This window comes from Micromonospora sp. NRRL B-16802, from assembly GCF_001279555.1.
Taxonomy (GTDB): Bacteria; Actinomycetota; Actinomycetes; order Mycobacteriales; family Micromonosporaceae; genus Micromonospora; species Micromonospora profundi.
Map to the genome: position 1 here is coordinate 113,618 of NZ_LGEB01000051.1, position 48,451 is coordinate 162,068.

Sequence of the window (48,451 nt, forward strand, 5' to 3'; positions counted from 1 at the left end):
CAGGGCGCGATCACCACTACCGGCGGAACGGCAGGACCGGCGAGCGTGCGCCGAGTGGCGCGCCAACCGGAGCGCCACCCGGGCAAGGTTGCGCCGACCACGACGGGTGATGCCACCACCGGCGGCCTGAGCACCCCGATGGGCGGTAACACAAGCGACCAGTCCACATCAGCGACCGGCCCAGCCAAGCCCACAAACGACTAGCCACCCACCCACCCCTTAGGCGTTGATCATGAGGTTGGCGTGGCTGTGGAAGATCACAGTCCACGTCAACCTCATGATCGACCGGGGAGGGTGGGGCGGGAGGGTTACGGAGTGGTGCGGAGGATGCCCAGGCGTTGGGTGGCTCGGGTTAGCGCCACGTAAAGGTCGCTGCGGCCGCGTGGTGACTCGGCGACCATCAGGTCCGGGTCGACCACAAGCACCGAGTCGAATTCGAGGCCCTTGGCCTGCGCGACGGTCAGCACGACCACGCGGCTCTCCAGCTCGGGGTGCTCGCCGACTGCGGCCTCGGGCAGCGCTGCGGTCAGCGCGGCGCCGAGCGTGGCGACCCGGCTGGCCGGCACGATCACGCCGAGTCGGCCCTCGGCCAGGTCGAGGGCCTCGCGGGTGGCTACCCGCACCAGCTCCGCCGGCAACTGCTCGTCGGGCACCGCCCGGTCCCACGGCGGTACGCCGCTCTCCCGCACCGAGCGCGGCGGCCGCAGCTCCGGGTCGATCTCGGCGAGGACCTCCGCGGCGACCGCCATGATCTCGGCGGGCGTCCGGTAGCTCACTGTCAGCTCGGTGAGCCGCCACCGCTGCGCCACGTACGGGGCGAGGGCCTCGGCCCACGACGGTGTGCCGCTCAGTGCCCCCGTCTGCGCCACGTCCCCGACGATCGTCATCGACCGGCTCGGGCAGCGGCGCATCAGCAGACGCCACGCCATGGGGGACAGCTCCTGCGCCTCGTCCACTATCACGTGCCCGAAGGCCCACTTCCGGTCGGCCGCGGCGCGCTGCGCTGTGGTGAGGCGGTCGGCCTCCTCCTGCCGTTCCAACAGCCGGTCGGCGTCGATCAGGTCGGTCACACCGAGGATCTCGCCGCCCTCGGCCTCGTCCTCGACGTCGATCGAGCGGGAGCCCCGGGCGATCTCCAGCACACCCTCGGCGTACTCCCGTTCCATCCGGCGGATGCGATCCCGGCGGGCGGCGGCGGCCCGCTCGTCCTCGCCGAGCAGTTCGGCGGCCTCGTCCAGCAGCGGCACGTCCGCCGGCGTCCAGCCACCCGGCTCGCGGTGCAGCAGCGCCCGCTCGTCGTCGGTGAGCATCGGCGCTGCGGCGGCGATCCGGGAGGGGTCGGCGTAGAGGTCGGCGAGCAGGCGCTGTGGGGTGAGCACCGGCCAGAGCTGGTCCAGGGTGGCGCGGATCTCGGGCTCGTCGCGCAACTCCCTGCGGATCTCGGCACGGTCGGCCTCGTCGAGCAGGTTGTCCCCGCCCAGCGGGTCGGCGCCGATCCGTTCGGCCACCTGGTCGGCGAGGGCGTGCACGATCTCCACGTCGAAGAGCGCCCGCGCCAGGTTGTGCGGGCGGTCGGCGCGGCGGACCCGGTCCCGGGCGGCCCGGACGGTCTCCGGGTCGAGGGTCAGCGCCTCCCGCTCCACCTCGATCTCCAGCGGCTCGTCCGGCACCCACTGCCGGTCCCGTACCGCGAGCGCCAGCACCTCGGCCAGCACGGCCCGGCCCTTGAGCGCCGCCGTCTCGGCCGGCTCCGTCCGTTGCGCGCTCACCCCGGGGAAAAGATCACCCTGGGTACGCAGCAGCACGCCCGTCTCGGCAAGCGTCGGCAGCACCTGGGAGATGTAGCGCAGGAAGGTCGCGTTCGGGCCGACCAGGAGTACGCCCCGGCTGGACAGCTCCCGGCGGTGTGTGTAGAGCAGGTACGCCGCCCGGTGCAGCGCGACAGCCGTCTTGCCGGTGCCCGGGCCGCCCTGGACCACCATCACCCCAGGCAGGTCGGCGCGGATGATGGTGTCCTGCTCGGCCTGGATGGTCTCCACGATGTCGCGCATCCGGCCGGTACGGCCGGCGTTCAACGCGGCGAGCAGCGACGCCTCGCCGGTCAACTCCTCGTGCGCGCCGGGGGAGGCGCTGTCGATGTCGAGCACCTCGTCGTTGAGCCCGGTCACCTTGCGCTGCCGGGTGCGTAGGTGCCGACGCCTGCGGACGCCCTGCGGGTTGGCGGCGGTGGCGAGGTAGAACGCGCGGGCGGCGGGGGCACGCCAGTCCATCAGCAGCGGGTCGTAGTCACCGCTGGTGTCGAAGATCCCAATCCGGCCGATGTAGCGGCGGGAATCGTCGTCGCCGTCGAGCCGGCCGAAACAGAGACCATTCTCCACTGCCGAGAACTGCTCGACCTGGTCGGCGTACATAGCTACCGAGCTGTCGCGCTGGGAACGGTCCTGGAGGGTGCCGCCGGTGCTGCGCAGCGCGTCGGTGAGCCGGTGGGCGGCCTGCTCACGCAGCCCGTCCAGCCGGTCGTAGAGCATCGAGACGTACTCCTGCTCGCGGCCGATCTCGTCGTCGAGCGACAATTCACCGGTACCACCGGAGTGCCTTGACAAGCCGTCTCCCCAAAGATTAGAATGTCGTGCAAGAACGGCTTTCTGAGCCGTTCTTTTTTAGTGCCTTCCGAATTGTTGAAGATAGCGCGTTCGGTAGGCACCCACCAAGCCCGACGGGCCGGTATCACCCGCACAACGAGGCGCCGGGCCGACCGTGAGGTCGACCCGGCGCGAGCACACCGCTGACGTCAGCCGCGAGCGACCTGGTACAGCCGCTCCGGCGTGACCGCTCCGGCGAGCACCCGCCCGTCGTCGGTGAGCAGCACACTGAACAACTTGCTCGTCAACAGCCGACCGCTGCCCCAGTCGCCGCTGACCGCAGTCAGGCCGCCGAGCAACTTCGACATGTCCGGCGCGTCGGCGGCCGGCGGTACGGCGGGCTTCGACGCCGGCGATCCGGGCTTGGCGCCAGCCGCCCCGTCCAGCCGGGCGACAAGCACTGTGGCCCAGCCGGAGCCCTCGGCGCGTACCTGCGGGTCACCGGCCGGCTGTGCGTGTTCGGGCCGACCGGCAGCAGGCAGCTTGCCGTTCTCCTCCGTGACTGTCACCCCGGGCGGCGGGTTGAAGGTGAACTGGTCGGCGTCGGGTTGCCGGTAGTCGACCTGTGTGAAGGCCACCTCGAACGCCGGCTGGTCGCTGCCCTTGGCGAGCACCTCGAAGCGCAGGGGCACGTGCTGCTTGGCGTCGATGGCGATCCGCAACTGGTGCACGAGCGAGTCGCGGTCGCGCGGCTGGAGCACCAACTCGTAGGCGTCCCGCCCGGCGACGGTGGCCGAGCGGCCCACGCTCACCTCGGTGCTCGGGTCGATCGCGCCAAGCGCCAGGTCCGCGGCCTGCTGCGGCGTGGCCGGCATGCTCGGCCGGGCGTCGAGCGCCGGCTTTCCGGCGGTCGCGGCCTCGCCGAGAGTACGGTGGCGCGCGGTGTTGCCGCGGCTCTCCCAGGTCCACAGGTCCCGCCCGTTGCGGATGACGTCCCGTTCGCCGAGGGTGTCCAGCAGGGCGATCCGCTGCCGCTCCGGCCCGGAATACCAGACCCGCAGGGTGTGCGTGCCGGTCAGCAGGGTGGTCAGGTCGTTGCCGGGGATCAGCCCGGCCAGCGGCGGCAGACCGAGGTCGGCGCGCTGCACGACAGTGCCGGACAACCCTTCGAGGCGGGACTCCTGCAGGTCGACAAGGAGTTGAGCGGCGGTACGCGGTGGCAGGCTCGGCTCGGCCTCGGCGGCAAACGTGCCGATGGCCGCGCCACCGCCGATGACGGCGACAGCGGCGGTCGCCGGGACCAGCCAACGCAGGACGGGACGGCTTCTCAGGACGGACATGGTGGGCACCTCCTGCGTACCATCCTGCCCGCTGGCCCCTGTGAACGCGCTGAGGACGCCCGCATTGACCCAGGTGGCACCCTTGAGCGGTGCGACTGTTGGTGGTGGAGGACGAGGCCCGGCTGGCGAGTGCCCTGCAACGGGGTCTCCAGGCGGAGGGGTTCGCGGTCGACGTGGCCGCTACCGGCCCGGCCGGCCTGGACGCCGCCCGGCACGGCGGGTACGACGCGATGATCCTCGACGTGATGCTGCCCGGGCTCTCCGGCTACGAACTGGTCCGTCGGCTGCGCGCCGAGCAGCACTGGCTGCCGGTGCTCATGCTCTCCGCCAAGGACGGCGAGTACGACCAGGCCGACGGGCTGGACTGCGGCGCCGACGACTACCTCACCAAGCCCTTCTCGTACGTGGTGCTGCTGGCTCGCCTGCGGGCGCTGCTGCGCCGGGGCGCGCCGGAGCGCCCGACGGTGCTGACGGTCGGCGACCTGCGACTGGACCCGGCCCGACGCCGGGTCACGCGTGCCGACGCCGAGGTGACGTTGACGGCGCGGGAGTTCGCGCTGCTGGACTACCTGATGCGCCGACCCGGTCAGGTCGTGTCCAAGATCGAGCTGCTGGATCACGTCTGGGACGCCAGCCTGGAGACAGCGCCGAACGTCGTCGAGGTGTACGTCGGCTACCTGCGCCGCAAGCTCGGCCGCGACCGGCTGGAGACGGTCCGGGGCGCCGGCTACCGGCTGGCGACGTGACCCGCGCCGACCCGCCGGGCGCCGGTCGGCTCCGGGGCGGACGGCTGCCGGCGTTGGGCCTGCGGGGACGGCTTCTGGCGCTCGGGGTGTTCGGCCTCACCGTCGCGCTGGCCCTCGGCGGGGTCGTGCTGCTCGGCACGCTCGGGTACGTGCTCCAGCGGACCGTGGACACCGAGGCGTTCCGGACCGCCGACGCGGTCGCCCTGCTCGCCGCCGAGGACGCGCTGCCCGACCCGCTGCCGGTGGCCGGTGGTCAGGTCCGCGTCCAGGTGATCGACGCTCAGGGACGCATCCGGGCCGCCTCGATCGACGCGGACCGGCTCGTTCCGATGGTCCGCCCGGAACGACTGGACACCGGCCGCAGACAGCGGCTGGAGGCGCCCGCCGAGCGGGTCGGTCTCGTCGGCCCGGTGCGGGTGGTGGCCGTACCCGCAGGAACCGCGGCCGACCCGCTCACCGTGCTGGTGGCCCGGTCGATGGCCGACGTGCGGCACAGCACGCACGTGGTGCGGACCATCCTGCTGGTGGCGTTTCCGCTGCTGGTGGCCGCGCTGGCCGCCGTGGCGTGGCGGGTGGTCGGCGCGACCCTGCGGCCCGTGGAGGCGCTCCGTCGAGGCGCCGAGGAGATCACCGGGCGGGCCGGTGCCGGACGTCTGCCGGTGCCCGCGTCAGCCGACGAGATCCACCGACTGGCGGTCACCCTCAACGGCATGCTGGACCGCCTGGAGACTGCCCGGGACCGGCAGCGGGCGTTCGTCTCCGACGCGGCGCACGAGCTGCGCAGCCCGCTCACCAACATCCGTACGGAGCTGGAGGTGGCGCAGCGACTCGCCGACCGTACGGACTGGACGGCGGTGACGGCCAACCTGCTCGCCGACACCGAGCGGCTGAGCCGGCTGGTCGACGACCTGCTGCTGCTGGCCCGCCTGGACGAGACGCCGGTGGCCCGGCTGACCGGCCCTGTGGAACTGGGCGCGCTGCTGAGCGAGGTGGCCGCCCGCTATCCGTCGCCGCCGGTGCGGGTCGTGCCTTATCCCGGCCCGCTGTGGACGGTCGGGAACGCCGACGAGCTGCGCCGCGTCCTGGCCAACCTTGTCGACAACGCGGTCCGGCACGCGCACGAAAGCGTCGTGCTCGCTGCCGAGCCGAGCCACGATGGGGCGTACCACCTGGTGACGGTGACCGACGACGGCCCGGGGATCCCGGCGGCGGACCGGGATCGGGTCTTCGACCGGTTCACCAGGCTGGACGACGGGAGGGGCCGCGACGACGGCGGCGCCGGCCTGGGCCTGGCCATCGTGCGGGAACTGGTCCGCCGCGCCGGCGGCACCATCACCCTGACCACAGCCACAGCCACAGCAACCGACAACGCCGCCACCACCGACAGCACCGCCGCCGACAGCATCGTCGGCGCGAACGTCGCTGCCGATCGGCGTGCCAGCGCCCACGGCAAGGCTCTCGCTGGTGCTGGTGCTGGTGTCCGACCGGGGCTGCAGGTGCGTCTGCTACTACCGGTGCCGCCGACAGACGGCACCGAGGACGACCCGGGACGAACTATCACGGAACGTAACGAACGGCGATAGGCGCCACAAAGGTGTTCGCGCTCTTTGCTCTGCTTCAACCGACGCAACAGCCACGGATTGTCACCGCCGTGGGTGGTGACTCGTCGGTGGCGAGGGCTAGTCAGCGGCGGTTGGTGCAGACCTGGTCGGCGGGCGCGACGGAGTCGGTGGACCAGACGACCGCCACGGTGAAGCAGTAGTCGTTGGCGCGATTCAACGCGTAGACGATGTAGGTGTCGGCACCGGCCGGCAGCGTGGCGATGGCCGTCTTGTCCTGCCCCGCCCGCCCGGCAGAGATGATCACTGGCCCTTCGCCGCCGGCCGGGTACGTCCAGCGCAAGGTGATGTTGTCTCGGTTGTCGCGCAGAGTCACCGAGCCCGGTGGGGTCCCGGGCGCGGCCGCTGGCGGTGGGGTGCTGGCGGGCGCGCCGCCGCCCGGCGCCGCGCCGCTGGTGTCCGGTGCCCCAGGGCTCGTCGGGCCCGCGCTGGGCGCGCCGGTGGCCGGTGCTGGCGGCTTGTCGTCCCCGTCGCCGACCCGGGCCACGCCGGCGATCACCGCCGCCGTGCCCAGCAGCACCACGACCACGCCCGCCACCAGCACCGGAACGAGCCGGTTGCGCGGCGGCGGCGGCGGTGCCCGATGCACGGGCACCGGCAATAGACGTGACGGCGTGTAGGGCTCCGGCGGCGTGTACGGGTCGCCCGGTGTGTACGGCTCCGATGGCTGGAACGGCTGGTACGACTCGGACGGCGGTTCACCCGCCCTGGACGGCGCGGACGGTGGGTTCGCGTCGGCCGGCCGGCCCGGCTGGTGCAGCCGGTAGACGCCGGAGGCCTCCTCGGTGCTGCTGCCGGTGAAGCCGACCACGGAGGGCGGGACCGGCGTGTCCGTCGAGTGGGGCGTGGGCTCGTCTGCCTGCTCTGGTGGCCAGCGGAGGCCAGCCGATCCGCCGCGTTCGTCGGCGGGGACCCGGGGGTTCGGCACCGCACTGGCGCCGGCTGCAACCCCGTGAGCAGGGGCGAAACTGCCGCCTTCCGTGAACCCTTGGCCTCGCGTGAACCCGTGGCCGTCCGTGAAGCCCTCGTCGTCCGTGGAGCCCTCGTCGCTCCTGAAGCCTTGACTGTCGGCGAACGTCACGTCGGCCGGGTCGTTATCGGCTTCGGCAGGGCCGTCCGGCGCCGGCTTGGCGGATTGCGGCGGGGACGTCGACGGGTGGTAGCCGGACTCGACCGGGTGGTCGTGCGGTGGGTTACGGGCGGCCGGCACCAGCGGGGCATCCCGGCCGGCAGGTGCGTCGTCGGCGCAGACGTGGTCGGGGTTGGCCGCCGCCCGGGCCAGGGCCGCGACCTGCTGGGCAAGCGGATCGTCGGCGGGCAGGTGCTGCCGGGACAACTCCCTGGCCAACGCCAGGTTGTCGTGCGCCTCGGTGAACTGGCCGCAGTCGCGCTGCATGGCGCCGAGCCGGGCCAGCATCTTGATGCCGCTGGGGTGCCCGTCGCCGTACACCTCGCGGTGCAGCTCCCAGGCGTCCTGGAGTCGGTCGCGGGCCACCGTGCACTGGCCCCGGGCGTACTCGACGGTGGCCAGGTCGGCGTGCGCGGCGAGCACCCGCAGGGACTCCGGCCCGTCCTGGGCGGTCAGCTCGATGATGACTTCCTGGTAGAGCCGAGCGGCGCGGGAGTGGCTGCCGACCCGGTGCAGCACCGCCGCCAGGGTGGCCGCGGCGGCCACCGTACGCGGGTCGGAGCGGCCGTGCAGCCGGGTGCTGGCGGCGTACGTGAAGGCGGCCCACCCCCGCGCGGAGTGCGGCTCGCCGAGGGCGACGAGCACCCGCGCCTGGAGGCTTGCCGCCTCGGCCAACTCGGGGGTGGCGTTGGCGGGGCGGGGGTCGGCGTCGGTGAGCGCGTCGGCGAGCAGCCGCTGCGCACCGGCGAGGTCGCCAGCGGACACGAGGTGCTGCGCCTGATCAGTCAGTTCGCCGAAGCCGGAGGGCACGCCCCATCGTGCTCATTCGACGACGTTAAGTACAAGTCCCGCGCCGGTGTCGATCGGTCAGGATCTTGTCAGGTGCTCGGCCAGTGTCTCGCTGATCCGGCGAAGCTGGTCGACCTGGGCCGGGCTCAGCGCGTCGAACAGGTGGCGGCGTACCCCCTCGACGTGGCCGGGTGCGGCGGCGCTGAGGGTGGCGAAACCGGCGTCGGTGAGCAGGGCGATCTGCCCGCGCCGGTCGGTGGGGCACTCCTCGCGGCGCACCCAGCCGGCCGCCTCCAGCCGGGCCACCGCGTGCGAGAGCCGGCTGCGCGACGACCCGGTCAGCTCGGCCAGCTCGCTCATCCGCAACTGGTGCCCGGACGCCTCGGAGAGCCGGACCAGGATCTCGTAGTACGCGTGCGGCATCCCCGCGTCGTGTTGCAGCTCGCGGTCGAGCGTGTCCATCAGCGCCCGGGAGGCGGTGAGGAACGCCCGCCATGTGCGCTGCTCGTCAGGGTCCAACCAGCGGGTCATGACCACCATCATACCCGGAATAGTTGAGCCCTCAACTAAATGGCGCTAACCTCGGGTCATGGGAATCCACAGGCTCAACCACGCGGTCCTCTACGTCAGTGACCTCGCCCGCAGCGTCGCCTTCTACCGGGACGTGCTGGGCTTCCGCCCGGTGGCGATGACCCCGGACGGCTTCCGGGGCGCCACCTTCCTCCAGGCCCCCGACTCCACGAACGACCACGACCTCGGCCTGTTCGAGATCGGCGCCGCCGCCGGGCGGTCGACGGCCGGCCGGGCCACCGTCGGGCTCTACCACCTGGCGTGGGAGGTCGACACCCTCGACGAGTTGGCAGTGACCGCCGAGCGGCTCGCCGCCGCCGGGGCGCTTGTCGGCACGTCCGACCACGGCACCACGAAGAGCCTGTACGGGCAGGACCCGGACGGCCTGGAGTTCGAGGTGGTCTGGCTGGTCCCCGCCGACCGGCTCGACGACGCCACGCTTGCCGCCCGCAAGCGCATCGGCCGGCTCGACCTGGCCGCCGAACAGCAGCGCTACGGCGGGCAGACCCGGGGTGGCGTGGGGATCTCCGTCCCGGCCTGACCGCCCGTAGGGTAGAACGGACCGATGCCGACCGACCCGACCACCGACTTCCTCCGCGAGCTGCTGGTCCGCCAGTTGACGACCTGGCTGCCCGCGGCCCTGCAACGCTCCCGGCGAGCCACCGTGGCACTGGTGTGGGCCGGGGCCGATGGCGGTGGCGCCCAGGCCGCGCTGCGGGTGGTCGCCGCCCACGCCGATCAGGTACGCGGCCGGCGGGTCACGGTGCTGGTGCTGGCCGACGGCACGCCTGAACTGCCGACCCGGCTCGGCCCGGTCGAGGCGGAGCTGCCCGCCGAGGTCACAGTGCACCTGCTGCCCGGCGCCCCGCAGCAGTTGCCGGTCGCGCTGAAAGCGGCCGGGGCGGCGGGGTCACCGCTGTTCAGCTTCCTGGACCTGCCCGACGCCGTGACCCCGCAGCTGCTCACCGCCGCCGCCAACGGCCGCACCGGAGAGGTGCTGCTGCACGCCGGCTCCCGTGCCCGCGATGCTCTTGTCGCCGCCGGGTTCCCGCTTGTCGCCGAGGTGGCGCCCGTGCTGCCGGACGGCGAGGCTGCCGGTGTGGTCGCGTTCGGCAGTCGCTCGGACCGGAGCCTGGAAGCGGTCCGCGACGCGCTCTGGGCAGCCGGCGCGGACCTCGGCATGCGCCTGCGTGACCCGTCCGACCCGGCGGGCGCGACCGTCGACGTGGCAGGGGAGCCCAGCCTCGCGCCGCTGACCGGCGAGCTGTTGGCCGAGCTGGGCCGGGGTGGGCCGCGGGAGGTCACCGAGCTGCGCCGGCACACGCTGACCGCCACCGTCTACCGCGCCAGCGACGCCAACCGGGCGCTGGAAGACCTGCTCAGGAGCGGCGACCTGCAACGCTCCCGCGAGTCGGGCCGCCTGGCCGGCGACGAAAAGCTAACCCCAACCCGCTAGCCCGATCCCCCCGGATCTGCCGCGCGACCTTGCACTTCCTGCCGCGACACAAGGGGCATCCCACGCAAGACCGCGACCGAAAGTGCAAGATCGCGGGGCGGGGCGCGGGGCGGGGGTTGGGTGGACGTCGAGCGGGGTGCCGGTGGGATCACCGGCACCCCGCTCGACTCCCGGGATGTTACGACCGGGACTTGTCCTGCTTCCAGGACAGCGGACCCGGCAGGTCGACGCGGTGCGCCTTCGCCTTCGAGTTCCAGGACCAGCGGCCGATCTTGATGCTCCACGAGGAGAAGCCGTTCTCGGTGAAGTTCAGGATGATCGGACCGTACTTCTTGCGCTTGCGAAACATGAGGCCCATCGGAGCTCTCCCCTCGTCACCGTTCCCTGCCGTGTCGAGATCGAACATTCCCGAAACGTCGAATTCCGAAACCCCATCGGCTCCAGCCTGGACGGTGACCTGCCGCAGCCGGGAAATCCTATTCATCAGATGGGTGTTGCGCGTCGGTAAACGCTGCTCATAGCGTTCCGTAACACGCGCAGCGATACAAGTCTCACCTTGTGGAAGGGCATTGACCGGTCGGTCGCGCCGACGGCAGCATGAGGTCATGTCGCAGCGGGATGAGCTCCACCTCATCGCTTGCGTGCACGTCGACCTGGTCCGGCACGCGAGCGCGCTCTGTTGAGCTGACCGGTTCCATCCGGCCCGGCTCCAGTCGCACTGCACCGCCTACTCACTGCACCACTCAGCACGCACCGCTCGTCGCGGAGCGGCGTGCCCTCGCGCCCCGAACCGGGCGCCCCGCACCTCCCTCGTGGACAGATCAGGAGACTCCTCATGTCCCCACCCCGTCGTGCCCTGCTGCGTACCGTCGCCACCGTCGCCGCGTTGACACTGCTCACCGGTGCCGCAGGCTGCGGCAGCGACGCCCAGGCCGGTGCCGGCCAGGCCAGCGAGCTGCGCTACCAGGGCTCGGTCGGCCAGGTCACCCTCCCCGAACTCGCCGCCGACCTCGGCTACCTCGGCGACGTCCGACTCAAGTGGATCGGCAACGTCACCGGCGGCCCGCAGGACATCCAGGCCACCGCTACCGGGCAGAGCGACTTCGGCGGCGCGTTCAACGGCGCCATCGTCAAGCTCGCCGCGGCCAACGCCCCGATCACCGCCGTCGTCAGCTACTACGGCTCGGACGCGCAGAGCTTCCAGGGCTACTACGTGCTCGACGACAGCCCGATCCGCGGCCCTCGCGACCTGATCGGCCGCAAGGTCGGCATGAACACTCTCGGCGCGCACGCCGAGGCGGTGCTCAAGACCTGGCTGGCCCGGGGCGGGCTCACCGCCGACGAGATCAAGAAGGTCGAGCTCGTCGCACTGCCCCCGGTCAACACCGAGCAGTCGCTGCGGCAGAAGCAGATCGACGTGGCGGTGCTCGGCGGCGTGATCCGCGACAAGGCTGTCGACAGCGGTGGCATCCGCACCATCTTCACCGACTACGAGCTGCTCGGCGCGTTCAGCGCCGGCACGTACGTCTTCCGCGACGACTTCATCAAACGCAACCCGGAAACCGTCAAGGCGTTCGTCACAGGGGTCGGCAAGGCCATCGAGTGGGCGCGTACACAGCCCCGGGAGACGGTGGTGGCCCGGATGCGGGACATCATCGCCAAGCGCGGCCGCAACGAGGACCCGTCGCTCGTCGCGTACTGGAAGAGCAGCGGCGTCGCCGGCCACGGCGGCGTGATCGACGAGCGCGAGTTCGGCACCTGGATCGACTGGCTCGCCGCCGAGGGCGAGCTGAAGGGCGACCGGCCCAAGCCGGCCGACATCTACACCAACCGCTTCAACGCCTTCGTGGACGGGGGCGGCGCGTGAGCACCGACAAGATCCTCTTCGACCAGGTGAGCAAGACCTTCGGTGTCCGCGCCACCCGGCGTGGCGGCGCCCGCGCGGTCACCGCGCTGGACCAGGTGACCCTCGGTGTACGCGCCGGAGAGTTCCTCGTCGTCGTCGGTCCCAGCGGCTGCGGCAAGTCCACACTGCTCGACCTGCTCGGCGGGCTCACCGAACCCAGCGGCGGGCAGGTGCTCGTCGACGGTCGGCCCGTCACCGGCCCCGGCCTGGACCGGGGCATCGTCTTCCAGCAGTACGCGTTGCTGCCCTGGCGCACCGCCGCAGGCAACGTGGCGTTCGGGCTGGAGGCCAAGGGGGTGCCCCGCGCCGAGCGTGGCGACCTGGTCGCGCACCACCTGGACCTGGTGGGCCTTACCGGGTTCGCCGACCGCTACCCGCACGAGCTGTCCGGAGGGATGAAGCAGCGGGTCGCCATCGCCCGCAGCCTCGCGTACGACCCGGACGTGCTGCTCATGGACGAACCGTTCGCGGCGCTCGACGCGCAGACCCGCGACTCGTTGCAGGACGAGCTCGTGCGGATCTGGGCCCGTACCGGCAAGACCATCGTGTTCATCACCCACGGCATCGACGAGGCCGTGTACCTCGGTCAGCGGGTGGCGGTGCTGACCTCCCGACCCGGGCGGGTCAAGCAGGTCATCGACATCGACCTCGGCGATCGGGACGCCGTCGAGGACGTTCGCTCCACCGACGCGTTCCGCCACCACCGGCACCAGATCTGGACGCTGCTGCGCGACGAGGTGCGCGCCGCCCAAGCAGCCGAAGGCGCCACCGGCAGTCGCACCGCCCACACCGGAGCAGCCGGTGGTCGTACTCCCGTTGTCGCCGGAGCCGACGCGCGGCGCGCGGCGCCGACGGCGGCCCACACCGAGGAGGCCCGCGTTGGTTGACATCGCCGAACGTCCCGCCCGGCTGGCGGCCCCGACGGCCCCGCCCGACGCGGTGGCCGCCGCCGGACCCGGTGCCGGCGGCCTTGCCGGACGGCTGCTCGGCCTCGGCGGCAGGGCGCTGCACCGCGGCGTCGCGATCGTCGCGCTGGCCGTGGTCTGGGAGGGTGCGCCCCGGCTGGGGCTTGTCGACAGGGTGTTCCTGCCTCCGCTGTCGGAGGTGCTGGTGGCCTGGTGGGAGCTGCTGCGCAGTGGGCAGCTCGCCGAGCATGTCGGCGCGAGCCTGACCCGGTCGCTGGCCGGGCTCGGGCTGGCCGTGCTCACCGCCATCCCGCTGGGGCTGCTGATCGGCTGGTACCGGCCTCTCGCCGAGCTGCTCAGCCCGCTGCTGGAGGTGTTCCGCAACACCGCCGCGCTGGCCCTGCTGCCGGTGTTCGTGCTCATCCTCGGCCTGGGGGAGACCTCCAAGATCGCCCTGGTGCTGTACGCGTGCTCGTGGCCGATCCTGCTGAACACCATCGCCGGCGTGAAGGGCGTCGACCCGCTGCTGATCCGCTCGGCCCGCTCGATGGGGCTCAACCACCTGCGGCTGTTCCAGAAGGTGATCCTGCCGGCGGCGGTGCCGACCATCTTCACCGGGATCCGGCTGGCCGGGGCGTACTCGATCCTGGTGCTCGTCGCGGCCGAGATGGTCGGCGCGAAGGCCGGCCTCGGCTACCTCATCAACTACGCGCAGTACAACTTCGCGATCCCCGACATGTACTCGGGGATCATCACGATCTCCGCCATCGGTCTGGTCGTCAACCAGCTCCTCGTCGCCCTCGAACGCCGCTTCTCCACGTGGCGCGTCGACGTCTCCGCCGGATAGGACACTGTCATGCCTCGAACCCTGCACCTCAACGCGTTCCTGATGGGCGTCGGCCACCACGAGGCCGCCTGGCGGCATCCCCGCACCGACCCGCGCCGGGTCACCGACGTGCGGCACTTCCAGGAGCTGGCCCGGATCGCCGAGCGCGGCACCCTCGACTCGGTGTTCCTGGCCGACGGGCTGTCGGTCGGGCCGAACCCCCGGCACAACATCCAGGCCGTCTTCGAGCCGCTGACCCTGCTCGCCTCGCTGGCCGCGGTGACCGAGCACATCGGTCTCATCGCGACGGTCTCCACCACCTACAACGAGCCGTTCCACACCGCCCGCAAGTTCGCCTCCCTGGACCACCTGAGCGGCGGCCGGGCCGGCTGGAACATCGTCACCTCCGCGCAGGAGCGGGAGGCGGTCAACTTCAACAGGGACAGCCACCCCGCGCACGCCGACCGCTACCGGCGGGCCGCCGAGTTCGTCGACGTGGCGATCAAGCTCTGGGACAGCTGGGAGGACGACGCGCTGGTCTTCGACACCGCCGCCGGGGTGTTCGCCGACACCGACAGGGTGCACGAGGTCGCGCACCGGGGGCCGGAGTTCCAGGTTCGTGGCCCGCTCAACATTCCCCGCCCGCCACAGGGCCGGCCGCTGCTCGTGCAGGCCGGGTCGTCACCGGACGGCATCGCCTTCGCCGCCCGGTACGCCGAAGCCGTGTTCACCGCCCAGCAGACCCTCGCCGACGGGCAGGGCTTCTACGCCGAGCTGCGCCGCCAGGTCACCGCCGCAGGCCGGAACCCCGACCTCGTGAAGGTCCTGCCCGGCATCGCACCCGTGATCGGCGGCACCGAGGCCGAGGCGCGCACGCTCGCCGCCGAGCTGGAGGAGCTGATCGTCCCCGACTACGCCCTCGCGCAGCTCTCCGGGATGCTCGGCATCGACCTCACCGGCCTGCCGCTGGACGGGCCGCTGCCCGAGCTGCCGGACTCCGGCACCGTGCAGGCCCACCAGAGCCGCTACCGGCTCGTCACCGACCTGGCCCGCCGGGAGAAGCTCACCGTCCGGCAGCTCATCGGCCGGCTCGGCGGCGGCAGGGGCCACCGCGTGGTCGCCGGAACGCCGGAACAGATCGCCGACCAGATCGAGCTGTGGTTCAGCCAGGGCGCCGCCGACGGGTTCAACATCATGCCGCCGCACCTGCCCGGCGGTCTGGCCGACTTCGTCGACCACGTCGTGCCGGTGCTGCGCGCCCGAGGGCTCTTCCGCACCGAGTACACAGGTCGTACGCTGCGCGAGCACTACGGCCTGCCCCGACCGGCCAGCGCGTACGCCGCGCCGACCCTGGTGCCGGCGTGACGACCGTCGAGCGTCCGAGCACGGACGCCACCGAGCTGCACCCCGTCGACCGGGACCTGTTCCGCGCGCTGCTGCGCCGGCAGGCCACGAGCGTCACGGTGGTCACCGCTGTCGCCAGGGCCACCGACCCGGCCTGCCTGGGCGGGATCGGCGCACCGATCCGGGCCGGGTTCACCGCCACCTCGTTCACGTCCGTCTCACTGGACCCGCCGCTCGTGTCGTTCTGCCTGGGCGTCACCTCGTCGAGCTGGCCGGTGCTGGCCCGCGCCGAACACGTCGCCGTGCACCTGCTGGCCGCCGGGCAGCGGGAGGCCGCAGCCGTCTTCGCCACAAGCGGCATCGACAGGTTCGCCGCGTACCCGGACTGGACGCCGGGGCCGTTCGGCGTGCCGCTGCTGACGGGAGTGCTGGCCCGGCTGCTCTGCCGGGTGGTGCACCGCGTCCCCGCCGGCGACCACACGTTGGTGATCGCCGAGCCGCTCGCGTTGGGCGACGGCGGCGACGGCGAGCCGCTGGTGCACCACCAGGGCGGCTACACCACCGCCGTGAAGCCGGTGCCGGCGTGAGCGCACCAGCCGTGCCCGACCTGCTCGCGCTGGACCGGGCCGCCCAGGACCTGCTGTTCCGGGCGGCCCGCACGGCAAACACGTTCACCGACGAGCCGGTCACCGACGCCCAGGTCGCGGCCATCCACGACCTGATCCGGTACGGGCCGACGGCCTACAACGGCCAGCCGCTGCGGATCCTGCTGCTGCGATCGCCGGAGTCCCGGGCGCGACTGCTGCCATACGTGTCGGGTGCCAACAGGGCGAAAACGGCGAGCGCACCTCTGCTGGCGGTGCTCGCCGCCGACGTGGATTTCCACGAGCGGCTGCCGGAGCTGTTCCCGCACCGCCCGCAGGCCCGCGACTGGCTCGCCGACCGGGCGGCGCGCGTCGAGCAGGCCCGTTTCAACGCGACCCTCCAGATCGGCTACCTGCTCGTGGGCGTACGCGCCGCGGGGCTGGCCGCCGGCCCGATGGCGGGCTTCGACGCGGCGGGGGTGACCCGGGAGTTCTATCCCAGCGGGCGGCACGAGGTTCTGCTGCTGCTCAGCGTGGGCCACCCCGGCCCGGACGCCTGGTACGACCGGCTGCCCCGGCTGGACGCCGCGGAGGTGATCAGCGTCCGGTGACTCAGCGGGTTGGCGTCAGCGCGGCTCCCAGGCGTCGGGTAGGGCGGTGAGCTTGCGGACGTGCGCGGGCAGCCGGCCGCTGACGATCTCGGCGAGGCTCACCTCGTCGACCACCCGCCGGACGGCGGCGCGTACCGCCACCCACAGGCCGGGCAGGTTCTCCGCCGCGCCCTCGTACCGGGTCTCCTCCGGCCGCAGGCCGCGCACCCCGGCGAGGGGACCCTCCACGGCACGCAGCACCGCGCCGACGGTCACCTCACGTGGCGGCCGGGCCAGGGTGTAGCCGCCCTCGGCGCCCCGCTGGGCGCGGACGATGCCGGCCCGGCGCAGGTCGGCCAGGACCGCCTCCAGGAACTTGCGGGGCATGTCCTGGTCTGCGGCGATGGCCTGGGTGGACAACAGCGAGGGGTACGCGGTCGCGAGGCTCAGCGCCGCCCGTACCGCGTAGTCGCCGCGCGCGGAGATCTGCACCCTGTCATCATGCCCGCCCGGTGCCGCCGCCCGGGCCGGTGGGCGACCCGGGCCGCCTGGAGTGCCCCCCGTTCGCCGGTTCGCCGAGCGCGCCGGAGCGGAACCACCCTCCGTTGGCGCCTGTCGGCTCGACTGGCGATCGGGGGCGTACGACCCGGCCGGCCGTCGGCTGCTCGCGGGCCGCCCGGAACGCGCCAGGGCTCGTGCCGGTCTCCCTGGTGAAGAAGCGACCGAAGTTGGTGGGCTCGGAGAAGCCGAGCTGTCGGCCGATCTGCGCGATCGGCTCGTCGGTTGCCGCGAGCAGCCGACCCGCCTGCAACGCGACCCGCTCGTCGATCACCTGTTTGGCGCTGCGACCGGTGACGGCCAGGCAGGCCCGGGTCAACGTCCGCACCGAGCATCCGAGCGCTACCGCGTAGTCCTCGACCCGTCGCGTCCCCTGGTAGCCGTGCTCCACCTCCCGGCAGAACCGCTGGAACGTCTCCACCTCGGGTCGCGGAGGTGACCGGTCCACGCCGGGCAGGGCCAGCCTCAGCAGCAGCACGGCGAGCTGGTGGCGCAGCAGCGCACGGGCGGCGGGTGTGCCGTCGCCGTGCCGTTGACAGTCCACGGCGAGCTGGCTGACCTCGCTGATCACCGCGTCCTCGTCCTCGCCGGCAAGTTGCCGCCACGTCGGCGGGGCGTCCGGGTCGACGGCGAGACCGCGCAGCGCGTCGGTGGTCCAACCCACCACTGTCGCGTCGAACTGCGGGCCGGCGCATCGCAGCAGCTGGCCGGCGCGGACCCGCAGCAACGTGCCGGGTCGGCAGGGCAGCAGGTGGAAATCGAGCTCGGCGTCGCCGTGCCCACGCGTGGTGAGGATCAGCAACTCGCGCTCAACGATGACCGGCCGACGCCAGCCCGGGTCACCGGCGAGGTCGGCAAGCGCGAACGTGGAAATCTCGTCGGCTACGGGTGACGCCGTTCCGATCGGTGGCGCGGGGGAGGGATCGGTAGAGACCATCGCCTGCGACGGTAGCCCGAACCGCAGGTCATTGCATCCCGATCAGCTGTGCGGGTCGTTCCCGGGGCCATCGCGACGCACCCGCAGGGCTTGTCGCGATCCTGGAGGCCGGGCTACCTTACCCGGCGGTAGCGCTGTCCGGCCCCGGTCCGCCGGTCGCCCGCCGGGCCGGCAGGCACCGCCGACTCGCGATGGGATGGGCATGACGCAGCTGTTCTCGGTCGAAGGCAAGACGGTACTGGTCACCGGCGGCTCGCGGGGGATCGGTCTGATGATCGCCCAGGGCTTCGTCCGGGCCGGCGCACACGTGATCATCTCGTCCCGCAAGGCGGACGTCTGCGAGGCGGTCGCCAAGGAGCTCTCCGCGGAGGGCCGCTGCGAGGCCATCCCCGCCGACCTGGGCGCCGACGCCGGTGCCGAGGCACTCGCCGCCGCCGTGCGGGAACGCTTCGGTCGCCTCGACGTGCTTGTCAACAACGCAGGCGCCACCTGGGGCGCACCGCTGGAAAACTACCCGGAAGCCGCGTTCGACAAGCTCTGGGCCGTAAACGTCAAGGCGGTCTTCCGGCTCACCACTGCCCTGCTGCCGGAGCTGCGCGCCGCTGCCAGCGCCGACGACCCCGCCCGGGTCATCAACATCGGGTCCATCGACGGCATCCGCGTGCCGTGGATGGAGGTCTACGCGTATTCGGCAACCAAAGCTGCCGTCCATATGCTCACCCGCAGCCTCGCCCACCAGCTCGCCGGCGAGCAGATCACCGTCAACGCGATCGCACCCGGCCCGTTCGAGAGCAAGATGATGGCGTTCGCCCTGGACGACCCGGCGAGCCGGGCCAGCATCGAGCAGCAGGTGCCACTGGGCCGCATCGGGCGCCCCGACGACATGGCCGGCACGGCCATCTACCTGTCCTCGCGGGCCGGCGCGTACCTCACCGGCGCTGTCATCCCCGTCGACGGCGGCATCACCACGCACGGCTGAGCACCGGCCGACCCGGGGCGCGGCAGAACCGCCGTACCCCCGGGTGTGCCGGGGCCGCGCGGACTCGGCAGATCCGCGCGGCCCCGTCTGGCCGGTTTGCCCGTTCGGGCGGTGGTCAGCGACCGGCGAGCAGCCGGGTCACCGCCGTGTCGACGTCCAGGTGCTCGGCCTCCCGGCCGCGCGGGACGACGACGTAGGTCCGTCGAAGGAAACGCACCAGGACGCTGCGCGGCACCTCGAAGAGGGCGTTGCCGTCCGGTGACGAGAGGGCCAGCGCGACGAAGTCGCCGCGCGGAGTGGCCCAGGGCCAGACCCGCACGTCGCCGATGCCGGCTGGCTCGTCCAGGCCGGTGACGAGCAGTTCGCGGGCGAAGGACCAGCTCACCGCCTCGCCGCCGGCAGATTCGGCATGGAACAGGACATGGACCGCATACGGGTCAGCAGGGTCGTAACGCAGACTGGCACGCACCGGCAAGGCGGTGGCGTCAGGTGCGACGAGCCTTAGCGACGTCTCGACCTCTACGGTCGTCGGTCGGATGACACTCATGGACGTTCTCCCCCCGGCACCGCTGCGGAACGCGCGTGTCCCGCTTTTCCCATACTCAGGTGCTACTCCTGGCTACGCTCCGCCATACGCTGACTTCACCCAGTGGTGGGAAGGGGGACGGAAAGACCGCGTGAATGTGAGGATTCATGTAGGATTTCCGGTTCTGCCCAGTGCGTGATGCCGCCCGGCATCGGGTGGTTCAGTCGTCGACTTACTCCGGTAACGTCCAGTCGACCGTTGCAGTGACGGGCCCGGGCGACACTGGGGGGTGAAATGGTCACTAACCGGTCCTCAGTGGATCCGGTGGTCGTGTCCGGTCCGCCGAACGTCGCGGTCCGAGCAGCCGAAAAGCGGGGGTACGAAGTGTCGATGGAGCAGCCACATCCGCCTGGTCGGCCGGCGTCCGACGACAGACGCTCCGGCAGCGATACGCGCACCGGTGGCACCGGTCACGGTGGCGTCCTCGTGACCGCCGATCGCCCTCGGCGCCCCCGCTGGCGGGAGCGCATCTCCACCACCCTCGACCTCGTCCGCGCCAACCCCACCGGCCGGATCACCCTCAAGATCGTTATCGCGATCGTCGGGGCGCTTGTGGTGACCATCGGCATCGCCCTCATCCCGCTGCCCGGCCCCGGCTGGCTGCTGGTCATCGCCGGCCTCGGCATCTGGGCCGTCGAATACCACTGGGCCCGCCGACTGCTCGCCTTCACCCGCCGACACGTGTACGCCTGGACCAACTGGGCCAAACGACAGTCGCTGCCACTGCGCTTCGTCCTCGGCTCCGTGGGGCTGCTCTTCGTGGGGACTGTGGTGTGGCTCTCCCTCAAGTACAGCTTCGACATCGACCTGGTCGCCATCGCGCTGGACTACCTCGGGGCGCGCTGACCCGGATTTCCGGTCCGGCTCCACGATCGGGTAGAGTCAACGGCGCTGAGGGCGATTAGCTCAGTGGGAGAGCGCTTCGTTCACACCGAAGAGGTCGCTGGTTCGATACCAGCATCGCCCACCGTAAGTATGTGCAGGTCAGATGCCCGTTACCGGATACCACGGTAACGGGCATCGCTGTATTTGGCGCTTACATTGGGAGCAGCGGCGGATGTGGCGGTCCGGGTCGGACCGCGGCAGGCGCGATCCCCGACCGGTCTCCGGTGGAGTTAGACGTTGTGGTCGTGTGTGGGAGTCAGCCCGTGGTGGGCTTGGTGGCTGGCCATGTGTCGATGGGGTGGTTGGGGTTGCGGCGCATGGGGCGGATCGTCGGGCCGTCGGGCAGCGTGATTGCCGGTCGGTCGGTGTATCCGTAGCGGGTGTACAACCGCTGGGACTGGCTGGTTGTGGCGGTCCATGAGGGTAGGTCGATGCGGTCGAGTCGGCTGCGGTGGTGGTGGAGGATGGCGCTGCCTCGTCTGGTGTGCTGAGCGTTGGTTGCGACGGCGAGGAAGGCCAGGTGGTAGTGCGGTTCGGTGGGTCGCTGGTTGGTGAGGGGTTGGTTGAGGATGTCGAAGCGGTGGGCGTGTGGGCCGGCTGCGTCGGTGAGTCGTGTTGGGTAGTTGGCCGGTGGTGGGATCGGGCGGTAGCGGTGGAAGCCGACGGTGGCGGTCAGGTCGGCGGCAGAGCTGGGTCATCCCGGGCTGGGTCACCCCTTCGGCGGCGCCGAGTTCGGAGAGGCGGTGCGGGCCGAGTTCGTCCAGCCGGTACAGCGTCGAGGCCGCAGTCAGGCTGAGCCCTCCGGCGTGGTGAGCCAGCGGAACAGTCGGAGCAGGCGGTCGAAGCTGGCGACGCCGCGGGCCAGATCGACGCCGCCGGCGCGGTCGCCCTCCGCCGCCGGCCGGAACGCCGGCCCGGACGGACACCTCGTCGGCGCCGGCCGGGCGCGTTGACCACTGATGGTGCAATTGACGCTGACGGATCCGTACCCGGGGAGGAACCTGATGGCTGACCACAGTGGGCTGCCGATCGCCGCGCTCCTGCTCGGGGGCCCGGAGGACGGACCTGGCGAGCTGGAACTCGGTGCCCGGCAGTTGGCCCTGGAACTGGCGCCGTACGGGGAACGGTTGCCCGCGCCGACCGAGGTCGCGCCGGACGGCACCCGTGCCGGCGAGATCGAGATGATCGGTGCCGTCGCGCTGGCCATCGAACCCGTTCTCCCGTCGATCATCGCGGTGCTGGAACTCCTCCTCGCCTGGGCCGGCCAGCGCCAGGGACGCGGCGTGCGGATCGTCGAGCCGGACGGCAGCGAACTCGACCTCACCGGAGTCTCCGCCGCCGACCAGCGCCACATCGCCCAGACCTGGCTCGACCGGAAACTTCCCCGGTGACGCGCAGACGCGCCCTGTTGATCGCCTGTAACGAGTACGACGATCCCAAGCTGTCCCGCCTCCGGTCTCCGGCACACGACGTTCAGGTGCTGGCCCGGCTGCTCGGTGACCCGACGGTCGGCGCCTACGACGTACGGCTGCTGGTCAACCCGACCGAGCACGAGGCCCGGCTGGAGATCGCCCGACTGCTGCGGTCGGCCGGCCGGTCGGATCACCTCCTGCTCTTCTTCGCCTGCCACGGTCGACGCGACATCGACGGGCTGCTCTACCTCGCTCTCGCCGACACGGACGTCGACGACCTGCCGGCCACCGCGCTTCCCACGGAACTGATCAACCGACTGCTCAACCGCTCGGCCTGCCAGCGGATGGTCCTGCTGCTGGACTGCTGCTTCAGCGGAGCGGTGTCGCGGGTGTTGACCCACCAGGGCGACGCGGGCGTCCGCGGCGGGGACCTGTTCCCGGGCGAGGGAACCGGCCGCGCCGTCCTGACCGCCACCACCGCCCACGAGTACGCCTGGGAGCCGGCCGGCGAGCCGCTGCCGCTGACCGACAACCCTCGGCACTCCGTCTTCGCCGGTGCGGTGATCGAAGGGCTGCGCACCGGTGACGCCGACCTGGACGGTGACGGACTGGTATCCGCCGACGAGCTCTACAGGTACGTCAGGGACTCGGTCGCGGTGGCCGGCGGGCAGACGCCCCGCCGCTGGATGTACGGCGAGGGCGACCTCTACGTAGCCCGGAGCTCACGGGGCCCGGCCCTGGCCACGGCGGCCGGCCGGACCGCGCCCCTGCCGCCGGCCGGGGTGGAGGTTCGGGACGGGCGCGGTGCCGACCGGTCGGACGGTCCGGTCCCGCCCCGCCAGCGGCCCGTCCCCTGGGCGGCGGAGCGCCTGCACTGGGAGGCGGGGTTGCCCGAACCGGTGGAGCGGATGCTGAGAGGTTTGGCCGACCGTACGGGTTGGCTGGCCCTGCGGGCGGGCGGCTGGGACGAGGCGACCACCCGGTTCGGGGCGGCGGTGCGCGCCGACGGGACGGCCGGTGCCTGGTGGGGACTCGGGATCAGCCACGCGATCGGCGGACGCTGGCGGGCCGCAGGCCACGCGTTCGCGGCGGCCGCCGGAGGGCTGCGGGAGGCCCCGCCCGACCACCCGGCACCGACGGCCGCGCTGACCGCCGGGGCGCTGCTGCTCGCGGTCGTCACGCTGCGGGCGGGCGGCGACCAGCGCGCGGCCCAGGTGCTGACCGACTCCGTCGACGCGTTGCCGCTGTGCCCGCCGCTGCTGGTGCTCTCTGCGGCGTGGGCCGGTGACGGTGCGGCGCTGACCCGCGCGTTCCTGCTCGACCCGGAGATGGCGGTGGAGTGCGAGGCCGCGGGCATGGAGATCGGACCGGCCGTCCAGGAGGCCATCGCCTGCGGCGAGGCGCAGGTCCGCCGGCTCGACGTCGCCCGCACCCGGCTGCGCGCCACCGACCCGGCCTGGTCCGGCGGTCCGGCCGGCGACGGCGGGCCCGAGGGAGTACGGCGGTCGCCGCTGGCGCGGCTGCAGGAGGTCCGGCGGACCGTGGAGGTACGCCGAGACGAGCTGATCTCCCTGCTGCACGCCCGCCAGCTCGGCGTACGGGACGCGTTGCGCGCACCGGTGCCGGACGGGGGCGGAGCGGTGGTGGCGGACATCCGCAACGCCATACACACGGGTCACGAGGCGCTGCGGGCGACGGACCGGCCCGCACCGCTGGCTGCGGTCGGTATTCCACCGATCCGTCCGATGCGTTTAATTTAAGCTAATAGATTTCCCCTGTGCGAAGGGTTCTACCGCACGCGGTTGCTTCCGTACTATTTGTAGACCTGCCGCAATGGGTGGTTCTCGACATCGCATCGGAGGAGACATGGTCGATAGCGGTGTCCTCCGGCGCTGCCGAAGTGCGCTCGGGTGGCGGCGCCGGTGACCCTCGAATCCCACGACCACCGCCGGCTGGTCGACGCGATGCTCGCACTCACCGGTGCCGAGGTACGCACCCACCGCGACCGGTACGTACGGCAACTCGGCCACCTGATCGACGGCGAGCCGGTCTTCCGCCGCTCCGACGTGCCCTTCACCGACCTCTGGGGACTCGTCGCGGCCTGCGAGGAGGTGCCGGGGGCGCTCCGGCTGTTGCCCGCGGCGGTGGCGGCGGTGGACGGTGAGAGCCCGGAGCTGGACCGCTTCCGCGCACTCGTCGCCATCCACCTGCCGCCGGAGATCCTCACCGCCGACGAACGCGGCCGGATCGTCGAGCTGGCCGACGGCCTCGATCCGCCGGTGCTGCTGGACCTGTGCCGCGGCGCGGTGGCGCGGCTCGGTCCGCGGGTGCGCCCACCGGTCACCGACCTGGCGGCCGTACTCCGGGAACTGGAGGACGCGATCTCCGACCCCGACGTACGCCCGCCGCTGGTCGCCTTCCTGGACGACCTTGCGGGCCGGGTCGCCCTACCGGCCCGCCGGATCGCCGGCCGCCTCGCCGACGAGGTCGCCCGGCGGATGGGGGTCCCGCCGGGTCCGGCGGCGGCCCCGCCGCCGGCCGGGTCGGCGGGCGGTCCCAGACCCTCGGACGGCGACCAGTACCGCTCCTACTTCGTGGTGCTGCTGGACGCGGACGGCATCGACGCCTCCCGGTACCTGTTCGAGGCCTGGTTGGTGACCCCGGGCGATCCCGGCCGGCTGCCGTGGCACTGGGAACGCGTCCCGGACGGGCCGGGGGATCGGTTCCGACTGGAGCAGATCCAGCTCAAGATCGATGAGGCGCTCACCGAGCTGGCCAATCGCAGTACCGCCGAGATCGGTCAACTGACTGTCGAGTTCATCGTGCCCCGACCCCTGCTCGACTACGAGTTCGACCGGTGGCAGGTGGCGGCTCCGGGGCTCTACACGGCCCTCGGCGTGCACTACCCGGTGGTCGTCCGCGACCTCACCCGGATGCGCAACTCCCTGATGCGTCCCCGCTGGCGGACGCGGCACCGGCGGCTGCGCGAGCAGGGTTCCGCCGTGCAGGCCAGGGCGGTCGCCTTCGAGCGGCTCACCGAGCCGTACGTCGCGCAGCACCTGCACGCCCGACTGCTCGGCAACGACGACTACCCGGTCTGTCTCGTGCTGTTCGTCAGCGGCGCCGAACGGCACATCCAGGCGGCGATCGGCGCCGCGGTCACCGCCGGACTGCCGGTCGTCCTCTGGTGTCGCGATCGCGCGGCGGCGTCACGGTTCGATTCGTACATCCCCGAGGTGCTCATGGCGCGCAGCGTCGCAAACCTGCGCGAGCTGGTCTGGGAGCTGCGTCGCGACGCGGGCAGCGAGGGCGGCTCCTCCGAACACCTCGGTCTCCACCTCACCCTGCTGTGGGACGAGATCGACCGGGTGCCACCGGCCGACGCCCTCAGCGCGCCGGTCTAGGAAGGGACGACAGCGTGTTGGAATCACCACCGCAGCCGGAGGACTCCGCCACGGGCGACGGCGAGGACTGGCGGATCTACCTCGGCACCGGACGGCCGCACAACGGCATCGAGCGGCTCCCCGAGCCGCCCCGGTGGCGGCGGTTCGGCGGCGGGCCACTGATCACCTCCGCGCTGCCGGAGGACCGGCAGGGCGCCGAGCGGGCCCGCGGCTACCAGATCACCGACGAGGCGATCGAGATGGTGAACGCCGCGCTCTACCTGCGCCGCCCGCTCCTGGTGACGGGCAAGCCGGGCACCGGAAAGTCCACCCTCGCCTACAGCGTCGCGTACGAGCTGGGCCTCGGGCCGGTGCTCTACTGGCCGGTGACCAGCCGCTCCACCGTGGACGACGGCCTCTACCGCTATGACGCGATCGGCCGGCTCCAGGAGACGAACCTCTTCCAGTCCACCGGGCGGACCGAGGAGATACCGGACATCGGCCGCTACCTGACGCTCGGCCCGCTGGGCACGGCACTCCTGCCCTGGGCACGTCCCCGGGTGGTGTTGATCGACGAGCTGGACAAGAGCGACCTGGGGCTCCCCAACGACCTGCTCAACGTCTTCGAGGAGGGCCGGTTCGAGATCCCGGAACTGGCCCGGCTGCCGGAGGACCAGAGCCTGGCGGAGGTGATGACCAGCGACGGCACCCTGCGGGCACCGGTACGGCGCGGCCAGGTCCGCTGCGCCGCCTTCCCAGTCGTCGTCATCACCAGCAACGCCGAGCGGGAGTTCCCACCCGCCTTCCTGCGCCGCTGCCTGCGACTGGACATCCAGCCCCCGGACGAGCAGGCCCTGGCCCAGATCATCACCTCGATGCTCGGCGAGGAGGCGGTGGCCGCCAGCGCCGACCTGATCACGCACTTCCTCGACCTGCGAGACCGGGGTGCGGTGGCCACGGACCAGTTGCTGAACGCGATCTTCCTGGTCACCTCCGGGGTGCGACCGCCCGAGTCGACCCGCGCCCGGCTGCGGGCGAACCTGATCCGGGACCTCGAAGCGGCCGGCACCCTATGATCGATCGGCTGGTCACCGCCCTCGGCGGCGCTCCCTCGGCCCTGACGGCCGAGGAGTACGCCGAGGCGATCTGGCTGGCCCGCTTCCTGCCCCGCCAGCCGGGGCCGCCCCGGGCCGGGCCGGCCGCGACGGCGAGCGACGCGCCACCGGGGGCGCCACCCGAGCCACCGGCGTCGCCGCCGTCCACCCCCCCGGCCCGGCAGCCCGCCCGGCCGGAGGCGCCCGCGGTGACCGAGGCGGAGCCGTCCGCCAGGCTCTACCTGCCGCCGCCCGCCAACGGGCCCCGCGACCCGTCCTCGCTGCCGGTACGCACTCCCGGGGTGCCCGCCCTGCCGCACGCCCGGGAGATCGCCCGGGCGCTGGCCCCGCTGCGCCGGTCCGTACCCGCCCGGAACGCCGTGCGGCTCGACGAGGCGGAGACGGCCCGACGTTCGGCTGAGGCCCGGATGCTCCAACCGTGCCTCACCCCGGTCACCGAGCCGTGGCTGGATCTCGTACTGCTGGTCGACGGCAGCCCATCGATGGTGGTCTGGGAGGCGACGGCGACCGAGATCCGGACCCTCGCCGACCGGATGCGGGTGAACACGTTCCGGCGCATCCAGGTGTGGTACCTGCGGCCGGACGCCAAGGGCCACCGGCCGATCCTGACCTCTGACGGCGGCAGCACCGCGCGGGACCCGCGCGAGCTGGTCGACCCGGAGGGCCGGCAGTTGACGATGGTGTTGAGCGACTGCACCGGCGCCATCTGGGACGCTCCCGAGCTGCGACGGTGGCTCGCGATCTGGGGCCGTTCCGGTCCGGTCGCCGTGGTCCAGCCGCTGCCGCAGCGGCTGTGGCACCGTTGCCGCCCGACGCTGCACCCCGTGCTGGTCCGGCCGACCCGGCCTGCGGCACCGGCGGCGCAGCTGCACCCCCGCCTGCGTGACGAGGTGCCGGACCACCTTCCGCGCGGTGCGGTCGCGATACCGGTGCTGGAACTGGCACCGCGCTGGTTCGCCGCCGGGGCCGCCCTGGTCAGTGGCCGCGCCCTCGGCCCGGTCGCGGCGGTCGCGCTGCTGACCACCGACCCTCGTCCGCTGCTCGTCGACCCGCTGCGGGAGCCTCCGTCGCCTGAGCCGCTGGACCTGACGCCGGTCCAGCGGGTCGCCCGGTTCCGGGCGATGGCCTCGGACGAGGCCCGTCAACTCGCCGAGTTCCTTGCCGCCGCACCGCTGACACTGCCGGTGATGCGCCTGGTGCAGCGCCTCATGCTGCCACGCTCACAGCCGCAGGACCTCGCCGAGGTCTACCTGAGCGGGCTGCTGCGCCACGCGGCGAGCTGGGCCGAGGACACGCCGGTCGAACAGGCCCGCTACGAGTTCCTTCCCGGCGTACGGCAGGAACTACTCTCCGGACTGCGGGTCGGTGAGGCGCTGCGGATCCTCGACGTCGTTTCCCGCTACGTCAACGAGCACATGGGCGCGGCTCTGGACTTTCCGGCGCTGCTCGCCGGACAGGTCTCGGACCGGCTGGCGACCCGACTGGGCCGCCCGTTCGCCGAGGTGGCCTACACGGTGCTGCGCAGCCTGGGAGGCCGGTACTCGGAACTCGCGCGGCGGCTGGCTCCGGTCGCCCTCGGCCCGCCAGCCACGCCAACGCAGCGGACCGACCGGCGGCTACCGATCGCGGCGACACCCGAAGAGGGGGACGACATGACCGCACAGACCGCTCCAGGAGATCGGGGCCGTTCCAGCGTCGGGGAGCAGCCGGCGGTGTTCGGGAACGTGCCGCCCCGCAACCCCGACTTCACCGGGCGGGAAGAACTGCTCAACGTGCTGCGCCAGCGGTTGACCGACAACGTCACCGCGGTGCTGCCGCACACCGTGCACGGCCTCGGCGGAGTCGGCAAGAGCCAGCTCGCCGTCGAGTACGTCTACAAGTACGCCAGCGACTACGACCTGATCTGGTGGGTTCCGGCCGAACAACCGACCCGGATCCGGGAGTCGCTCGTCGCCCTGGCCCGCAAGCTTGATCTGGTCAGCGACGACGTTGACGTGTCGCAGGCCCTGGAGACCGTGTACGACGCATTGCGCACCGGACGGCCGTACGGCCGGTGGCTGCTGGTCTTCGACAACGCGACCCGGGCCGAGGACCTGATGCCGTTTCTCAGCAACCCCGGCGGGCATGTGCTCATCACCTCCCGCAACCACAACTGGGCCGGGGTGGCGGACAGCATCGAGGTGGATGTCTTCACCCGTCAGGAGAGCATCGAGCTGATCCGGCGGCGGCTGCCGGAGCTGGACGACGAGGACACCGACCGGCTGGCGGAGCAGCTGGGGGACCTGCCGCTGGCCCTGGAGCAGGCGGCGGCCTGGATGCTGGCGACTGGCACCCCGATCGACGAGTACCTCGGCCAGTTGGAAAAACGGGTCGGCCTGTTGCTGCGGGAGAGTTCACCCGCGTCGTACTCGACGCCGGTGGTGATCACCTGGGGGCTGGCATTCGACCAGCTGGCCGAGCAGACCCCCGCCGCGTTGCAGTTGCTGGAGCTGTGCGCCTTCCTCGGTTCGGAGCCCATCTCGATCAGACTGCTGCCGATGGGGCGCTACGCCGGGCTGCCCAGCCTGCTCGACGCCACCGTCCGGGACGACATCCAGTTGCGCCGGGCGGTGCGGGACATCGGCAAGTACGGCCTGGCGAAGGTGGACGCGACCCGCAACAGCATCCAGATCCACCGCCTGGTGCAGGCGATCCTGCGGGACCGGCTCACCCCGGCCGACCGGGAGACCTACCGCACCGCCGTGCAGAAGCTCCTCGCCGCCGCGAACCCCGGTGATCCGACGGAGGACCAGGAGATCTGGCCCCGGCACGCGGAACTCAACCCGCACGTGCTGGCCTCCGGGGCGATCGACGGCGAGTCCGACGACATCCGCAAGGTGGTGCTCGACCAGATCCGCTACCTCTACGTCAGCGGCGACTACGAGAGCAGCCGCGAGCTCGGCTCGATCGCGTACCGCCGGTGGCTGGAGAAGCTGGGGGCGGCAAACGAGCAGACCATTATCACCGCCCGGTTCCTCGCCAACGCGCTGCGCTCCACCGGCAATCCGCAGGAGGCGAGGCGGTTGAACGAACGGACGTACGAGATCGCCCGCGACACGCTCGGGTCCGACCACGAACACACGTTGGCGCTGGCCAACAGCTTCGGGGCGGACCTGAGGCTGTTCGGCGAGTGGCAGCGGGCCCGCGAACTGGACGAGGGGCTGCTCGAGGCGCACCGCAGGGTGTTCGGTGAGGACGCCCCGGACACCCTGCGCTGTGCGAACAACCTCGCCGTCGATTACCGATTGCTCGGCGACTTCGAGCGGGCGCGGCGCACAGACGAGGACAACTGGGCGCGCTACCGGCGGGTGCTGGGCGACACGAACCCGTACACCCTGTTCACGGCCACCCTACTCTCCCGGGATCTGGACGGGCTGGGCCGCTACCACGAGGCGCTGCGGTTGCAGCGGCAGTGGCTGCCGCTGCACCGGCGGAGCCTGCGGCCGGACCATTCGAACGTGCTGCGGGCGACCCGGCTGCACGCGGTCACGCTCCGCAAGACCGGTCTCTACAGCGAAGCGCTGACGGTGGCTCGTGAGGTGTACTCGCTGTGCCTGCGCCGGTTCCGGGAGAACCACGCCGACACGATCTCGGCGGCGATGACGCTGTTCAACATCCTGCCCCGCACCGAGCAGGAGCGGGTGGCGCGGGCCCGGGCCCTGGCCGAGGCCCGGGTGCTGGGTGAGGAGACGCTGACCGGCTACAGGCGGGTCCTGGGCGACGAACACCCCTTCACGTACGTCTGCATGGCGAACCTGGCGATCGTGTTCCGCCTACTCGGGGACTACACCGAAGGGCGCCGGCTCGACGAGCGGGCGGTCGCCGGACTCCGTGCCGGGCTCGGGATGGAGCACCCGTACACCCTCTGTGCGATGATCAACCTCGCCAACGATCTCGCTGCCAGCCGGGACCATGCCGGAGCGGCTTCGCTACTGCGGGAGACCCTGGCGGCGGCCCGGCAGGTGAACGGCCAGGAGCACCCGGAGACGTTGATCTGCGCCGCGAACCTCTCGATCGAGCTGTCGGCGCTCGGCGACCGGCCGGCCGCCCGGGAGCTGCGCGACGCGGCCATCGCCGGGTACGAGCGCTCCGTCGGCCTGGACCACCCGGACGCGGCCGAACTGCTGGCCAGCCATCGGGTGTCGATCCCGATCGACCCGCCTCCGACGTGAGCGCTGGCGGATCCGGGAGGACGGCGGCTAGGCCCGGGCGGCGAGCGGGGCGCCCGCCGCCGGGCTGACCGCCTCGGGCGCCTCGGCCACGAGGGGGCGCAGCCAGCGGGTCAGCCGGAGCGGGTCCGGTGCGTCGGCACCGCGACGCCTGATCTCGCGGTGCAGCGCGGCGACGAGTTCCGGCATCTGGTGCAGCGCGGCGGTCTCCCCGTCCGCGCCGTCGCCGCTCAGCTCGGTGAGGATCGCCAGACCGACCCAGGACCGTGGCTCGTCCGGCTGGTCGAGGATCTGGCGGAGGTAGGCGGCGCGGGCGGTCGCGTGGTCGCCGAGGATCTGCGCGATGTCGCCGGCGGACGCCTGTGGTACCTGCGTGGTCACCTGGGCCGGGTCGGTGCAGAGCTGGTCGAAGCCCTCCGGATCTGCCATCTGGAGTCCGGCCAGGTCGAATCGGACGTTGTGGGTCGAGGTCCAGCCGACGTCGTGGGTCAGCACGGCGGAGATCGGCCCGGGTGAGGCCGCCGCCCCGGCCAGCCAGTCGTCCGCCAGCCGGCGCACCCGGTGCGGATCCGGCATCCGGTTGCGCAGGCGCCAGCCGAGCCGGTGTTCGGCGGTGACCTGCCGGGCCAGCGAGGCCGCAGCCGGGGAGACGGGTTCCGCGAGCCAGCGGCGCTGCCGTTCGGTCAGCGTGGCGAGGAACCGCCGGCCCTCCTCGGTCAGGTTCGGGACCCCGTGCAGCAGCTCGGTGGTCTGCCAGACCATGGAGCGCCAGCGGGCGAATTCGAAGTCGGCGAACCGGGCGGCGGCGTCGCGCTGGACGTGCCGTTGCACCCGCCAGAAGTCGGTGACCCCGAAGAAGGCGTAGACACCGTGCAACAGCCCGCCGAGCGGCCGGGGATCGTCGCGCCACGGGGCGTAGTGCCGAGGTTCTGAATCGGCGTGGTGCAGCGGGATCAGGTCGAGCAGCGCCCCGAGTTTGGCGTGCTGCCACTCGTGTACCAGCGCCGCCGCCAGGGCGAGTGGATCGGTAGGTGGGGTCAGGGACACGGCGCCGAACGACTCCATGGCGGTCGCGTTGACGCCGTAACTCTCCTCGGGGGCGACCAGCGGGACGATCGTGGTGAGTCCCGCGGCGATCCCCTCGGCGTAGCCGGGGTGTGACCGCACGAGCACCGGCCACGCCTCGTCGAGGGCCGCCTGCCACCCGGCCAGCTCGGGGTCGGAGAGCCGGCCCGCCGCCCGGAGTTGGTGGACGTCGCGCCACGGGTCGAGGTCGTCGACGATCAGCCGCAGCGTGCGGTCGGCGGCCTGGGCCGCGATCGCGCGCAGGCCGGACCAGCCGGGCGCGTCCGCCGACGGGTCGGTGGGTACCAGGACCGGGCCGATCCGCAGCCGGCCGTCCTCGGCGGTGACGGTGACGCTGCCGGTCCCCGACTCGGCGCGTCCGTACGTCGGCAGCATGACCTGGCCGTCGGTGCTGGACAGCTCGATCGTGAAGTCCAGCCCGGCCCGGGCCGCCGCGGCCGCGGCGATCTCGCCCAGCCGGCCGACGTCGCGGGAGGCCGCGACGGTGCCGACGGTGGCGCCGGAGCGGCGACTGCGGGGCGGCACCGTGGCGGGGCCGGCCCGCAGGCGCCGGAGTGTGACCGTCAGCCAGGAGCCGACGTGCGGAGCGAGCAGTACCTCGTCGACGGCCTCCGGCCGGTGGGCCTGGGCGCGGACGAGCAGCTCCAGCGAGGCCTCGGTGGCCGGGGACGGGTCGGCGTCCAGCAGTGCCCGCAGCAGGAACAGCCGCCGGCTGAGCTGGCCGCGGCGGAGCCGGGCGATCGTCTCGGCGTCGCCGTGGCCCGCGGCGAGCTGGCTGAAGGACTGGGCGGGAAGTCGGATCACGTCGGTCACGCGCGTTGCCTCATCACTCGGGCGACATCGGCCTGTACGCGGCCGGCGATGTGGTCGATCAGATATCGCAGGTCGGCGCAGTAGACCGAGGGATTGCGGAATCCTGAGCCCTTACGGTATCGGTGCGGATAGTACCCTCCACCACAGACCGGATGAACCGAACAATCAAGACACGCCGGAGCGAGTGCCTTCGCGCCGATCTGTCGGGCGATGACGGCCGGGTGCCGCAGGGCGGCGTCCAACGGGTGATCGGCCAGGGTGAGGCCGGTGGCCGGGGCGCCCTCGTAGGCGGAGCGCAGCGTGTCGACCTGTTCGAGCGACCCGTCGACGTCGATGACGATCACACCGACGGGGCTCAGTCCGATCTGCTCCGACCTGCTGTGGCCGCCCAGTACGCCCACGGCGATCTCTTCGAAGAGGCGGAGGCGGGTCTCCCGCCGGGGCGCGTCGTACCACCGGTCGAAGACGGCGACGAGCCACTCTCCGTACCGGGTGCTGGTGTCGGGCGGACGACCCGGCGGTGGCTCGCTCCAGTTGCCGTGCGGCAGCAGGAAGTCCAGGGCCGGGGGCTGGTACGCCAGCAGCGTCTCGTAGGTCTCGACCGGATCGTTGCGCAGGTCGATGACGCTGAGTATGCCGGCGAACAGGTCGGACTGCTCGCGCAACAGCCGCAGCGCGCGGTCGACGGCGGGGAAGCTGCTCCGGCCGCCGAGGTGCCGGCGGTGCCGGTCGTTGGCCACCCGGCCACCGTCCACGCTGACCCCGACCCGCAGGCCGGCGGCGCGCAGCAGGCGCAGGCGTTGCTCGGTCAGGCGGGTGCCGTTGGTCTGCACGGTGAACTGTGCCGCCGTCCCGGGCGACAGCGCCGCACGCAGCGTGCTGACCACCCGCTGCAACGTGGCGGGTGGAGCGAGAAGCGGCTCGCCGCCGTGCAGGATGACCCGGATCGTCGACAGGCGGTGGTCGCGGGCGTGTTCGGCGATGCGCCGGGTCGCCAGGTCGACGACCTCGTCGGGCATGAAGACCGTCCGGCCCCGCCAAGAACGGTCGGCCAGCTCGTACATGTAGCAGTAGTCGCAGGCGAGGTCGCACCGACTGTGCAGCTTGACGACAAAGTCGTGGAACGGGGTGGGCCGCCAACCGGCCGGTGCGATGTCGAGCGGTGACTCGCCGAGCGGCCACTCGGACGCCGGAGGAAGTGACGGTGGCGCGGTGGTGGCCACGACGGGGTTCAGATCGCGGAGGTGAAACCAGCGACGGGGTCCTGCGGTCGGTCCAACTCGTCGAGAATCCGCTCCAGGCAGTGCACGAACGCGCCCTGCCTCGCCTCCCGGAGTTCGGCGAGGCTGATCTTGCTCACATCCAATTGGTGAGACAGATAATCATCGACCGTGGTTTCCATCGGTTCCTCTATAGGACAATCGCACGCTAGTGATCCTGACCGGCTCCGAACGCGGCAGCTGGAGACGGAGCAAATTACCTAAACTAGCCCAAGATACCAGTGGATGCCGGACAGCCGGGTCAGTCTACGGCCGACGCCCCGCCCCGGACAGTCCATAGCCGGCGCGCGCACCGTGAGCTGTCCGATTTCTGGCAATGGTCGCGGAAGTCGCGGCGCCGCGTCCGCCGCCATCCGGCGGATCGCCCGCGGCAAACCTCCGCCACCGCGTCCGCTCGTGACGCCGTTGTTCGAGACGGCCGCTGGAAAGCCAGCCACCGTGGCAGATCACGCAATCAGAGCCGCTGAACGGCCAAGGTCAGGTACGCGGATCTGCCGCCGAGCGGCCGCGCTGGCTAGGCCTGCTCCTCGCTAAACGGCTCGTCGCTCCACCGCCACCACGCCTCGTTGCCATCGCTGTGAAGTAGGAACTCAGGAACCTCCTGGCCGTCCGGGTACCGAAGCGTCACGGTGTTCCGAACTGCCTCGTATGCGCGCTCCCAGGACTCCGCGTCCTCATCAACGCCATCGAGCAGCCGCAGCTCCTCGGCGAAGAGCGTCCGGACCTCCGCAAGCCCTTCCCTCGTCGTCGCTGCCCTGAACAGCGGCGGTCAGCGCGGGGCGTGATCCAGTGCTCTTCGATCGCGATCAAGTTGCCGATCAACACCTGTCCTCCGATGTCCGGCTGCGGGCCGACATGCTCTCCCGGTCGCCGCTGGACCGCACGTTGCTGTACCGGTGCGTCGGTTGAGTAGCCTCCCTGGTCCCGCCGTCCACGGTTGAGGTCGTGTGATGACACGACGTAGATGAACGTGGGTGACGAAGGCCTCCGGTTGTGGAGTGGAGCTGTCCAGGAACCGCTCCGGCAACCAGGAGGCCTTCGTGTTTCACGCTGACGCCGCTTTGACTCAGCTTGAGGGGCCGGAAGCCGCCCCACCGAGGGTCACCTTGAGGATCTTCTCGTTGCTGTTGTTCGGAATGCTGTCCTTGTCCCCGCCGGTGCTCGTGGTCAGCCACAGGTTGCCGTCGACGGTCGGTTCGACGGTGCGCAGCCGGAAGTACGTCCCGACGAAGTACTGCTGGACGTTGGTGAGCGTGTTGCCGCTGATCTCCGCACGGTACATCCGGTTGCCACGCAGGCAGGCGATATAGAGCACGTCCCGGACGATCGCGATGCCGCTACACGAGGCCTCGGCCACCGGGTACGTCCGGATCGGGGCCCTGAAGTTCGGGTTGGCGCAGTCGCCGGAGGTGCCCTCGCAGGCGGGCCAGCCGTAGTTGCCGCCCTTGACGATGATGTTGGTCTCGTCCACGACGTTGTTGCCGAACTCCTGCTCGAAGAGCCGCCCCTGGGAGTCGAAGGCGAGTCCCTGCGGGTTGCGGTGGCCGTAGCTCCACACGTAGTTGCCGAAGGGGTTGTCCGCCGGCACGGTGCCGTCGGGGTTGAGCCGCAGCACCTTGCCGCCCAGGTTGTTGGTGTCTTGGGCCAGGTCCGGGTTCTGTCCGTCGCCGGCGGCGGCGTAGAGCTTGCCGTCGGGGCCGAAGCGCAGCCGGCCGCCGTTGTGGTACTTGTTGCGCGGGATTCCCGTAACGAGCACCTGCTCGGTGCCGGTTTGCAGCGTGCCGTCGTAACGGATGCGCACGATCCGGTTGTCGGTCGTGGTGGTGTGGTAGATGTACAGCCAGCGGTCGGTGGTGAAGTTGGCCGAGACGGCCAGCCCGAGCACGCCGCCCTCGCCGTTGGTGCCTGCCACGTTCGGCACGGTGCCGATGCTGTGCTTATCGGTGCCGTCCGGGTTCATGGCGACGATGTCGAACAGGTCGCGCCGGCCGTAAAGGACGGTGCCGTCGGGCAGTTGCACCAGGCCCCAGGGAAGGTCCTTCTCGGTGGTGATCACCGTGGCGCCGCAGACCGGGCTCGTGCAGCCTGAGCCGGTGTGCGCGCTGACCGCGGCGCTCGCCCCCGAGACATTGCCCTGGGCGTCCCGGGCGGTCACTGTGTACCGGTAGTCGGTGTCGGGCGTCAACCCGGTGTCGGTGAACGTGGTCGCCGGCGGGTTGCCGGCAGTGCCGGTGGTGGAGCCGACCGCCGTACCGTTGCGCAGGATTGTGTAGCCGGTGACCGCGACGTTGTCGGTGGAGGCCGACCAGTTGAGGGTGACGGCCGTGCCGTTGACCGTCGCGGCCAGGTTGGTCGGCGTGCTGGGCGGAGACGTGTCCTGCTGGCAGAACGGCGGGGTGACCGAGAGCGTGGAGCTGGCCTGCGAGACGTTGCCGGCGGCGTCGCGGGCGTTGACGTACCAGCCCCAGGTGACACCCTGCACGACGCTGAGCGTGGCGGTCAGCGTCCGTCCCGAGACCGAGGTGACGAGCTGGCCGTCGTGGTAGATGTCGTAGAAGGTGACGCCGACGTTGTCCCGGGAGGCGTACCAGGAAAGCGTGACGGACTGGCAGGTCAGCCGGCTGCTGCGCAGGCCGATCGGCCGGGTGGGCGGGCTGGTGTCGGCGGCGAGCCAGGCCGTTTGCCGGCTCCCGGTCGCCGGTGCGGCCGCTGCGGCGTTGGCGGGTACGCCGGTCAGGACGGTGCCGGCGCAGACCAGCAGGGCGAGCGGGACGCGGTGTCGGAGCTGGTGAGGACTAATCCGCACGGGTGCTTTCCTTCCCGGGGTTCTTGGTCAGTACGGGTAGCCGGGGACATTGAGCCGCACGCTGTACAGGCCCGAGTCGTTCGTTCGGCCGGAGGTGATGTAGAGGGTCTGCCGGTCGGGTCCGCCGAACGCCACGTTGGTGGTGCCGGTGCCGCCGGAGCGGATCGTGCCGAGCTGCGCGCCGGCGGGCGAGTAGACGTGGATCAGCCCGTCCGAGCCGGAGGCCCAGTACACGTTGCCGGCGCAGTCGATGGTGACCCCGTCGGGACCGCCGAGGTAGTTCACGAAGACGCTGCGGGCGCCGGTGCTGCCGTCGGGCTGGACGACGTACTTGTAGATTTTGTTCTCGGAGTAGGCGCCCACGTAGAGCGTGCTGCCGTCCGGGGAGAGCGCGATGCCGTTGGGTTGCCGCAGCCGGTCGTCCACCAGCGACACCTGGCCGCCAGAGACGCGGAAGACACTGGTACGTCCGCTCATCTGGTCGGGTCGGTTGCCGCGTTGGAAGTTGGGGTCGGTGAAGTAGACGACGCCGTCGGAGCGGACCGTGACGTCGTTGGGTGAGTTGAACGCCCGGCCCTGGTAGTCGGCGGCGCCGGTGCTGCGTGCCTGGTCGCTCAGCCGGTATGCGGAGACGTTCCGCTGGTCGTGGGTGGCGGCGATGATCTGCTGGGCGTCAGGGCTGAGTGCCAGGCCGTTGCTGCCGGCGTTGGCGATGAAGGTGTCGAAAGTCGCCGGCGGGGTGAACCGGCGGATCGTGGAGGGCTGCACGTTGTTCGGCCCGGTGCCCGCGGCCATGTCGGACATCAGCAGGTAGCCGCCATCGGCGATCCAGACCGGTCCTTCGAGGAACGAGAATCCGCTCTGGATCTTCGTCGCGGACACGGAGCTGGCCGGCAGGGGCGGGCCGTAACCGGTGCCGCCCGGGCAGACCCCGGGGGGCGCGCCGGGTGGGCCGGCGAGCAGGTTGGTGTGAACGTTCACATCAGCGGCGTCCCGAGGTGCCGGGGGCGCGGGTGCCGCACCGGCGGGGCCTGGTGCGGTGGTGAGCGCCAGGCACAGGCCGGTGAGTGCGGCGATGGTTGGACGCCAGGTCATCGGGTACTCCAATCGGAGTCGGTGAATGCGAGGCCCGCGGTTGCCTGGACTGACCCCCCGGCCGCCAACACCTCTTATCGATCACTATCGATGCATATATGACGCAGCTTAGGCGAGGAAGCAGCGCCTCGCATCAGTTCCCCACGATCACCTTTGGCGCATGCCCCGAAGGCGCCGATGACCTGGCCGGGTCGGTGGGGTCCGGCCCTCACCGACCCCGGTACACGAGCCGCTCAGCCCGTCGTGCCGGTCGCTGAGCTTCCAGACCTGGTCACCCGGTAAATCACGGTGGCGCCGCTCCAGGGTCGGACGGGCCCGGGTCGCCGCGACGCCCCGTGCAGGCATCGCTAGGTGCTCCCACTCGATCAGTTTGGTGAGACGGCTGACGGGTGCCCGAAGGGAGTGGTCGAGCCAATCAGGTTCGGCGTTGTCTACAGAGCGATGCGGTTGCCGACCGATCGCTGGACCGGACCGGTGTACTCGGTGAGGCTGAAGCGGCGATGCCCATCCGTGGGATGAACGGTGACGGCGACAACGCTCTCGTCTTCAAATCGCAGCGTGAAGACGGGGTCGAGTTCGCACAGGAATGCAAACGCCTCGCGGTCTTCGTCGCTGTCGCTGACCAGGCGACCATTCGCCTCCCAGCCGCCGGTGGCGGCGGCGATCACGACGACCACCTCGACGCTGTCGAGCAGAGTGGACGAGTTCGCCAACCAGTCCAGCCAGCAGCGTTCCTCGAAGCGGTCCATGCCGTCACCCTTTCAGGGCGAGGCCCGGACGGCTGCCTGCCTGTCGGGTCTCGGGACGTGCGTGACGGAGCAGTCTCAGGACGTGCGTGACACGTCCGGCTAGACGATCTTGTCTGCCTCCATCCATTCAAGGCGGCCCGCAACGGGCCGCACGCGCCGCCGCCTGGGCGCGCGCCGGCCGCTGCCGCTGTCGCTCTGCGGCCGTCACGCCTGATGCCCGGCGGCTGGCGCGGACAGCGGGAAGCCCGGAGGGCCGCCGCAGAACGACAGGGAGGTTGACCGGTGGTGTGGCCGGCAGCCAGCCGGGCCGCGCGGCCAGCAGCCCGCGCGGCGTAGGGGAGCGCACGCCGGCCGTGTCGGCGAGCTGGCCGGCGGTCGCGCGGCTGCGGTCAGAGCGCCTCCGGCGGGGGCGCAACGACTCCAGGATGGCCGGGGCTTCGCCAGCGGGTCACGGTCCGTGGGTGGTTGCGGTAGGCCATCCCGCCTGCCACCGACCCAGGGCAAGCCGAGCAGACCACCGCTCCCTAGAAGGCGGGTCGGCGGCATACGGGATGGGTCGAAGTGGCGGCTAGCTAGCCTGGGGTCACTTGGCGGTGAGCTTGTCGACGTCTGGGGCGTAGACGGTCATCCAGTGCGGGTGTAGCCGGTAGTAGACCACGTCGTTGTCCCAGTCGAAGGCGTCGTCGCCGTAGAAGTCCTTGAAGTAGTTGAGCAAGTCTGGCCAGTCCGCGGCAGCCTCACTGTCCTGAGGGTTGAGGATCTCGACCGTACCGTGCGTGAAAACGCCCAAGTCCTCGCCACGCATGTGCGCGACGCTGCCGGCCGGCCGGGCGGCGAGGTGGCGGGCCTTGGCGGCGCTGGGCGCCGTCCCGAAATGCCACTTGCCGTGTAGGAAATGCCCGTCCACGCCGCTGATCCGCGGCTCGCCCTTCGCCGTCACGGTGGAAAGGGCAAGGGTGCACATGCCGGTGAGTACCTGGGTGAGCTGCTCCGCGGTCAGGGTGCGCTCAGTGATGATTGAGCGAAGATGCGAGGTGGAGCGGGACAGAGAGGAGTCCAGGAGACTCTGGAGCTCTTTGAGATCTTCCGGCGTTTCGCGCATCGAGGTCCTTATCTATTCGTAAGGCCGGTTCACGTCCACCACCGACGCCGACCGGTGAAACCATGCTCGATCAAAAACCTGACACCTTGTGTCGTACTTCTTTTCTCAGCAGTGATTAATCACGCGGGGCGTCTCAATGCACCTGCCGCAGCGGCGGGCGCGCCCGAGTCAGCCGGGGGAGGAGTCGGCTGAGCGCTGGGAAGAGGCCTTGGGCCACTTCGGGGCCAAGCGTGCACAGCTCCTGGCGGCGCTCACCGTCAGCCGTCGTCGTAAGCGGGTATTTAAAGATCATCGGGCACAGATCCGGCACAACCGCGAAGACGCATGCGAAAGGTTAGGGCAGGTCGATGAGTCCTGATCGTTGCCTGGGGTCAAGGGGTCGACGACGACCAGGTCTAGGCCTAAGAGTGGGAGCTGGCGCGGAATGATCAAGCGCCCCGTCAGCGAGTCACTGCACGTACGTCCTGGTAGAAGCAGGACTCGTTGGCTGAGCGCTACTCCCTTCCTAAACCGTTTGCGACAGCAGCGGTAACAGCAACCGGCCGGGACGAGGGCAGCCGCCAGCGGCCGAGCACGTACAGCCGCTCGAGGTCGCAAACGTGGACGGACCCTGCCGAACGGAGCGCCCAGAACTTGCAAGGAGAGGTCGAAGTGCCTGCCAGGACGCAGTGAGTCTGCCGGCGTCTGAGGGGTTATGAGGGGGCCTGGGGGTCGGTAGCGTTGGGCGTGATTGCGGCCGATGGGTCGGTGGTGCATTCCCGCGCTACGCGAGGAGGTTCCGGGTGGATGCCTTGCCGGAGTTGACGTTCGGGCAGCGGTTGAAGGTCTACCGCGAGCGGTCCGGGAAGACTCGTGCGGTGCTTGGTGGGTTGGTGGGGCGCAGCGCCGAGTGGGTTAAGGCGGTGGAGACGGATCGGATCCTGCCGCCGCGTATTCATATGCTGGATCGGATCGCGCGTGCCCTCAAGGTCGAGGTGTCTGCCTTGGTCGGAGAGTTGAGTGATCGTTCGGCCGTGATCAACGGGCCGGAGCATCCGGCGCTGGCGTCGGTTCGGGATGCCGTGAACCGCTTTGCGATCTCCGGAGACATCCCCGTGGAGTCGTTGACCAGTCTTCGGGGGCGGCTTGCGGCGGCGTGGCGGGCCCGTCATCAGGCGTCGGATCACCGGACGGTGCTGGGTGGGTTGTTGCCGGGGTTGCTGCAGGATGTGCAGCGTGCCGCGTTGGCGTACGAGGGTGCCGAGCGGAGGCAGGCGCAGGCGTTGTTGGCGGAGACGCTTGGATTGGCGCAGATGTTCCTCGCCTACCAGCCTGCTGCGGAGTTGCTGTGGCGGGTTGCGGACCGGGCGATGGTGGCGGCGCAGGAGTCCGGTGATCCGGAGGCGATTGCCGGTGCGGCGTGGTTCCTGTGCCAGGTGCATCGGGACGCCGGGGACTGGGACACCGCGATGGCGGTGACGCTGGACGTGCTGTCGGCTCTGGAGTCGCGGACGGCCGACGGAAGCATGAATCTGCTGGCACTGTGGGGATCTCTGAACTTCGAGGCCGCGTACACGGCCGCTCGTGCTGGTGAGGAGGGGCGCGCCTGGCGGTACTGGGATCGCGCGGACCGGGTGGCGCAGCGACTGCCGCAGGGCTTCTACCAGCCGCAGACGTCGTTTTCCCGCGTCATCATGGGTGCTCACGCGGTGACGGTTGCGGTGGAGTTGCAGAAGTCGGGTGAGGCGGTTCGGCAGGCACGCCGCCACGACTCGGCGGCGATTCCGTCGAGGCCACGACGGGCACGGCATCTCATCGAAGTCGCGCGGGCGCACTACGGCAAGGACGACAAGGAAACGGCCGTAGCAACCCTCCAGCAGGCGTACGAGGCGGCGCCGGAGACGATCCGCTTCAACGGGTACGCCCGACAGATCACCCTGGACCTGCTCGACGGTCCGCGGTCTACTCGCGATGATGCCCGTGACCTCGCGGTGAAAGTTGGCCTGGTCTCGTGATCTAGGGGTAGGAACCTTACCCATTCGGCACTGCGACTGTACGTAGCGTCGCCCTCACGGGATGCGGCGGGCGGTGCGGCAGTCGCCTGGTCGCCGCGTCCCCCTCATTAGAGGGTGGTGATGCCGCCCTCCTGAACGACGAGGGAGGGCGCGTGCGGCGCGTCTCGTACGACGAGTACCTCTCGGCCACCGCGTTGACCTTTGCCCGACGGCATCGGCCGGTGTGGTCGTGGCAGCTCTGGCGGCACATCTGCCGCTGCGGGGCCGACTTGCCCTGCCGTGGCCGGCACCGGATTCCGATCAATCGGGGCCACTGGCCGCAGGTGGGCGAGCAGTGAACGCCGGCCAGGAGCAGACGATTCTCGCGGTGCACGTCCGAGGGCTGGACGGCATGTGTGTTGGTTGCCGGGCGTGGTGGGCGCGGCTCACGCCGTACCCGTGCTGGCAGGTGGAGTGGGCGACCAGCCGGCAGGCCCGCGCGAGCGTGGTCCGGTTTCTCGGCGGTGTGTGGTGACCAGCCACGGTCCGGTCCTGCCGACCTGGAGCTGCGGCGGTTGCGATCTACCTTGGCCATGCCGGACCCGCAGGCGGGAGCTGCGTGCGGAGTACGCCGACGCTCCGGTGTCGCTGGCCCTCTACCTCGGTGCCTATCTCGTCCAAGCCGCCGAGGACATGCCTTGGGCGCCGGCCGGCGCGCTGCATCGCCGCTTCATTGGCTGGACCAGGCGACTGCCGGAAGTACAGCAGCGATGTACAGCAACCATGCCGGCCGAACCAGACCGGCATGAGCGTCACCAGGCCGGGTGACCTCGTATGACACCCGATCCAACCGGCTCGTCGAGAGTTCACACCGAAGAGGTCGCTTGAGTCCGTCTCTGGTCGCCTTGGCCCAGCAGACGAGATCCGGAACATGCGCGGATTTGATCAAGGGGCGTGCCGGGGAGCCCTCGTGTGTATGTCCTGGTAGGGCGAGATCGGCGGTCACCACCACCGCGATGATCAACGCGAGCGCGTCGACGGGTCGTCGAGCACATCAGCAGCCGGTGGCGTACATGACGGACGGCGCGACGATGTGTCCAGAAACACACACTGGCATCTGTGCGCAGGTCGTCGCACTGGCCGATCTCTCTCGGTAGCCCCTCGCGTACTTACGGTCCGATAAATGACATAGATACATAACGATTCCATCGGTAGCTTCAACTCTCGATGACAGCCGTCGCCGAGCAGCATGAAGACGGCTTCGAGAGCGCCGGAAACGGTTGCTGAACAGGGGGAGTCAGCCGGATGGATTCGTCACGCAAAATCGGGTGTCCGCGAAGCCTGAGACGCCTGGGGGCCGCCGCACTGGCTGCGGCCGTCGCAACAATCGCCTTACTCACCGCTCCCGCGGGTGCTCCCGCCTGGGCGAACCCCTCGCCGGCTCGGATCAGCGGCTCCGATCTGAGCACCAGCAGTGCGCCTGCCCCGGTGCGGCTGCCGGGCGACAAAGCGGTGCGCAACTACACGCCCACACAGTTGAAGTCGTTCGAGCGAACCGGCGGAGACCCCGAGGTGCTGGCGTATTGGACGCCGGAACGGATGAAGGCAGCCAAGTCGCTGGATGCCCCCGGAGATGCGGAATGGGTCGAGAGCAAGGCCCGCGCCGTCGCCAGCAAGACGGCCGACGTCGCGGCGAAGCCGGTTGCCGCTCGGATCTCGCAGCGCGTGACCAACGCCCCGCCACCGGTGACGAATTTCTCGATCACCAATGGCAAGTTGTTCATCGGTGGCTACGAAAGCGGCTCATGGTGCTCGGCGTCGGCGATCAACACCTCGTCCAAGCGGGTGCTGATCACCGCCGGTCACTGTGTCCATGGCGGACAGGGCGGCACCTGGCTGCAGAACCTCGTCTTCGTGCCGGGATACAACGCCTTCAACACCGACCACGACCCGGTCGGCCGCTTCCAGGCGTACTGGCTGCGGACCTTCAACGAGTGGATCAACAACAGCAACCTCAACCGGGACGTCGGCTTCGTGACCACCTACTCCGGCGGCGACTGGAACACGACAGTCGTCAACACCATCGGTGGGCACGGCCTGGTCTACAACGGTGGCACGGAGTTCGACACGTCGATCTTCGGATATCCGGGCAACCGTGACGGCGGCAACGTCATGTGGGCTTGCTGGGGCACTGCCACCGACAACAGCATCTTGGACAACAAATCCAAAATCACCTGCAACTTTGGAGGTGGCTCCTCGGGCGGACCGTGGACCTGGAACTACGACAACGCCAGCGGACTCGGCTCGGTCCGCTCGGTCATGTCCACGGTGAACAGCGATGGCGTCAACAAGGGGCCGTACTTCGACCAGGCTGTCGTCGACGCGATGAACGCCGCCAACGCTGATTGGTAAGTTGAACCGATGAGAATGCGGCCACCACTTCCACTGGCTGCCTGGCTGCTGGCTGTGGTGGCCGCACTGAGCGCCTGCGGCTCCGCAGCCGAGCCCGGCAGTGACACATCAGGCGTCCGAGCGCCGACCGGACCGACACGGCCGGATGCGTTGCCGACCCGGAGCGGCCTAATCGACGCGCAGGTTGTTCAGTGGCGCGACTGGCGCAGTGTCGACGATCGAACCCTTGAGGTCACCGTGACGGCCGGACCCGCCGACTGTTACGGCGCCGAGCCGGAAGTGACAGAGAGCGAAACGGCAGTGGGCATTCGGATCCGCGTCGGACTGCTACCCGAGGCGGCCGGCAAGGAGTGCTTAGCAATCGCCAAGGAGTCGGTGGTTCCGGTGCAACTCACCTCCGCCCTGGGCAACCGCAAGGTCGAACCTCTGAGCTGACGCCAGCTCGGCAGGCGACAGCCGTCGCCTGCCGAGCTGCACCACACGCTCGGGTGAAGCGTTCGACATTGCCGTGGTACGAGGTCGGTAGGGGCGGGTCTTCTGGGGCCTGGCGTGCCGCGACGCGTACCCGTCCCGAGCCGGTCCGATGGTCGCCACCCGCTTCGGTGTCGGGACGCCCGCAGGGGGACGGGACCTGCAGACGCTGCCCAGGCTCAGCCGTACGCCTTGGCGAACGCCTTGACAACCTCGGCGGGGGCTTCGACGGTTTGGTCGGTAGCGGGCCCTTCAATGGTGACCGGCAGGCCGAAGTCGGAGTAGGTCGCCGTGATGCCATTCATGAAGGCTGAGTCGATCGCGCTGAGGTTGATGAATATGTAAGTGAGCCGGCCTTGGTCGTCGACCTTGGCGTTGAACGGGACAGCTTTGGCCTTCTCCCCGTACCTCCTGAAAAGGTCCCCCTGCGTGCCGGGTGACTTGGTGATGTCAAAGGTGCCCGTGAAACCAAGCTGACCGTTCCGCTCGACGTCGGTCACGGCCTTGATCAGGTCATTGACGCCGGCCAGGTCGCCATCGACCATGTCGGAGAAGGTGCTGCCCTCCTCCACGTTTGCTGCATCAATGTGCATCCATTTATTGGGCAGGGCTGGCAGGCGGGTGAAGCTGTGCAACTGCACTGCGCCCGCCAGCTTCACGTACACAGCGCTGCCCAGCTGAACAAAGTCGACTGTCATGCCTTGGTCGCCAATTGGGCTGATCCACTTCATGGACACCTTCTTGGCGGTCGGATCCACGACCCCGCTGATCTCCAAACCGTCCGGCCCGGTCTTCCTGCTCACCTTGAAGGTTTCCTCATCGAGCTTCTGTATTGCGCCGGCGAACGAGTCGAGCGCATTGACCTGTGATGCTGAGGCGGGTGCTGTGGTGTCCGCGCCGCCACCGTCGGTGGCGTTGTTGCAGCCGGCGACCCCGAAGCTGAGCGCAATGACGAGGCACAGCCCAGTGATCGCCGACCGTCGCGTCCTCATGTGGTTCCTTCCTCCCAAACTGACGGAGTGGGCTGGCGGCACCAGCCATGATCAATGAAATCGGTTCCGTCAGCAGTGGCCACGTATCTGGAGGGATGTGCGGCTTGCCGCGCGGACGTGCGAATCGGCGGTGACCGCCCGGGTGAGGGCCACCGCCGATCACGTGGTCGAACCGCTCAGGCGGCCGAGCAGGCGGTGTCCAGTTCCTTGATGGCGGCTTCCAGGGCCTTCTTGCTGGGCTTGGCGTCGGCGGACTTGTTGTACGCGTCGCTCAGGCTCATCATCTCATTCTGGATTTTTTCGGATGCGGCGGTGACTGCCTCGTTGGCGTCCATCGAGTGCGCCAGGATCGCGACCGAACCGGCGGCCCACTGGGCACTGACCGCGAAGTGCCCGGCTGGCGGGCCGATCTTCTCGGCCTTCGTGACCTTAGCGGCGTTGTCCTTGATGTCGTTCTTGATGTCGGCGCAGGCCTTTACTGTGGCCGCGTCGGTGGTCGCGGTGGTGGCCGTACTGCCGGTCGGGGCGGCGCTCGAGGCTGCCGGGGACGGCGAGGTTGCGGTGCCCTCAGGTTTGGGCTGCGGATCGCAGCCGGCCATCGTGATCGCCGCCGCAACGGCCAAGCCAGTCAGGACGAGTCGAGTTCGGTTCATCGATGTTTCCCCCGTGATCTTCATGGTCGGCGCACGCTACCAGCCCCGGTCGTAGCGGTGGGGTCAGTTAATGGGCCGACGAGCACCGAGCCCTAGGTTTGGAGCTGGATGCGAGGCGCGTCGTGACTGTGGACCACGGGTGCCGCGCAGTGCTCGCAGGTGTCGGTCCGCGACGGTGTGGCTCCATCATGGATCACGTTGAGGTGCAGGTGGTCTCGGCGGGCGCGTGCTGGCGGACGAACCTGACCATGCGGTAGTTCGATCCACTCTGGAGGTACCGCAACATCATGTCAGGGGCGGTGCCAGCCGTTGTGCGGCATGACAAGGCAGGCGCCGATCAAGGTGCAGGTTTGCGATCGTTCACGAAGACGCCGGCACGTCTTTCGCTGAATAGTTTCCCCACCATGTTTTCCCGATTCCCCTGCCACTTCGGGGGGAACGATTTGTAGGAGGGGAAGATGCTCAGACATCGCGTGCTCGGCATCGGGCTTGCCGCACTGCTGGCGGTCTCCGTGTCCGCCGTTGCTTCTCCGGCCAGTGCAGCAGGGTCTGCAATGGCTGCCGGGACGATCCCCCAGCCGGTGCTCGATGCGGCGGAGGCTCTGGCCGGAAAGCAGGCCGCAGCGGTAACACCAACGTTCAGCCGGACGCCGTCCACTCGTGTCGCGGCAGCCGCCGAGAATGTGATCACCTGCACCGCGCGGGCCCAGTATCCACATGCGTCGACCGGCGGCAACGGCATCCCGGGCAGCATCGACGGCAAGGCGGACTCGTGGTGTGACGCGGTCATACCCTACATCGGCGCTCAGGTCGAGTTGTACCAGTACGTCCCGGGCAGCGGCTTCTTCTTGGTGTCGGTCGGAAGCCTGAATTCGGGTCCTGGGAACAAGACGTACACCGGTGTCGCCTTCACGATCTGCCAGGGTGTGCCGAACTACTACGTCACCAGGGGCATCCACACCTACACTGCTCCCGGCGGCTACTACCCCCCGTCGTTGAGGCTGGACACGCAGTCGCCCATCGTGCAGGTCAGCTGCTGAGGCGTACGCACGATGAACCGGCCGACCACCGCAGTGCCAGCGGCGGTCGGCCGGCTACGCCCGGCCTCGTCATGTCTCCCGCAACCGGTCGGCGAACGTCCAGGCGACGGCGGCGGTCAGGATCCGCACGCCGCGGGTCGAGGCGGGACGCAGCCCGATCAGCTCGTGTACGCGCCGTAGGCGATAGTCGAGCGTGCGGGTGTGGACGCCCAGCGCCCGTGCCGTCGCCGGTCGGGACATGTCGTGCAGGTAGTACGCGTCGAGGGTGCGGATCAGGTCCGGGCCGGCCTCGAGTCGGGTGACGAGTTCCCGCAGCCAACTGCCCATGTGTGGCGAGTGGACGGCTCCGAGTTCGACGAACCTGTCCGCGACGGTGTAGAGGTGCTGAGGTCTGCGCTCCGCCGACGTCAGTCGGCTGATTTGTCGAGCCTGGTCCAGCACACCGGCCAACTGGCCCACCGCTCCGACGGCCGCGCCGGCAGCGCACCGACGGCCGGAGCTCACGGCGATGCCACGGACCAGGTCCAGGGTGCGATCCGCCACCGGACCGTGGACGCCACCGTCGACGAGCCATGCCGACGTGGCCGCCGGTGCGTCGACCGATGCCGGTGTGACCAGTACCAACTCCGCCGGCCCGAGCCAGGACATCGGGATCCGCCAGGACGCCAGGGCCGTCGCGACGATGCGTTTCCGCTCCGGGGCGGCCAGGCCCGGCGGATCGAACCGAACAACCGTCACCAGCCACCGATGCCCGAGACGTACGCCGGCCGCCCGAGCGATGCCGATCGGCGGTGGTTCGTCGGCCAGCAGCGACCGCGCGAGCAACTGGACCTGAGCCGACATCGACCAGGTCTGCGCGACGCCACCAAGGTACCCGTCCAGGTAGGCGCAGCGGGCTCGGTTGCCCTCCCGCCCGAGCCAGTTGGCCATGTGGAGCACGTCCTCGGTGTTAGCCGGAGCAGCGGTCTCCACCACATCGCGCAGCATCAGTGCGGTATGCGTGCTGAGCGCCTGCCGCTGTGACGCCAGCGAGAGCCGATCCTCGCCTCGTCGTCGGCCGACGTCGCCGATGGCCGCCAGATCGTCCTCGTCGAGCGGCGTGTCGTCCCGTACGCGCTCCAGACTCACCCGTCTGATGAAACGCGCGAAGTCGAGCATGTGCGCGAGTTGCTCCGGTGACGGCGACGCGTACTCGGGCACCTCTCGCTGGTAGGTGTTGACGGCACGCAGGGCATTTACGTCAATCCGCCGCTGGAGCGCCATGATCAGATCCGGCACGACACCTCCTGTAAGGGACGTCGAACGCCTTTCGATTGATGTTCGCCGATCGTATCGTCGCGCCCTGAGGCAATCGGCGACTTGGCGACGGCGGCGTCCAGGCATGCGGATTCGAGTGCGTGCGCCTGCGGCACGATGCTCTCGATCAGCTAAGTTGCCGGCGTGGATATCCAGGTGCTGGAGGGTGCGCTCGTCGAGGTGCCGACGGCCGATGCCAGCGGCATGGACCGGCGGGCGTTCGGTGAGTTCGTG

The 48,451-nt window shown here is 70.6% G+C and carries 39 protein-coding genes, 1 tRNA gene and 2 pseudogenes (1 of these 42 only partly in view); 24 read left to right on the top strand and 18 right to left on the bottom strand.

The window, feature by feature from the left end:
- Positions 1-204: the end of a hypothetical protein gene (locus ADK66_RS09655; RefSeq protein WP_053653592.1), read on the top strand. It extends 204 nt beyond the left edge of the window; only the last 204 of its 408 coding nucleotides appear in the window; the start codon falls outside the window, past its left edge; its stop codon occupies positions 202-204.
- A gap of 104 nt (positions 205-308) precedes the next feature.
- On the opposite strand, the gene ADK66_RS09660 is transcribed toward ADK66_RS09655, so the two are convergent.
- Together ADK66_RS09660 and ADK66_RS09665 are read right to left on the bottom strand one after the other, a co-directional pair.
- A complete protein-coding gene (locus ADK66_RS09660; protein WP_369814773.1) occupies positions 309-2,528 on the bottom strand; it encodes an ATP-binding domain-containing protein in 2,220 nt (739 codons plus the stop codon).
- A 263-nt stretch (positions 2,529-2,791) separates the two neighbouring features.
- Positions 2,792-3,922 carry a sigma-E factor regulatory protein RseB domain-containing protein gene (locus tag ADK66_RS09665; protein ID WP_053653595.1) on the bottom strand — a complete coding sequence of 377 codons (1,131 nt, stop codon included), beginning with the start codon at positions 3,920-3,922 and terminating at the stop codon, positions 2,792-2,794.
- A gap of 89 nt (positions 3,923-4,011) precedes the next feature.
- Here ADK66_RS09665 and ADK66_RS09670 point away from each other — a divergent pair, with 89 nt between their 5' ends.
- Entirely contained in the window at positions 4,012-4,668 is a 657-nt protein-coding gene (locus tag ADK66_RS09670; protein WP_053653597.1) for a response regulator transcription factor, read from the top strand.
- A pseudogene (locus tag ADK66_RS09675) lies at positions 4,665-6,017 on the top strand (ATP-binding protein); the annotation flags it as partial. The gene ADK66_RS09670 and the pseudogene ADK66_RS09675, both read left to right, overlap by 4 nt.
- A 334-nt stretch (positions 6,018-6,351) precedes the next feature.
- On the opposite strand, the gene ADK66_RS09680 reads toward ADK66_RS09675, so the two are convergent.
- Positions 6,352-8,226: a tetratricopeptide repeat protein gene (locus ADK66_RS09680; RefSeq protein WP_053653599.1), complete on the bottom strand. Its 1,875-nt coding sequence runs from the start codon at positions 8,224-8,226 to the stop codon at positions 6,352-6,354.
- 57 nt (positions 8,227-8,283) lie between these two features.
- A complete protein-coding gene (locus tag ADK66_RS09685) occupies positions 8,284-8,745 on the bottom strand; it encodes a MarR family winged helix-turn-helix transcriptional regulator (protein WP_053653683.1) in 462 nt (153 codons plus the stop codon).
- 49 nt (positions 8,746-8,794) lie between these two features.
- Between ADK66_RS09685 and ADK66_RS09690 the strand changes: the two genes are divergently transcribed.
- Positions 8,795-9,316, top strand: a complete 522-nt coding sequence (locus ADK66_RS09690) for a VOC family protein (RefSeq protein ID WP_053653601.1) — start codon at positions 8,795-8,797, stop codon at positions 9,314-9,316.
- Between the two features lie 24 nt (positions 9,317-9,340).
- Positions 9,341-10,231 (top strand): hypothetical protein, encoded by an 891-nt coding sequence (locus ADK66_RS09695; RefSeq protein WP_053653603.1) that lies wholly within the window; start codon positions 9,341-9,343, stop codon positions 10,229-10,231.
- A gap of 178 nt (positions 10,232-10,409) precedes the next feature.
- Here ADK66_RS09695 and ADK66_RS09700 read toward each other — a convergent pair whose 3' ends face one another.
- Positions 10,410-10,589: a DUF4236 domain-containing protein gene (locus tag ADK66_RS09700; protein ID WP_053653605.1), complete on the bottom strand. Its 180-nt coding sequence runs from the start codon at positions 10,587-10,589 to the stop codon at positions 10,410-10,412.
- 477 nt (positions 10,590-11,066) lie between these two features.
- On the opposite strand from ADK66_RS09700, the gene ADK66_RS09705 reads away from it, so the two are divergent.
- Genes ADK66_RS09705 through ADK66_RS09730 form a run of 6 tightly spaced genes read left to right on the top strand, consistent with a single transcriptional unit; the run spans position 11,067 to position 16,407 of the window.
- Complete coding sequence (locus ADK66_RS09705) at positions 11,067-12,098, top strand: ABC transporter substrate-binding protein (RefSeq protein WP_053653607.1); 1,032 nt, start codon at positions 11,067-11,069, stop codon at positions 12,096-12,098.
- Positions 12,095-13,024 carry an ABC transporter ATP-binding protein gene (locus ADK66_RS09710; protein WP_053653608.1) on the top strand — a complete coding sequence of 310 codons (930 nt, stop codon included), beginning with the start codon at positions 12,095-12,097 and terminating at the stop codon, positions 13,022-13,024. The genes ADK66_RS09705 and ADK66_RS09710 overlap by 4 nt, the downstream gene beginning before the upstream one ends.
- Positions 13,017-13,889, top strand: coding sequence for an ABC transporter permease (locus ADK66_RS09715; RefSeq protein ID WP_082377352.1), 873 nt, complete (start codon positions 13,017-13,019; stop codon positions 13,887-13,889). Before ADK66_RS09710 ends, ADK66_RS09715 begins: the two co-directional genes overlap by 8 nt.
- 9 nt (positions 13,890-13,898) lie before the next feature.
- A complete protein-coding gene (locus ADK66_RS09720; protein WP_053653610.1) occupies positions 13,899-15,233 on the top strand; it encodes an LLM class flavin-dependent oxidoreductase in 1,335 nt (444 codons plus the stop codon).
- Positions 15,230-15,799, top strand: coding sequence for a flavin reductase family protein (locus ADK66_RS09725; protein WP_053653612.1), 570 nt, complete (start codon positions 15,230-15,232; stop codon positions 15,797-15,799). The genes ADK66_RS09720 and ADK66_RS09725 overlap by 4 nt, the downstream gene beginning before the upstream one ends.
- On the top strand, positions 15,796-16,407 hold the full coding sequence (locus ADK66_RS09730; protein ID WP_053653614.1) for a malonic semialdehyde reductase: 612 nt from the start codon (positions 15,796-15,798) through the stop codon (positions 16,405-16,407). The genes ADK66_RS09725 and ADK66_RS09730 overlap by 4 nt, the downstream gene beginning before the upstream one ends.
- A 15-nt stretch (positions 16,408-16,422) precedes the next feature.
- Here ADK66_RS09730 and ADK66_RS09735 read toward each other — a convergent pair whose 3' ends face one another.
- Both ADK66_RS09735 and ADK66_RS09740 read right to left on the bottom strand, forming a co-directional pair.
- Positions 16,423-16,878 (bottom strand): Rrf2 family transcriptional regulator, encoded by a 456-nt coding sequence (locus ADK66_RS09735; protein ID WP_053653616.1) that lies wholly within the window; start codon positions 16,876-16,878, stop codon positions 16,423-16,425.
- A gap of 7 nt (positions 16,879-16,885) precedes the next feature.
- On the bottom strand, positions 16,886-17,881 hold the full coding sequence (locus ADK66_RS09740; RefSeq protein WP_053653617.1) for an AraC family transcriptional regulator: 996 nt from the start codon (positions 17,879-17,881) through the stop codon (positions 16,886-16,888).
- Positions 17,882-18,083: 202 nt separating this feature from the next.
- Between ADK66_RS09740 and ADK66_RS09745 the strand changes: the two genes are divergently transcribed.
- Positions 18,084-18,860, top strand: coding sequence for a glucose 1-dehydrogenase (locus tag ADK66_RS09745; RefSeq protein WP_053653687.1), 777 nt, complete (start codon positions 18,084-18,086; stop codon positions 18,858-18,860).
- Between the two features lie 115 nt (positions 18,861-18,975).
- Here the strand turns inward: ADK66_RS09745 and ADK66_RS09750 are convergent, their stop codons facing one another.
- On the bottom strand, positions 18,976-19,407 hold the full coding sequence (locus tag ADK66_RS09750; RefSeq protein WP_053653619.1) for an SsgA family sporulation/cell division regulator: 432 nt from the start codon (positions 19,405-19,407) through the stop codon (positions 18,976-18,978).
- Between the two features lie 294 nt (positions 19,408-19,701).
- On the opposite strand from ADK66_RS09750, the gene ADK66_RS09755 reads away from it, so the two are divergent.
- The 7 genes from ADK66_RS09755 to fxsT all read left to right on the top strand — a co-directional run bounded on the left by ADK66_RS09755 (position 19,702) and on the right by fxsT (position 30,452).
- Positions 19,702-20,292 (top strand): TIGR02611 family protein, encoded by a 591-nt coding sequence (locus ADK66_RS09755; protein ID WP_369814771.1) that lies wholly within the window; start codon positions 19,702-19,704, stop codon positions 20,290-20,292.
- Between the two features lie 49 nt (positions 20,293-20,341).
- Positions 20,342-20,413 (top strand) — tRNA-Val (locus tag ADK66_RS09760).
- A 922-nt stretch (positions 20,414-21,335) separates the two neighbouring features.
- Entirely contained in the window at positions 21,336-21,722 is a 387-nt protein-coding gene (locus tag ADK66_RS31840) for a hypothetical protein (RefSeq protein WP_167945238.1), read from the top strand.
- Positions 21,719-23,503 (top strand): caspase family protein, encoded by a 1,785-nt coding sequence (locus tag ADK66_RS09770; RefSeq protein WP_053653625.1) that lies wholly within the window; start codon positions 21,719-21,721, stop codon positions 23,501-23,503. Before ADK66_RS31840 ends, ADK66_RS09770 begins: the two co-directional genes overlap by 4 nt.
- Positions 23,504-23,665: 162 nt before the next feature.
- A complete protein-coding gene (locus ADK66_RS09775) occupies positions 23,666-25,147 on the top strand; it encodes a hypothetical protein (RefSeq protein ID WP_157552361.1) in 1,482 nt (493 codons plus the stop codon).
- 14 nt (positions 25,148-25,161) lie between these two features.
- The gene (locus ADK66_RS09780; protein ID WP_231639981.1) at positions 25,162-26,202 is read left to right on the top strand and encodes a MoxR family ATPase; all 1,041 of its coding nucleotides are present in this window, start codon (positions 25,162-25,164) and stop codon (positions 26,200-26,202) included.
- On the top strand, positions 26,199-30,452 hold the full coding sequence (fxsT, locus tag ADK66_RS09785; protein WP_053653628.1) for an FxSxx-COOH system tetratricopeptide repeat protein: 4,254 nt from the start codon (positions 26,199-26,201) through the stop codon (positions 30,450-30,452). Before ADK66_RS09780 ends, fxsT begins: the two co-directional genes overlap by 4 nt.
- Before the next feature lie 27 nt (positions 30,453-30,479).
- Here fxsT and ADK66_RS09790 read toward each other — a convergent pair whose 3' ends face one another.
- From ADK66_RS09790 to ADK66_RS09815, 7 genes are all read right to left on the bottom strand, one after another.
- Positions 30,480-32,348: an HEXXH motif domain-containing protein gene (locus ADK66_RS09790; protein WP_053653630.1), complete on the bottom strand. Its 1,869-nt coding sequence runs from the start codon at positions 32,346-32,348 to the stop codon at positions 30,480-30,482.
- On the bottom strand, positions 32,345-33,571 hold the full coding sequence (locus ADK66_RS09795; protein ID WP_082377354.1) for an FxsB family cyclophane-forming radical SAM/SPASM peptide maturase: 1,227 nt from the start codon (positions 33,569-33,571) through the stop codon (positions 32,345-32,347). The genes ADK66_RS09790 and ADK66_RS09795 overlap by 4 nt, the downstream gene beginning before the upstream one ends.
- A gap of 8 nt (positions 33,572-33,579) precedes the next feature.
- Positions 33,580-33,708, bottom strand: coding sequence for an FxSxx-COOH cyclophane-containing RiPP peptide (fxsA, locus tag ADK66_RS30660; protein ID WP_231639982.1), 129 nt, complete (start codon positions 33,706-33,708; stop codon positions 33,580-33,582).
- 986 nt (positions 33,709-34,694) lie between these two features.
- Complete coding sequence (locus ADK66_RS09800; RefSeq protein WP_082377357.1) at positions 34,695-36,434, bottom strand: PQQ-dependent sugar dehydrogenase; 1,740 nt, start codon at positions 36,432-36,434, stop codon at positions 34,695-34,697.
- Between the two features lie 27 nt (positions 36,435-36,461).
- Positions 36,462-37,529: an SMP-30/gluconolactonase/LRE family protein gene (locus tag ADK66_RS09805; RefSeq protein ID WP_053653632.1), complete on the bottom strand. Its 1,068-nt coding sequence runs from the start codon at positions 37,527-37,529 to the stop codon at positions 36,462-36,464.
- A 431-nt stretch (positions 37,530-37,960) separates the two neighbouring features.
- On the bottom strand, positions 37,961-38,278 hold the full coding sequence (locus ADK66_RS09810) for a hypothetical protein (RefSeq protein WP_053653635.1): 318 nt from the start codon (positions 38,276-38,278) through the stop codon (positions 37,961-37,963).
- Positions 38,279-38,861: 583 nt separating this feature from the next.
- Positions 38,862-39,380 (bottom strand): pyridoxamine 5'-phosphate oxidase family protein, encoded by a 519-nt coding sequence (locus ADK66_RS09815; RefSeq protein WP_053653637.1) that lies wholly within the window; start codon positions 39,378-39,380, stop codon positions 38,862-38,864.
- 782 nt (positions 39,381-40,162) lie between these two features.
- Here ADK66_RS09815 and ADK66_RS09820 point away from each other — a divergent pair.
- The 4 genes and pseudogenes from ADK66_RS09820 to ADK66_RS09840 all read left to right on the top strand — a co-directional run bounded on the left by ADK66_RS09820 (position 40,163) and on the right by ADK66_RS09840 (position 44,200).
- A complete protein-coding gene (locus ADK66_RS09820; protein ID WP_053653639.1) occupies positions 40,163-41,374 on the top strand; it encodes a helix-turn-helix domain-containing protein in 1,212 nt (403 codons plus the stop codon).
- 163 nt (positions 41,375-41,537) lie between these two features.
- Positions 41,538-41,888: pseudogene (locus ADK66_RS32675) on the top strand (hypothetical protein); the annotation flags it as partial.
- Positions 41,889-42,658: 770 nt separating this feature from the next.
- Positions 42,659-43,765, top strand: coding sequence for a serine protease (locus tag ADK66_RS09835; RefSeq protein WP_231639983.1), 1,107 nt, complete (start codon positions 42,659-42,661; stop codon positions 43,763-43,765).
- 54 nt (positions 43,766-43,819) lie between these two features.
- A complete protein-coding gene (locus ADK66_RS09840) occupies positions 43,820-44,200 on the top strand; it encodes a hypothetical protein (RefSeq protein WP_231639984.1) in 381 nt (126 codons plus the stop codon).
- A gap of 215 nt (positions 44,201-44,415) precedes the next feature.
- On the opposite strand, the gene ADK66_RS09845 is transcribed toward ADK66_RS09840, so the two are convergent.
- Both ADK66_RS09845 and ADK66_RS09850 read right to left on the bottom strand, forming a co-directional pair.
- Entirely contained in the window at positions 44,416-45,228 is an 813-nt protein-coding gene (locus tag ADK66_RS09845; RefSeq protein ID WP_053653647.1) for a hypothetical protein, read from the bottom strand.
- A gap of 176 nt (positions 45,229-45,404) precedes the next feature.
- A complete protein-coding gene (locus tag ADK66_RS09850; RefSeq protein WP_157552365.1) occupies positions 45,405-45,905 on the bottom strand; it encodes a hypothetical protein in 501 nt (166 codons plus the stop codon).
- A gap of 434 nt (positions 45,906-46,339) precedes the next feature.
- Here ADK66_RS09850 and ADK66_RS09855 point away from each other — a divergent pair, with 434 nt between their 5' ends.
- Entirely contained in the window at positions 46,340-46,921 is a 582-nt protein-coding gene (locus tag ADK66_RS09855) for a hypothetical protein (protein WP_157552367.1), read from the top strand.
- A 69-nt stretch (positions 46,922-46,990) separates the two neighbouring features.
- Here ADK66_RS09855 and ADK66_RS09860 read toward each other — a convergent pair whose 3' ends face one another.
- Complete coding sequence (locus ADK66_RS09860) at positions 46,991-48,199, bottom strand: CdaR family transcriptional regulator (protein WP_053653654.1); 1,209 nt, start codon at positions 48,197-48,199, stop codon at positions 46,991-46,993.
- Positions 48,200-48,451: the final 252 nt, after the last annotated feature.

What these genes read in the sequence shown, in the direction of transcription:
- ADK66_RS09660 (WP_369814773.1), bottom strand. Translation starts at nt 2,528, where the DNA reads ATGCTCTACGACCGGCTGGACGGGCTGCGTGAGCAGGCCGCCCACCGG.
- ADK66_RS09665 (WP_053653595.1), bottom strand. Translation starts at nt 3,922, where the DNA reads ATGTCCGTCCTGAGAAGCCGTCCCGTCCTGCGTTGGCTGGTCCCGGCG.
- ADK66_RS09685 (WP_053653683.1), bottom strand. Translation starts at nt 8,745, where the DNA reads ATGGTGGTCATGACCCGCTGGTTGGACCCTGACGAGCAGCGCACATGG.
- ADK66_RS09690 (WP_053653601.1), top strand. Translation starts at nt 8,795, where the DNA reads ATGGGAATCCACAGGCTCAACCACGCGGTCCTCTACGTCAGTGACCTC.
- ADK66_RS09695 (WP_053653603.1), top strand. Translation starts at nt 9,341, where the DNA reads ATGCCGACCGACCCGACCACCGACTTCCTCCGCGAGCTGCTGGTCCGC.
- ADK66_RS09700 (WP_053653605.1), bottom strand. Translation starts at nt 10,589, where the DNA reads ATGGGCCTCATGTTTCGCAAGCGCAAGAAGTACGGTCCGATCATCCTG.
- ADK66_RS09705 (WP_053653607.1), top strand. Translation starts at nt 11,067, where the DNA reads ATGTCCCCACCCCGTCGTGCCCTGCTGCGTACCGTCGCCACCGTCGCC.
- ADK66_RS09720 (WP_053653610.1), top strand. Translation starts at nt 13,899, where the DNA reads ATGCCTCGAACCCTGCACCTCAACGCGTTCCTGATGGGCGTCGGCCAC.
- ADK66_RS09740 (WP_053653617.1), bottom strand. Translation starts at nt 17,881, where the DNA reads ATGGTCTCTACCGATCCCTCCCCCGCGCCACCGATCGGAACGGCGTCA.
- ADK66_RS09745 (WP_053653687.1), top strand. Translation starts at nt 18,084, where the DNA reads ATGACGCAGCTGTTCTCGGTCGAAGGCAAGACGGTACTGGTCACCGGC.
- ADK66_RS09750 (WP_053653619.1), bottom strand. Translation starts at nt 19,407, where the DNA reads ATGAGTGTCATCCGACCGACGACCGTAGAGGTCGAGACGTCGCTAAGG.
- ADK66_RS31840 (WP_167945238.1), top strand. Translation starts at nt 21,336, where the DNA reads ATGGCTGACCACAGTGGGCTGCCGATCGCCGCGCTCCTGCTCGGGGGC.
- fxsT (WP_053653628.1), top strand. Translation starts at nt 26,199, where the DNA reads ATGATCGATCGGCTGGTCACCGCCCTCGGCGGCGCTCCCTCGGCCCTG.
- ADK66_RS09805 (WP_053653632.1), bottom strand. Translation starts at nt 37,529, where the DNA reads ATGACCTGGCGTCCAACCATCGCCGCACTCACCGGCCTGTGCCTGGCG.
- ADK66_RS09810 (WP_053653635.1), bottom strand. Translation starts at nt 38,278, where the DNA reads ATGGACCGCTTCGAGGAACGCTGCTGGCTGGACTGGTTGGCGAACTCG.
- ADK66_RS09815 (WP_053653637.1), bottom strand. Translation starts at nt 39,380, where the DNA reads ATGCGCGAAACGCCGGAAGATCTCAAAGAGCTCCAGAGTCTCCTGGAC.
- ADK66_RS09835 (WP_231639983.1), top strand. Translation starts at nt 42,659, where the DNA reads ATGGATTCGTCACGCAAAATCGGGTGTCCGCGAAGCCTGAGACGCCTG.
- ADK66_RS09845 (WP_053653647.1), bottom strand. Translation starts at nt 45,228, where the DNA reads ATGAGGACGCGACGGTCGGCGATCACTGGGCTGTGCCTCGTCATTGCG.
- ADK66_RS09850 (WP_157552365.1), bottom strand. Translation starts at nt 45,905, where the DNA reads ATGAAGATCACGGGGGAAACATCGATGAACCGAACTCGACTCGTCCTG.
- ADK66_RS09855 (WP_157552367.1), top strand. Translation starts at nt 46,340, where the DNA reads ATGCTCAGACATCGCGTGCTCGGCATCGGGCTTGCCGCACTGCTGGCG.